Origin of the sequence: Geobacillus sp. FJAT-46040 (assembly GCF_002335725.1) — a bacterium.
GTDB lineage: Bacteria > Bacillota > Bacilli > Bacillales > Anoxybacillaceae > Geobacillus > Geobacillus thermoleovorans.
The window spans coordinates 1,495,663-1,553,333 of the sequence record NZ_NISS01000001.1; the positions used below are offsets into that span (position 1 = coordinate 1,495,663).

The window sequence follows — 57,671 nt, forward strand, 5'->3', positions numbered from 1 at the left end:
GATCGAAGGAACAGAAACGGAACAGACGGCCGAACAGCTCGGCCGCGGCCTTGCCCGCCTCCATCAATGCCGCGGACCGGCGTTCGGGCTTGACCGCGATACCTATATCGGCATGCTGCCGCAGCGCAACGGCTGGTACGGCCGCTGGACCGACTATTACCGCGACGCCCGCCTTAGACCACAAATAACGCGAGCGGCGGAGAGAGGCCTCCTGCCCGTCAAGCGGCGCAAACGTCTCGAATGGCTGCTCGAGCGGCTTGACCAATGGCTCCCGGATGACTGTTTTCCGTCGCTTTTGCATGGCGATTTATGGAGCGGCAACTGGATTCCAGGACCAGACGGAGTGCCGTATTTGATCGATCCGTCTGTTTTATATGGCCATCATGAGTTTGAGATCGCGTTTACCGAGCTGTTTGGCGGCTTCCCAGTCCGGTTTTATGATAGCTATCGCGAGCTTATGCCGCTCTCGGCTGATTATCATGGCCGAAAACCACTCTACCAGCTGTTTTACTTGCTCGTTCATCTAAATTTATTTGGCGAAACATACGGCAGCGCGGTTGACCGCGTGCTGGATCGTTACGCGGGGGAGTAGTTTTTCCTGCTTCCCCCGCCATCCTTATTCAGCACGGATCGCTTCGAGCAGCGCATCACCGTTTTCGCTCACGCGCACATAGGCAAACCGAACATTCTCTTGCCGTTTCATCCCCGTTTTTTCCGGAATGAAATACGATTCAATGCCATACACGACTTGCGGGCCGTGAAACGTACCGGTGATGATCACATCCCCCGGTTGCGGCGTGTATCCCGGCCTTTTTTCCCCATTGACCATATATACGCCATCCAAACGGTGCACCCCGTCCTCTCCTTTTCGCAGCCCGACTTGCACCCGTCCGCTTCCATCAAGCGACGGAATGGTGGAAATATCGTACCGAAGCTGAATATAATCCCCTTGCAGCATGGAACGCGGATCCACCGGCTCAAGCTCCAGCTTTACGACATCACCATATCGCAGCAATCGCTCTTTTTGCCACACGGTATAACCTAAAAATGAAAATTGAGCGATCACGACTATGAGCGTCCACAATGAAACGCGCCGCCCCCAGCGCACTCCCTTGGCCCATGTGAAGCCATTCCGTTTCTCGAGCCACAATGTCCATGCAAGCAACGCCACGCCTGCCGCCAGCAAGCTGATCGATTTATGAAGCAAATTCCAGGCGAACTCGTAATATTTCAGCACGAGATAAAGCGCCGTGTACACCCAAGCGGTCTTCCGCTCCAGTTGCCGACCGCGGAAAAGAAAGAAGGCAAGCGCCAAGACCATGACGATATTCAACGCCACGTACAGTCCATCAACCGCAAATACATCGGCGCTCGTCGCGATCCCAAGCGCTCCGAACGCCAAGACAAGCGGAGTGAGAAACGGCGTTCCGCGAAAGCGGCCATACGCATACAACCCGCCGTTGACCAAAGCCAAGGTGAGCAACACCGTCCGGCCGTCATCCATCGCCGAACTTAAGGCGATCCCGAAATAGACCGTCAGCGCCGCCGTCGTCAACCGGCGCACTCCGCTGTCTGATGACCGGATGATGCCAATCGCAAGCCCAATGGCATAGAGGAACAGAGCCAGCCGCGAGACCTCCCCCGCCATCGCCACCCCGAGCCCATAACCAACAGCCAGCAGAGTATAACGAACGACCGCATTCCAATGCCGGCCCAATGAGGCGGGAACGACAAATCCAAAGATGGAAATGAAAAAGAGCACATAAGGCGACCATGACTCTGTCCAAAGAAAATACAAGCCAAGCAGGCTTTGGATGGCCAACGCGGAAGCCGCAAGTGTGACAATCGCCTGAAACGCCGCCAAAAACCATTTCCCGGCTTTCGTCTTTGCTGAAAACAGCCCCGTGCGCCGCAATAGCACAACGCCCCCGTACAACACGGCAGCAGCCGCCATAAGCCCAATGAGAAGCAGCCACGTTTCAAAATGATCTGCGAGCAAGCGAATGTATTGAATGAACAAAAACAGTCCAGCAAACAAACTCGTCAACAACACGTACGGCCGCTGTTTGGCGATGACAAGAAAATAATAAAGCAACACGGCGAGCAACAAGGCATACACGTATGGCCACCATGCGTCGCGCCCATAGGAAAACCCAGTTATGTCCATCACAAGCAGCCAACCTTGCATGGCTAGGTAAGCGAAACAACGGATGAGCGGTGTCCGAGCAAACACAACGAGCGCACCGTTTACGATCACAAATAACGACAGCACGCCAAACGAAGACCATTCCGTCCACTCAATCCGATAAGCGGACGGAAAATAATAAAACCAGCACGCAAGCTGCAACAACACAAGCGCGATCACCGACAGAGCCCGTTCTTTTGTCAGCAGCGCCAACAAAGCGGTTGGCGCAAGCCAGACAAGAAACAGCCAATAACTGTCCGCATGCGAGTTGTACATTTGACCGACCAACGCCAACGCAATGCCAAATGACAACACTCCGCTGATCAACATCCAACGCCCTAAGAAACGACGGCGGCCCCAAAGCGCCGCGCTTGCGATGTAAAATGCCGCCATCATGCCGATGCTGATCCCGACTTTCACCTCTCGCTCCATCTCCGGCCAATTGGCGGCAAAAAAATACACCATCCCGGCAATCATGCACAAAAACGCCAACGCATACCCCGTTTTCACGACGCGGGCCGCCATATCGCTTCCTCCCCTTGTGGCTCGAATCTTTCTCTCTATAAAATATGCTGAAAAAGCTGTCTAGAAGACCAGTGAAAACACGCCTCATTCCATCGTATTTTCCTAGTTGCCGCTCACCCTTTAGACTGTTTTCTTTATTGCAGTACAGGACACTATGGTTGGAGATCATTTTTTAAGTGGAAAATGTCCATATCATGCTCTGCCACTTTTTTGATCAAATAGTTGATCGATGACTGTTGCGAAGAGAACTGCCGCGAAGCCATGTCAAGAGCGGCCTGATGCTTATGGAGCATGTTCTCGATATAGCGAAAGTGGCTCCGCATTTCTAGTGTGAGGTTGTCAACTTTTTCTTCGACCCGTTCAACTTTCCCTTCAAGCCGTTGCTGTCCTTCTTTCAATGTTTGCACATCGCCTTCGACCGCATCCATGTCGGCTTTCAGGGTTTGCACATCGCTTTTGACCGCGTTCATGTCGGCTTTCAGGGTTTGCACATCGCCTTTGACCGCGTTCATATCCACCTTTAATGTGCGCACATCCTCCTCAACCCGGTGAAGCCGTTGGTCCAAGCGGGCTTGTCCCTCCTGTAACAACTGCACTTCATCTACCAAACGCGCCTGGCCTTCCTTGAGCACTTGCACCTCGCCTTCGAGGCGCGCTTGCCCTTCCTTGAGCGCTTGCACCTCGCCTTCGAGGCGCGCTTGCCCTTCCTTGAGTGCTTGCACCTCACCTTCGAGGCGCGCTTGCCCTTCCTTGAGCACTTGCACCTCGCCTTCGAGGCGCGCTTGCCCTTCTTGAAGCGCTCGGACATTTCCTTCGATCCGATCGAGCCGCACGTGGATGGGATTGAGCTTTTGGTCAAGCAGTTCGGCCATCATTTGCACGAGTTCGGCTTGCCCCATCGTTTCACCTCCTTTTCCCCATTGTATCATTGTCTCGGTCAACGCGATAGTATAGAAAAAGAGATTTTCTCCCTAATTTCGACAACGGCAAAGCTCAACACAAAGCCGCAAAATTTGCTTTTCACCGCGCGAAATCAAAACAAAAATCGTTTTTTGTCCATGTTCTAAAATCCGCTTCAGCGAGTGAACCTACGGTAAAGAGCCAGGCAGGCTGATACATAGGCAACCCCGAGCAAAAACCCACCAAGCACATCAGACGGATAATGCACTTGCAGACTTAACCTGCTTAAGCCAGTCAACAGGGCAAGCGCTCCAAAAACGCCGTAAATCGCGGCCCGCTCGCCTCGCTTCGTGCGCGTTTGCGCCAAAAAGTACGCCAAAATCAACAAGTAAATCGTCCCGATCATCGCGTGGCCGCTTGGAAAACTAAATCCACCTTCAGCATGAGGAGGTCGAGGCCGTCCAATGATATGTCTTAGCCACTCATTGATGCCATATCCCCCGCCAACAGCGGCCACAACCAACACCATTCCGTAGACGTCGCGGCGAAAAAACCATAAACCAATGACAAGCATAATGCTGATGATGCCAATCGTCTTTCCATTGCCAAGAAACGTAAACGGATCAAGCCAATTCCAATAATCAAACAGACGCAGCCCCTCTTCATCCATTCTCTCTGTCCATCCAGCGGCCACGCCTGTCCAAACAAGCAAAAAAAGGCCAAGACTCATAGCCGCGGTGATCCATAATCGTCGATTCATGTTGAGCATCACTCTCCTTCCATCTCTTTCTTTTCCCTCCAAACGAAAAAAATCCTCCTTAAAAAGCGATGCTTTTTAAGGAGGAGGGGATCACCACGGCAACTTCGTCTCTCCCATCAGGAACCGATCGACTTCACGAGCCGCCCCGCGGCCTTCGTGGATGGCCCAGACAATTAAACTTTGGCCGCGGCGGGCGTCGCCAGCCGCAAACACGCCTTCGATATTGGTCGTATATTTGCCGTACGGGGCTTTCACTTTATTGTTCACTGTTTCCACGCCAAACTGCTTCAACACCGGCTGCTCTGGCCCTTCAAACCCGATGGCGATAAACACCAAATCACACGGCCATACTTGTTCCGTCCCCGGAATTTCTTTAAAGATCGCTTTGCCGTTTTCATCAATGATTTTTTCCATTTGAATCGTATGCAGCTCTTTCACGCGGCCGTGCTCGTCGCCTACGATTTTTTTCGTTTGAATGCAATATTGACGCGGGTCTGCCCCAAATTTCGCCTTCGCTTCCTCATACGCATAATCAAGCGTGAAAACGAGCGGATATTGCGGCCAAGGGTTATTGTCTGGGCGCTTGTCCGGCAAAGCCGGGTGTTTGCCGAACTGGACGACGCTTTTGCAGCCTTGGCGCAGCGCGGTCGCCACGCAGTCGGCGCCCGTATCGCCGCCGCCGATCACAATGACATGTTTGTCTTTGGCATCAATAAACTGGCCATCGGCAAAGTTGGAATCCAATAAACTTTTCGTCACGCCCGTCAAATAATCCATCGCAAAATGGACGCCCTCCAGCTCACGGCCTTCAATGGCCAAATCGCGCTGCTTTTGCGCACCGATGCACAAGACGACGGCGTCGTACTGAGCACGCAGTTCGTCAGCCGTAATATCTTTGCCGACTTCGGTGTTCGTAATAAACGTGATGCCTTCCTCTTCGAGCAGACGCACCCGCCGCTCGACCACTTCTTTTTCCAACTTCATATTCGGAATGCCGTACATCAATAAGCCGCCGATGCGGTCAGCCCGCTCATACACCGTCACCGAATGGCCAGCTTGGTTAAGTTGGTCGGCACAGGCGAGCCCAGCCGGGCCAGAGCCGACGATGGCCACTTTTTTCCCTGTTCTTGTTTTCGGAATGCGCGGTTTCACCCATCCCTCGGCAAACCCTTTATCAATAATAGCCCGTTCAATCCCTTTAATGGCAACCGCCGGGTCGGAAATCGCCACCGTGCATGACCCCTCGCACGGCGCCGGGCAGACGCGGCCGGTGAATTCCGGGAAGTTGTTCGTTTTCAACAAACGATCAAGCGCTTCTTTCCAGCGGCCTCGGTACACCAAATCGTTCCATTCCGGGATCAAGTTGTGCACCGGACACCCCGAAGTCAGGCCGTTTAGCTCCAATCCCATATGACAAAACGGCGTGCCACAGTCCATACAGCGGGCGCCTTGGCGGGCCAGCACGTCTTCGGAAAACGGCTGCGTGTATTCTTTCCAATCATCAAGACGGGAAAGCGGATCGCGCTTTTTCTCTTCCTCGCGTGCATATTCCATAAATCCTGTTGCTTTTCCCACGATGGTTCCCCTCCTTCTTTCCGTACGTATCCTCTCTTCTCTCATGCGGCCTTCCCGCCTGTTGGCCGATCAAAAAGCGGGCCCCGCGAAGCCGCGGAGCCGAAGCGGCGTCGTCACTTCGCGGCCAATCGCAAGCCACAGCGTTACTTCGCCACCGCTTGCAGCTGATGGACGCCGCCGACAGCCGCTTTTTTCTGTTTTGCCACCGTTTCAAACGCCGCCATGACAGCTTCTTCGTGCGAAAGCCCGGACTGTTCGAGCGTTTCGATCGTCTCAATCATCAGTTTGTAATTGCGCGGAATAACTTTGACGAAGCGGCGGACGTAATCGTCCCACTCGTCGAGCACCAATGCAGCCCGCGGGCTTCCTGTATAGCGGTAATGGTTTTCGATCATCCGGCGCACGTCGCGAATTTCTTCCTCGTCTTCGAGCCGCTCAAATGAGACGAGCTCAAGGTTGGCGGTTTGCTGCCAGCTGTCTTCATCGGCAAGAACGTAAGCGATCCCACCGGACATGCCGGCGGCGAAGTTTTTGCCAACCGAACCGAGGATGACGACGCGGCCGCCGGTCATATATTCACAGCCGTGGTCGCCGACGCCTTCGACAACAGCATGGACGCCGCTGTTGCGGACGCAGAACCGCTCCCCAGCGCGGCCGCGAATGTACGCTTCGCCGCTTGTAGCCCCGTAAAACGCCACGTTGCCAATGATGACGTTGTCAGCTGCGGCAAACGGCGCCTCATGCGGCGGACGGACGATCACTTTGCCGCCGGAAAGCCCTTTGCCGACGTAGTCGTTCGCGTCGCCGACGAGCTCGAGCGTCATCCCTTTCGGCACAAACGCCGCAAAACTTTGCCCGGCCGATCCGGTGAAATGGAGGCGGATCGTATCATCCGGCAACCCTTCCTCACCGTAGCGTTTCGAAATCTCGCTGCCGGTCATCGCCCCGACCGTGCGGTGGACGTTGCGGATGGCGAGGTGAAGTTCGACCGGCTCCTGCCGTTCAAGCGCTGGCTGCACCGCCGGCAAAATTTCTGTATGATCAAGCGTCTCTTCCAAACGATGGTTTTGCCCTTTGATGCAAGTGCGCGGTCCATCGACTTGGTACAGAAGACGCGACAGATCGAGATGTTTCGCTTTCCAATGCGCTTTCGCCCGCTCGCTTACCTTCAAGACATCGACGCGGCCGACCATTTCGTCGATCGTGCGGAAGCCGAGCTCCGCCATAATTTCCCGCACTTCTTGAGCGACAAAGTACATAAAGTTGACGACATGTTCTGGCTTCCCGGTGAATTTTTTACGCAGTTCCGGATTTTGCGTCGCCACGCCGACCGGGCATGTATCCAAATGGCAGACGCGCATCATGACACAGCCTAAAACGACGAGCGGTGCCGTCGCAAATCCGAATTCTTCGGCCCCAAACAGCGCAGCCATCACAACGTCACGGCCGGTCATCAACTTGCCGTCGGTTTCTAGAACGACGCGGTCGCGCAACCCATTGAGCATGAGCGTCTGATGCGTTTCCGCCAAACCAAGCTCCCACGGCAGGCCGGCATGTTTAATGCTCGTTTTCGGCGACGCACCCGTGCCGCCGTCATAGCCGCTGATGACGATGACATCGGCGTTCCCTTTCGCCACGCCAGCCGCGATTGTGCCGACGCCGGCCTTGGCGACGAGCTTGACGCTGATGCGCGCGTCTTTGTTGGCGTTTTTCAAATCGTAAATGAGCTGGGCCAAGTCTTCGATCGAGTAAATGTCATGGTGCGGCGGCGGGGAAATGAGCTCGACTCCCGGCGTTGAGCCGCGCACTTTGCCGACCCACGGATACACTTTATTGGCCGGAAGCTGGCCACCTTCACCTGGTTTTGCCCCTTGCGCCATTTTGATTTGCAATTCGTCAGCGTTAACCAAATAATGGCTTTTTACGCCAAAACGCCCGGACGCCACTTGTTTAATCGCGCTGCGGCGCCAGTCGCCGTTGTCGTCTTTCACATAGCGGGCCGGGTCTTCGCCGCCCTCGCCGCTGTTGCTTTTTCCGCCGATCCGGTTCATGGCGATCGCCAGCGCCTCATGCGCTTCTTGGCTGATCGAACCGAACGACATCGCGCCGGTTTTAAAGCGGCGGACGATCGATTCAACCGGCTCGACTTCGTCAATCGGCACCGGAGGGCGCTTCGAATCGAAGTCGAACAAGTTGCGCAAAAACGTCAACTGTTCTTCATTCGCCAGTTTGGAATATTGTTTATACAAATTGTAGTCGTTTTTCCGGCACGCCCATTGCAACAAATGGATCGTCTTCGGGTTGAACGCGTGATGTTCGCCGTTGCGCCGCCATTGCAGCTCGCTGCCTGCATCGAGCACATCGTCTTCATGCCGCGCTCCGAAAGCGGCTTCGTGGCGCATTTTCGCTTCTTTCGCAATTTCCGCAAGCCCGATGCCGCCGATTTGCGACGCCGTGCCGGTGAAGTATTCCTCAATGACATCGTCGCCGATGCCGATCGCTTCAAAAATTTGTGCGCCGCGGTAGCTTTGCACCGTCGAAATGCCCATTTTCGACATCACTTTGACGACGCCGTCAACAGCCGCCTTGATGTACGTTTTCGCTGCTTCCCGGTACGACAAGGCGATGACGCCGTTTTCTGACGCTTGGCGGATGGTCTCGAGCGCCAAGTACGGGTTGATGGCGTCCGCCCCGTAGCCGATGAGCGCCGCAAAATGGTGCACTTCACGCGCTTCGCCGCTTTCGACAAGCAGGCTGACGTTCGTGCGCGTCCCGTTGCGGACAAGATGCTGGTGAAGCCCACTTACCGCAAGCAACACTGGAATCGCCACATGTGTTTCATCAACGCCGCGGTCGGACAGAACGAGAAGCGTCGCGCCGCTTTCAACCGCCTCATCCGCTTTGGCGAACAGCTCGTCAAGCGCTCGTTTCAAGTCATCCGTAAACAGCGTCGGCAGCACCGCGCACGCAAATTCCGGGTACGGATTGGCTTTTAACGCTGCGAGCTCTTCGTTCGTCAATAGCGGAGTTTCCAAGCGGATGCGCCGCGCCGCTTTGGCGTCCGGATGCAAAATGTTCCCTTCTTTGCCAAGCAGCGTCATCGTCGAGGTGACGACATATTCGCGGATCGCATCAATCGGCGGATTTGTCACTTGGGCAAACAGCTGTTTGAAGTAGTTAAACAAACTTTGCGGCCGTTCCGACAGCACCGCCAGCGGAGCGTCCATGCCCATCGCACCCGTCGGGTCTTTCCCTTCCGTCGCCATCGGCAAAATCATTTTTTCGACATCTTCGAACGTGTAGCCGAACGCTTTTTGCAGTTTGACGAGTTGCTTCGGCGCTTCGACGTCCTCCGGAATTTCCAGATCGCCAAGCGTGATCATTTGCTCGTTGATCCATTGGCGATATGGCTTTTCATGAGCCATTTCTTCCTTGATTTCCTGGTCGGAGATGATGCGCCCTTGCTCGAGGTCAACCAAAAGCATTTTCCCCGGGCTCAGCCGTTCCTTATATAAAATGTTGTTCGGGTCGACATCGATGACGCCGACTTCGGACGAGAAAATAATGTAGTCGTCTTTCGTCACGTAATAGCGGGCCGGACGCAAGCCGTTCCGGTCCAAAATGGCGCCGATTTGCCTGCCGTCGGTGAACGAAATCGCCGTCGGGCCGTCCCACGGCTCCATCAAACAGCTATGATACTCGTAAAACGCCTTTTTCGCCCCGTCCATTTGTTCATCCCAAAACCACGGTTCCGGAATGAGCATCATCGCGACATGGGCTGGATTACGGCCAGCAAGAACGAAAAATTCGAACGCATTGTCCAAAATCGACGAGTCGCTGCCGTTCGTATCCAAAATCGGCACGACTTTTTCCAAATCCGCGCCGAACGCTTCCGACACAAATTGCTTCTCGCGCGCCGTCATCCAGTTGACATTGCCGCGCAGCGTGTTGATCTCGCCGTTATGGATCAAATAGCGGTTCGGATGGGCCCGCTCCCAGCTCGGGAACGTGTTCGTGCTGAAGCGCGAGTGCACGAGGGCAAACGCCGAACGGAACCGTTCATCTTGCAAATCCAAATAAAACGCATCGATTTGTTCCGGCGTAAGCAACCCTTTATAAACGATCGTCCGACTCGAGAAGCTCGCTACATAGCACTCGTTGTTTTCCACACATTTTTCGAATTGTTTGCGGATCACATACAGCTTCCGTTCAAACGCCAACTCATCAGCCACGTCATCACTTGCCGCGACAAACACTTGGCGGATGAACGGCTGGCTTTGCCGCGCCAGTTTGCCAAGCTTTTCACGATCAACTGGAACTGTCCGCCATCCGAGCAGCCGTTGCCCTTCTTGAGCGACGATCTCATTGAACATCGATTCATAGTACGCCCGTTTCGCTTCCTCTTCCGGCAAAAAGAACATCCCGACCCCGTAGCGCCCTTTTTCCGGCAAGTTCATCCCGCCGCACACCGCTTGAAAATACTCATGCGGAATTTGCGTCATAATGCCCGCGCCATCGCCCGTTTCCGGATCGCTCCCTTGTCCGCCGCGGTGTTCAAGCTGGCGAAGCATATGAAGTGCCTTTTTGATAATGTCGTGCGACGGTTTTCCTTTCAAATGCGCATAAAACCCGATCCCGCATGCATCATGCTCAAATTCCGGGCGATATAACCCTTGCGCTTCCGGTAATCCGTAGTGTTTCATGCTGCCTTCCCCTCCCGTTCCGAATTGTCTGTAATATTCATTGTAGTTTTCAAAATTAATATAAACAATATATAATTTAGATAAAATCCATCTCATTTTGCGATCAATCAAAAGGAGGGAGAAAAATGGAGCTGCGGCAACTGCAATATTTCGTGGAAGTCGCCCGGCGCGAACACGTCTCCGAAGCCGCCGATGCCCTCCATGTCGCGCAGTCGGCGATCAGCCGGCAAATTGCCAACCTCGAAGCGGAGCTTGGCGTGCAGCTGTTTGAACGGGAAGGGCGAAACGTGAAGCTCACCCCGATCGGCCGCCATTTTTTGCCGCACGCCGAAGCGGTGTTAAAGGCGGTCGAGGATGCAAAGCAACAAATCGAAGAGTATTTGGACCCGGAACGCGGAACGATTAAAATCGGGTTTCCAACAAGCCTGGCAAGCCACATGATGCCGATGGTCATCTCCGCCTTTAAAGCGGAGCACCCAAACGTCTCGTTCCATCTCCGCCAAGGGTCGTACTATTATTTAATCGAAGCGGTGAAAAAACGGGAGATCGACCTTGCCTTTCTCGGACCGATTCCGGTTCGTGAAATCGGCATTAAAGGAGAAATTTTGTTTTCCGAACCGTTTGCCGCCCTCCTGCCGAACAGCCATCCGCTCGCCCGCCGCGACCGGATCGTATTGAACGAACTGCGCCATGATCCATTTGTAACGTTTCCAAAAGGATACATTTTGCATCAAATCGTTATTGACGCTTGCCACCAAGCCGGATTTTCGCCCAACATTTCATCGGAAGGCGAAGATCTCGATGCCATTAAAGGGCTTGTCTCCGCTGGCATCGGCGTGACCCTCCTGCCGGAAAGCGCCTTGTCGGAAAGCCTTCTTCGCTACGCCGCCAAAGTGCCAATCGAGATGCCGCAAGTAAAGCGCAACGTCGGCATTATCATTTCCGACCACCACGAACTCGCTCCGTCGGTGAAAGTGTTTTACCGGTTTGTGAAAGACTTTTTCGCGGAGCTCGAGCGGTATCAATTGCGGGGGTGAACGCTCCCCCGCCTACGCTCACATCGAAAAATGGGTTCGAGATCACAAAAAAAGACGCAGGTGCTTCCCCCTGCGTCTTTCCTTTCTTCTTCTGCACACTTCCCCTTTCCGTCGCCTTCACTCATCAAGGATCATTCAAAAAGAAGATGTGGAGAGCACCAAGTTCGGACGCTGCTTCCGTTCGATTGCGTCCGAACGTCATCCTAACCGCACGACCGTCCGGCCGCGCAGCTCGCCGCGCAAAATGCGCTCAAGCGCTTGCGGCAATTCAGCGAGCGAAATCTCTTGAGCAATCCGCTCCAAATCCGGCTTTAAGTCGCCAGCGAGCCGCTCCCAAATGCGGAGGCGCACATCCATTGGACAATAGACGGAATCAACGCCAAGCAAGCTGACGCCGCGCAAAATGAATGGATGGACGGTTGTCGGCACCTCGACGCCGCCTGTCAACCCACTCACCGCCACCGCTCCGCCGTAGCGGATGCGGCTTAACACCGTCGCCAGCGTCCGGCCGCCGACCGGGTCGACCGCCGCGGCCCAGCGCTGCTTATCAAGCGGACGAATGCGTTCAGCCGTGACGTCTTCGCGCGTCAACACTTCCTTGGCGCCGAGGGCGCGCAAATAGTCGTGCTCCGCCGTTTTGCCTGTGCTCGCTTCCACCGTATAGCCGCGCTTTGATAGCATCGACACAGCCAGACTCCCGACGCCGCCCGTCGCCCCCGTGACAAGCACCGGTCCGCGTTCCGGCGTCAACCCATGCTCCTCAAGCCGGTGAATGGACAATGCCGCCGTAAACCCAGCCGTGCCGATCGCCATCGCTTCTTTCAACGTCAACCCTTTTGGCAGCGGCACGAGCCAATCGCCGTGCAGGCGAGCATATTCACTGTAGCCCCCGAAATGCGTCACACCGATTTCATATCCGGTCGCGATCACCTCGTCCCCTTCGCGGAAGCGCGGATGTTGCGACGAAACAACCACCCCGGCCAAATCAATTCCCGGCACGAACGGATACGTTTTCACAATTTTGCCGTCCGGAATGGACGCCAATCCATCTTTGTAGTTGACGCTTGAATAATGGACGCGGACAACGACGTCTCCTTCCGGCAAATCATCCATGGATATCGTCTGCACGCCGGCGGTAAATTCTGTTTCGGTTTTGTTGACGACAAACGCTTGAAATGCGGACATCATTCCTCTCCCTTTCTTCATGCATTCTTCTCTCATGTCATTCGACAACCAAACGCCAGATTCCTTTCTGAACCAAGAAAACCCTCGCTTCCGGTTGTCAGCGTAGGCGGGTGATGAATAAATGTCTCATGAAAGTCCTTCCTACACTTCCTTGACTTCTTTATGTTAAACTGTAAACAAACATATCTTTAAGATGAAAGAAGGTGAAACAGTGGGCAATACCCCTGACTTGAACAAAATTTACACGTACGCTGACTGGAAAACATGGGAAGGCCGCTGGGAACTGATAAATGGAAAAGCCTATAATATGACACCTGCTCCATCTTCGGAACATCAATTTGCCGTCGGAGAATTGTATTTTGCTTTGCGCCATTTTTTCCAAAACCAACATTGTTACGTCTTTACGGCGCCGTTTGATGTATTCCTTAGCAAAAATGAAACGTATGAAACCCCTGATGACATTGTCCAACCCGATATTGCCGTGATTTGCAATAAAAAACAGATTGTCCAAAAAGGATGTTACGGGGCGCCTGCGCTAGTTGTTGAAGTTTTGTCACCTTCAACCGCTTTAAAAGATTACAACGAAAAATTTTACACGTACCAACACTACGGCATTGCAGAATATTGGATCGTCGATACGGCTAACAAAATGATTCATGTATACCATTTGCACGAAGGAGCCTATCAACGGCATGCCACATACGGGCAACAAGACACGCTGCATTCCGCACAATTTAAGGACTTAGCTATTCCACTAACGTATGTATTTGGATGGAGTTAAAACGGTTCTGACCATTCAGTGTTCATGATCGATCTTTCGTCAAACGCACAGGAATCGATGATCGGGCAGCCGGCCCTAATGCAGATGTCTAAGAATCTCCCATCTCGAAACCGGGAGAACGTCCAACCCTAGCGACAGCGGCCTGCTTCTATGTTTTTCCGTGAAAATCCCCACCACTTGGTGAGTGCGGTATACGCTCCTGATCCGTGAGGGTATACTGAAAATGGCCAAAAAAGGCAATAGGAAAGCAGAGGTGCCCGATTTTAGGCATCTCGTATAACCTGTCTGCCTTTTGGCTAGACTAAATAAGTTGTGGTTGGCGGAACGGCTCTTTGCGGGAGATCATGCAAAAGATGATCACCAACATCCGCCGAGCTGTGGCGATGAGGGCTTTTTTCTTCCCGCACCGGGCCGCCAACGACCAAAACTTTCGGGACAAGGGATGCGTCTTGGATCGAGCTGCTGACCATGCCGCCTCGCATAACGCCGATCGGAGATGGGGATTGCCTTTTGTCGTGCGCGTGCTCTTTCGCTTTCCGGCGCTTTCATGGTTGCCGGGGGACAATCCAGTCCATGAAGCCGCCCGTTCCGGCGTTTCAAAGACGCTCATGTCGGTTCCCATCTCGGCTATGATGACGGCGGCGGTTTGTTTTTTCACTCCGGGCATGGTCATCAACAGGTTCACTTCCTCGCGATACGGCTCGAGCAGGCGGTCGATGTGTTGGTCGACTTCTTCGATGAGCCGCTCCAATTCCTCAACGTGTTTCCACAAGAGGCGAAGGAGACGGAGCTCGTGTTCGGTCAAGGTGCCGAGCAGCGAATCGTACACCGCTTGCTTTTTCTTTTTGAGCCTTCCGCGCAGGCATTGATCCAACTCGTCCTTGTCCACGTATCCCTTCTCAAGCAGCCGGGCGAGGATGTCTTTTCCGGAAACGCCGAAGAGATCGGAGAGGACCGAGCCGAGTTTGACATTGGAAGACTCGAGCACTTTTTGAATCCGGTTTTTCTCCGAAGTCAGCTGTCCGACCCACTTTTTGCGGAGGCGGGTAAAATCCCGCAATTCGCGAATATCCGCTGGGGGGACGAAACTTTTTTCAACGAGTCCATGGCGGAGCAGCTTGGCGATCCACTCGGCGTCAGAGACATCGGTTTTTCTTCCCGGGACATTTTTGATCCGCTGCGGATTGGCCAGTGTCAAGTCGACATAGCCCTCGAGGAAGGCAAAGACCGGTTTCCAATACACGCCGGTGGATTCCATGGCGACATGGGTGACCCCATGTTCTTCGAGCCACTCGAGCAGGTCGCCAAGTCCTTTCGAGAACGTGGAGAAGGTTTGAATGTCCTTTTGAATGTGTCCATCTTCTTCCCATAGCGCGCAGGCGACGATGGTTTCGGCATGAACATCCAATCCTGCGCAGCGAGGATAGATGACATCCATGATGAAAATCCTCCTTTTCGATGATCGAGTGCGCAAACAGCGAATCCACGGGAGAAATGCGGCAGTTTTCCGTTCGTCGTCACCTTTCCTCTATCACAGGAAAGGGCGGACAATGGGTGGTGCACCCAGTGGATTCAAACACTTTTCCGTACAGGGTCTAAGCCACCATTAAGCATAACGTCCTGTTGAACTGTTTGCGCCTATTCTTCATTATGGGAAGAAAAGGGGGATTTTCATGCCCGGGTGGAGAGCAAAAATTGCTCATGGAACTTTTCCGTGAAAATCCCCACCACTTGGTGAGTGCGGTATACGCTCCTGATCCGTGAGGGTATACTGAAAATGGCCAAAAAAGGCAATAGGAAAGCAGAGGTGCCCGATTTTAGGCATCTCGTATAACCTGTCTGCCTTTTGGCTAGACTAAATAAGTTGTGGTTGGCGGAACGGCTCTTTGCGGGAGATCATGCAAAAGATGATCACCAACATCCGCCGAGCTGTGGCGATGAGGGCTTTTTTCTTCCCGCACCGGGCCGCCAACGACCAAAACTTTCGGGACAAGGGATGCGTCTTGGATCGAGCTGCTGACCATGCCGCCTCGCATAACGCCGATCGGAGATGGGGATTGCCTTTTGTCGTGCGCGTGCTCTTTCGCTTTCCGGCGCTTTCATGGTTGCCGGGGGACAATCCAGTCCATGAAGCCGCCCGTTCCGGCGTTTCAAAGACGCTCATGTCGGTTCCCATCTCGGCTATGATGACGGCGGCGGTTTGTTTTTTCACTCCGGGCATGGTCATCAACAGGTTCACTTCCTCGCGATACGGCTCGAGCAGGCGGTCGATGTGTTGGTCGACTTCTTCGATGAGCCGCTCCAATTCCTCAACGTGTTTCCACAAGAGGCGAAGGAGACGGAGCTCGTGTTCGGTCAAGGTGCCGAGCAGCGAATCGTACACCGCTTGCTTTTTCTTTTTGAGCCTTCCGCGCAGGCATTGATCCAACTCGTCCTTGTCCACGTATCCCTTCTCAAGCAGCCGGGCGAGGATGTCTTTTCCGGAAACGCCGAAGAGATCGGAGAGGACCGAGCCGAGTTTGACATTGGAAGACTCGAGCACTTTTTGAATCCGGTTTTTCTCCGAAGTCAGCTGTCCGACCCACTTTTTGCGGAGGCGGGTAAAATCCCGCAATTCGCGAATATCCGCTGGGGGGACGAAACTTTTTTCAACGAGTCCATGGCGGAGCAGCTTGGCGATCCACTCGGCGTCAGAGACATCGGTTTTTCTTCCCGGGACATTTTTGATCCGCTGCGGATTGGCCAGTGTCAAGTCGACATAGCCCTCGAGGAAGGCAAAGACCGGTTTCCAATACACGCCGGTGGATTCCATGGCGACATGGGTGACCCCATGTTCTTCGAGCCACTCGAGCAGGTCGCCAAGTCCTTTCGAGAACGTGGAGAAGGTTTGAATGTCCTTTTGAATGTGTCCATCTTCTTCCCATAGCGCGCAGGCGACGATGGTTTCGGCATGAACATCCAATCCTGCGCAGCGAGGATAGATGACATCCATGATGAAAATCCTCCTTTTCGATGATCGAGTGCGCAAACAGCGAATCCACGGGAGAAATGCGGCAGTTTTCCGTTCGTCGTCACCTTTCCTCTATCACAGGAAAGGGCGGACAATGGGTGGTGCACCCAGTGGATTCAAACACTTTTCCGTACAGGGTCTAAGCCACCATTAAGCATAACGTCCTGTTGAACTGTTTGCGCCTATTCTTCATTATGGGAAGAAAAGGGGGATTTTCATGCCCGGGTGGAGAGCAAAAATTGCTCATGGAACTTTTCCGAATGTCTGCACGAAGGCAAACAAAACACCAGCCTGTCGACCCAAGCTGGCGTTTGTTCTTCTTATTGAATGGCCGCTAGCGCCCCGCTCAAGACGCGGACCACAAACGAAAGTTCATCATCCGTGATGCAAAGCGGCGGCGACAAGGTGAGCACGTTGTTGTACCCGGCGACCGTCGTTCCGTTTTTGCCGATGATGAGGCCGTTTTCTTTGCATCGATGGATCACTTGATTGACAAGCGACACATCGAGCGGCTCTTTCGTCGCTTTGTCAGCGACAAGCTCAATGCCGACAAGCAGCCCTTTGCCGCGCACATCGCCGACATACGGGTGGCCGGCTAGGTTCGTTTTGAGCTCATCAAACAGCCGTTCCCCTGCCTCGCGCGAGCGGTCAAACAGCCGCTCCGTCTCCATGATCTCGATGTTTTTCAGCGCCACCGCGCACGAAGCCGGGTGGCCGCCAAACGTATTGACATGGCGGAAGTAGTCGTATTCATCCGTTCCCTTGAACGCTTCATAAATCTCTTTTCGCACCGCCGTTGCCGCCAGCGGCAAATACGCGCTCGTAATGCCTTTCGCCATCGTGATAATGTCCGGCTTAACGCCGTAGTGTTGAAATCCGAACGCCGCTCCCGTCCGGCCGAAGCCGCAGATGACTTCATCGACAATCAGCAAAGCCCCGTGTTTTTCACACACGTCTTTGACCGCTTTCATATACCCGTCCGGAGGAATGAGCACACCGCCCCCGGTGATGATCGGCTCCATAATGACGGCCGCAATCGTTTCACTCAACTCCCACGTCATGACATCATCAATGGCCTTGACCGCCCGCAACCGGCGCGGGTCATCCGCCGCATCCGGGTCGCGGTACACATCTGGCGGCGGCACGTGGATGAAACCTGGGGCGAGCGGTTCGTATTTGTATTTCCGCTGCGCCTGCCCGGTCGCTGAGAGCGCCCCCATGGAATTCCCATGGTACGCCCGGTAGCGGGAAATGATTTTGTACCGATGATGCTCCCCGCGTTGCTGATGGTATTGGCGGGCGATTTTAAACGCCGTTTCGTTCGCTTCCGACCCGCTGTTGGAAAAGAAAATCACATACTCATCGCCTAACAGTTCGTTGAGCTTTTCCCCGAGCTGAATCGCCGACAAGTGGCTTTGCGTGAGCGGGAAATACGCCAGCGTCTTCAGCTGCTCATACGCCGCTTCGGCGAGTTCCTCGCGCCCGTAGCCGACGTTGACGCACCAGAGCCCAGCCATCGCATCCAAATACTGGTGTCCAGCGGCATCCGTCACCCAGCAGCCTTTCGCTTCGGCGGCAATCAGCGTTGCTTGTGGGTTATACGGCTTCATCGAATGCCAGATATATCGGTCATCTTTTTCGAGCCACAGTTGGTGGGTTTGTTCAGTTTGCATGATTCTCTGCCCCTTTCACCCAACACAGGTTAAAAATCAAACCGGGAAGTAATCATCTTTTTGCGCGTGTAAAAATTCACGCCATCTTTTCCATTCACATGAAGATCGCCGTAAAACGAATCTTTCCAGCCAGAGAACGGGAAAAACGCCATCGTCGCCGGCACGCCGACGTTAATGCCCAACATCCCCGCATCGGCCTCTTCACGGAATTTCCGGACGGCCTTCGCATCCTTTGTATAAATCGTCGCCCCGTTCCCATACCGAGACTTCCGAATATAGCTGAGCGCTTCATCTAAATCATTGGCCCTCAGCAAACTTAATACAGGTGCGAAGATCTCTTCTTTCGCGATCGTCATATCCGGGGTGACATAATCAAAAATCGTGGGACCTAAAAAATTGCCTTCGGGTCTATCATCCATTTCCTTTCGCCCATCGCGCAGCAATACCGCGCCCTCTTCAATCCCCTTCTGAATGTAGCCTAGCACCTTTTCACGGTGAGACTGCCGAATGACCGGGGTTAATAACACTTCCGGATCCATACCATTCCCAATAATCAACTCATCCGCTTTTTGTTTCAACCGACGGACGAACGTTTCGTTTTCCCCGACAATCACGACTGCACTGCAAGCCATGCAACGCTGGCCCGCGCTGCCAAACGCTGAGCTGATCACATGTTGTACGGCCGTCTCTACATCCGCATCTGGCATGACAATATGATGATTTTTCGCCCCCGACAACGCCTGCACTCGTTTGCCTTGCGCTGCTGTCCGTTCATACACATACTTGGCCACTGGCTGTGAACCGACAAATGAAATCGCACGAATATCCTCATGATCAATCAAGGCGTTGACCACCTCATGCGCTCCATGAACGACATTGAGCACTCCAGGAGGGGCACCTGCCTCCGTAAACAGTTCTGCTAACTTATTGGCCAAAATGGGCGTCCGTTCCGATGGCTTCAATACAAACGTATTGCCGCACACAATCGCCAACGGGAACATCCAAAGCGGCACCATCATGGGGAAGTTGAACGGAGTGATCCCTGCCACAACTCCCAACGGATAACGAAACATTTCCGAGTCAATCTCTTCCGCAATATTCGACAGCGATTCCCCCATCAGCAAAGTCGGAGCGCCGGCCGCAAACTCCACGCATTCAATCCCCCGTTGAATTTCTCCGTACGCTTCTTTATACGCTTTGCCATTTTCCTGTACGACAAGCTCCGCTAATTCCTCATGATGCTGGTTTAACAAATGGTGAAATGAAAACATAATCCGCGCTCGTTTGGGAACAGGGACATCTTTCCACGTCGCAAACGCTTTCTTGGCTGCTTGCACCGCTTGATCGACATCCTCTTTGGTTGAGATCGGAACACGCGCCAACACTTCCCCAGTCGCCGGGTTCGGGACTTCTAGCGTTTCTGTGCCACTCGATGCCACCCACTGTCCGCCGATATAGTTTTTGAGAACCGTTGTTTCCGGTTTGGTGATGGACATCAGATTCTCCTCCTTATTCCTATCTTTGTTCATGATCTAAATATTTTGTATTGTTACACAAAATTATCCTCCAGTTTTTGATTGCCTTCACTAGACAAAGCGTAAAAGCGATTAGCCTATTTATTCCACAATGTGACCAAATTTTGAAAATGTGCGCGCCTTGGACTGAGATTTTCATGTCGGTGGAGAGCAAAAAATTGCTCATGGATGTTTTTACGAAAGAAATCCCCCTAGAAGCCTACGGCATCTTCTGCTTTTCGCTTCTCAGGGGGGAGACTTCTTACTTACAATCTTCGCAACCGATCATGCTGCACATATTTGTTTTCCATACTTTGCGATTGTAAATATTCATATGCCTTGATCATAAACTCAATAGCGAGCCGTTTTTCCGGATTCATAAAATCCTCTCCTAAAAGCGACTCTAGTTTTTGGATTCGATGATACAGCGTTTGCCTAACGACAAATAGTCTTTGTGCGGTTTCTTTTTTTGAACCGTTACACGCCAAATATACCTTTAACGTTTCCAACAAGTTTCCATTATATTTTTCATCGTATTGAAGAACAGGCTCTAAGTATTCCATGACAACTTCATACAAATCATTGTATTTATGAATAAGGGAAATAATTCGATAGATATGCAAATCCTCATAAAAACAGCTATTGGCTCTGCCGCCAAGATGATGTTGAATTTTGATCGTCTCTAAAGCCGTCCGATAACTTTTGTCCATATGAGAAACATTTTCGATAAATTTTCCGACCCCGACAACAAATTGAGGTAATTTCTTCTTTTGAATATAATCCGATTCAAGCAAAGAATTCAGTCCTATTTTCATTCGACTTTTCCATGTTTTCATTTCCCTGTTATTGATCATAATAAATACGATGCTGCTGTGAAAATCGACAGGAAATGTCGAAAAACCTTGTTGTTCAAAAATCGTCCGGCATAGCATTTTAAAATAAATCATGTCTAAATTCGAGCATTGCTTCATTGAAGATTTAAAACGGACAACAAGCACTGTCCCTCCTTTTGGATTTGGCTCTGCCCCATACTCAGCCAAATAACTAAACACATTTTCAATGGGATGCTCTCCCTCTAGCCAGCTTTTCAACCACTCATTTTCTTCTACTCTCTTTTTTTCATCGACATACAAATCACGAAGCAGATGCTGTGCCAGCGCAGTTGCCGTACGATCCAAAATCAGCAGATCAAATTCGCTGATTTCCTTTCCGGTTGACACAATGGATAGCTCGGCATATTCATTCCCGAGAAATTGGATCGGTTGGGTGGCCACTCTTTTCTTGGAAGCTGCGTTGTCGTCAACTATCAACTGTTCTTCCTTAAATGTTTTGCTATATTTAGGAAATATCTCCACCTCTCTGCCGTTTATTTTAAAAACCACTTGATGTCCCGAATAGTGGTGCAATAGTTTTAAAATTTCACTATAATGGTCCATTGAAAGTAATTTTTTGTTTAATTGCTGTGAATATGATTCTAGTCCGGAGATGATTTCATAGTGTTGGTTAATTAAATAAGTGTGGATGTCTTGGGTGATCTCAACGAAAGGCACTTCTTTGAGAAAGAGAATGATCGGAAAGTGATGCGCATTCGCTAAATCGATTACTTCTTGCGGAACAGAAGGAGTATGCATACCGATTTCAATACATAATCCCGAAGCGTCACAGTTGATAAGCTGTTCTACAAACGATCGAAACAGTTCCTTATTTTCCTTCCATCCTACCCCAGTAGATAAAATCAGCTCTTTTCCGTTTAACAGATGATGGATTTTCGCAACCTCGACAACATGAACCCATTTTACAGTGCGGTTGAGCCCATTATGCCCTGCAACCACTTCAACATGTTCAAAATGTTTCCGCTTTAGAATATCAGAAACCGTTAATGTAGGAGTCTTCATACACTTTGTTTCACTCCCCTTACACCAATCATGGCAATGCCATTTTAATATTAGGCAGCGTAAACGGTCGCTCCTGCTTCTATCACAAATTTTTATGTAACGGCTTGGCTATATATGGCCTTCTACGTTTCATTATACAGAAAGCAACATCATCGATCTCGTTTTATGTTATGAGATGTGACATTCATTTAGGCGATTCGCGCTCTGTTTCATGAAAATCAAAGCGCCGGCCCTGCCTCTATAATGATTGAGGATATATAGAGGAGCTCGTTCCGGCGCTTATCGCGATGTGCATCGCTCTTCTCTCTATTCGTGGTGTTTTCTGAGCTGGCGGATTAATAATGACGAAAAATATTTGCGTGCATCAGCGTTTGTAATATGCAGTGTTTGGATATCTCTTGTTTCTGACAAAGAGTCTTCTTTCTCAAATTCAACAAACGATCCGCTTAAATTTTCTTTTACGCTTTTCATATAGTATCCTTGTTCAATTAAGTAATCGATCTTTTCTCGCTCACGTAGAAACTGATGGTAAGTCATCACACACCCCCCGCTTCTCGTCGTGACCCGCATCCTTACCGCCAGGCACAGCTTGTTGGTGTTCAATGATTTATTTACGTTAGAACATTTTCACCACATCTTGGTCGGCCATTAGCGCCCCATATTTCGCGCGTTTAACATATTGGCCGTACCCCGGTTTCCCGACAAATTGTTTATCACGTACCACAAATTCTCCTCTACATAAAACCGACACAGGTTCCCCTGTTACTTTCATCCCTTCAAACGGATTATAATCCACAGCCATATGGTGTGTTTCGGCTGAAATCACCCGTTCAACCGTTGGATCAAAAATGACTAAATCCGCATCCGCACCGACGGCAATGGTTCCTTTCTTCGGGAATAGACCAAACAATTTGGCGATTCTTGTTGATACAATATCAACAAACTGGTTGAGGGTAATTCTCCCTTTTTTCACTCCTTCACTGAAAAGAATACTCACCCGATCCTCAATAATAGGACCACCATTTGGGATTTTGGTAAAATCTCCCCTTCCTAATTCTTTTTGGCCTTTAAAATCAAATGAGCATTGGTCAGATCCGAGCGTTTGCAGCTGGCCGTTTTTCAAGGCATTCCATAGCACTTCTTGATGCCATTTCTCACGAAGCGGCGGTGACCATACATATTTAGCACCTTCAAAATTCGGCTTTTCTAAATAGGACTGATCGAGCACCAGATACTGGGGACAAGTTTCGCCCCATACATTCAACCCCTTATTGCGCGCTTCAGCAATTTTCTCTACCGCTTGAGCACACGATACATGAACGACGTACAATTGCGAACCAGCGAGTTCTGTCAATTGACAGGCGCGCCCCGTCGCTTCTCCTTCTAGCTCTGGAGGTCTCGTTAATGCATGATAAATCGGATCAGTATGCCCGTCCTCCAAGGCTTTTTTCGTTAAATAGTCAATCACGTCTCCATTCTCGGCATGCACCATGACAAGCGCTCCGAGTTCTTTTGCCGCGACTAGCGTCCGATACAAGGTTCCATCATCAGCTTGAAACACATCTTTATACGCCATAAATACTTTAAAGGAGGTAATTCCTTCTTCTTCGATCACTTTTGGAAGCTCTTCAAGCACATCGTCCGTTATTTCACTGATCATCAAATGGAACCCGTAATCGATCACCGCTTTCCCCGTCGCTTTGTTATGCCAAGTTTCAATCGCTTTTTTCAGGGGCTCACCTTTATTCGTTAAGCAAAAATCAATAATGGTCGTCGTCCCGCCAAATGCGGCGGCAATCGTCCCCGACTCAAAGTCGTCTTTTGTCACAGTGCCGCCAAACGGCATATCTAAATGGGTGTGCGGATCAATGCCTCCTGGAAACACATAACAACCTGTGGCATCAATCACTTCCGCTCCGCTCTCATCTAAATTTCTCCCGATTACTGCAATTTTCCCATCTTGAATGAGGAGATCGGCTTCATATATATCTGTAGCGGTGACAATTGTTCCATTTTTTATCAATTTTGTCATCATGATACCCTCCTTCATTTATAATGATTTGATATCCACACTGCAACCGCTTAGCCGGCCAAGGGCCACTTGCCGTTCATTCCATGTCATCGGGGGATGTTCGCTTGGCACTTCGACCATCTCAATCGCTCCGTCAACCGGACAGACGATGGAACATAAATTGCATCCTACACAATCTTCTTCGCGCACTTTTAAATATTCTTTTCCGTTTTCGTCTACGAGACGCTCAATGCATTGATGGGAAGCATCTTCACAAGAAATGTAGCACTTATTGCACTGAATACAGCGCTCACGATGAATTCGCGCCACAACCTTATAATTGAGGTCCAAATCTCCCCAATCAGAATACTTTGACACTGATTTCCCTACAATATCCATTACGGAAGCAATTCCTTTTTCATCAAGATAGTGATTCAACCCTTCAATCATATCCTCGATAATCCGAAACCCATGGTGCATAACCGCCGTGCACACTTGAACTCCTGTCGCTCCCATTAACATAAACTCAACGGCATCTCTCCAATTGGAGATCCCGCCAATTCCCGAAATCGGAATGCGGATACGCGGGTGTCGCGCGCATTCGGCCACCATATTTAAAGCAATGGGTTTTACTGCTGGACCGCAGTATCCCCCGTGCGCCCCCTTTCCTGCTACATGTGGAATCGTATTCCACGTATCTAAGTCCACCCCCATGAGACTATTGATTGTGTTGATCAAACTGATGGCATCTGCCCCGCCTTGGGCAGCCGCTTCAGCGGTCGCCGTAATATCGGTAATATTAGGAGTTAATTTAACAATGACAGGGGTGCGTGCCACCTCTTTGACCCAATATGTTTGTCGTTCGACCAATTCTGGCACTTGACCTGATGCCGATCCCATCCCCCGTTCCGCCATTCCATGCGGACAGCCAAAATTGAGTTCCAACCCATCCACGCCCACATCTTCTACTCGCTTCACAATCTCATGCCATTTTTCGCGCTTGGGCTCGACCATCAAAGAAGCAACGACAGCCCGGTCAGGAAAACGTTTTTTCGTCTCATAAATTTCCTTTAAATTTTCCTCAAGAGGACGATCCGTGATTAATTCAATATTGTTAAAGCCCATGACTCGCTGTCCGTTAAAACTGATTGCCGCAAATCGGGACGATACATTCAAAATAGGTTCCCCTAATGTTTTCCATACCGCTCCTCCCCAACCCGCCTCAAATGCCCTTTGCACTTGATACCCCGAATTGGTGGGAGGGGCGGAAGCGAGCCAAAATGGATTGGGGGACTTGATTCCCGCTAAGTTAATGCTTAAATCAGCCATTGCCGTTCCCTCCTCTCATTTAGGCCGTTTCGCTTACTGCCTTTGTCAAATATCGATGAATCCCGTAAGCTGCTTCCTTCCCTTGCTGCGCTGCCACCACCACCATCGCTTCGCCTTTTCCTCTTTCAAAAATCACATCCCCACAAGCAAACACCTTCGGATTCGACGTTTGATAAGTTTCAGGATTCACCTTGACTACGCCATGATCATGCTCTAATCCAAAAGCTTCAATCAATTCGATATGGCGCTCTTGCCCAATGGCTTTAATGACAACATCAACCGGCATAATAAATTCCGATCCCTCAACCGGAAGAGGGCGGCGGCGGCCATCAGCGTCTGGTTCTCCCAATTCCATCCGAACGCATTCAACATGAGTAACCTTGCCCTTACTGTCGCCAATAATCCTATTGGGTGCTGTTAGCCAGCGAAATTCGACACCATCCTGTTTGGCAAACTCATACTCAAATTCATAAGCTGTCATTTCTTCTTTCGTCCGGCGATATAAAATTTTTACATTTCCCGCTCCTAGACGCACCGAACAGGTAGCTGCATCAATCGCGGTATTTCCCGCACCTATCACAACTACCCTTTTCCCCACCAGCCGATCAGTCAACGGTTTTGTTTTCGTCTCTTTAATCAACTCAATGGCATCATATACTCCGTCCAAATCTTCTCCCGGGATTCCTAACTTTGGCACTTTCCCCATGCCAACAGCTAAAACAACAGCATCATAATTTTCTAGGAGCTCGTTTACTTCAATATCCTTACCAACCCTTGTATTCGTGCGGATTTGCACGCCTAAGCTTTTGATTTGATTGACTTCCCACAACGAGATATTTTGAGGGAGGCGGAAAGAAACAATGCCATACGTGTTTAGCCCGCCTGCTTGGTTCTCCGCTTCAAAAATGGTCACTTCATACCCAAGACAAGCTAGTTCTCTGGCCGATGATAATCCAGCAGGGCCGCCGCCGACAACCGCCACTGTTTTTCCATTTTTTCGTCCCGCTTGGAATAATACTTCTTTATTTCGGATCGCCCAATCGGTCGCATATCGCTGCAATTTTCCAATCATAATGGGTTTTGTAGAATGATTTAAAACACAAGCCCCTTCACATAATTCCTCTGTCGGACACACTCTTGCACAACTGGCGCCAACCGGGTTTGACAACATAATGGTTTTCGCTGACCCTTTTACATTCCCAGAAGCAATTTTTTTGATAAAAGCGGGGATATCAATCCCTGTCGGACAAGCTCGAATACAAGGAGCGTCATAACAGTACAAACATCGATTCGCTTCTTCCATTGCTTCTCGATCTGTCAAGCCAGGCTCTACTTCTTCAAAGTTCTTTTCCAAACGTGATTGCTCCATCTCCATCCCCCTCCACGCGTCATTTTTAAAGAAAGGGAATAGAGTCATTCCCTCCTCCCCTTTCTCGCTGCTTTCTATGGAAGTAAAGCCGTCATTTCACTATAGGTTTCCGGACGACGATCACGGTAAAATTGCCAAATATCGCGCACTTCCCGAATCATCTTCTTATTCATAACGCCAATCACCACTTCATCTTGATCACGGCTGCCCATGGCCACAAAGTTCCCTCTAGGATCAACCAAGTAAGACTGCCCGTAAAACTCTCCCATGTTCCACGGTGCTTCATATCCAACCCGATTGATGGCAGCCACGTAATAGCCATTGGCAACGGCATGAGCCGGTTGTTCCAGTTTCCATAAATATTCGGAGAGACCTGCTACCGTAGCGGATGGATTGAACACAATTTCAGCGCCTTTTAGTCCTAAAATTCGCGCTCCCTCTGGGAAATGACGGTCATAACAAATATAAACGCCGATCTTGGCAAATGCGGTCTCAAATACCGGATAGCCTAAATTTCCAGGCTTAAAATAAAATTTTTCCCAAAATCCACAGCCCTCGTTTCCTACCCCGACATGCGGAATATGCTGTTTGCGATACTTTCCTAAGTAGGTTCCATCGGCATCAATGACAGCTGCCGTATTATAGTAAGTAGCAATTCCTTCCCTTTCATAAATCGGTAGAACGATCACTACCCCCAGCTGTTTTGCTATTTCCTGAAACATTTTGGTCGTCGGACCATTTGGAATTTCTTCCGCCGCCTCATACCATTTTGTATTTTGCTCGGCGCAGAAATACGGGCCATAGAAAATCTCTTGCAAACAGATGATTTGTGCTCCCCGATCTTTTGCCTCCTTGACAAGCTTGACGTGCTTTTCAATCGCCTTTTCCTTATGAACCTCGACCGGCTCGTCCCCATGCACATTATGAGAAGCTTGGATCAAACCAATGGTCACTTGATCAGCCATGCTCCAATCACTCCTTCTTCATTTTATCTGGTTTCACAATTGGGCTGAACTTTAAGAATATTCTACATAGTAAATCACCAGCTTTTCATTATACACTTTGTTAAATAATAGAAAACATTGATTGTTCACTATGTAAATTTCAGCGAAATAAATATACAGCTAGACGAAGTTGCTCCCTAGGATTGAGAACATCAAAATGTGAGGAATAGTTACACATTTTACATAATGAATAGATTTCTCTTTTTCTTATTTGACAAATCGTATAATGAAAAATTTACATAGTATAGATAGAATTTTCTTAAATTTCTCTTTTATACACTGGATTTTTAAAAAAAGGGGGATATGAATGAAAACACAAATTGAACACAATGGGATTGTGGTCTTGACGGAGGAAGCCGCACAAGAAGTCAGTGGAAGTCCTTTATGGAATGATGACTTGCGTCCGACAACAAGGCAAGAACATTCATGGAAAGGAATCAATTTTGCTACATTGTGGATTGGAATGTGTTTATGCATTCCTTCATACACCATGGCCAGCGGCATGATTGCTTTAGGAATGAACTGGTGGCAAGCTGTTGGTACCATTTTTCTGGGGAACGTGATCGTCCTTATTCCGATTTTATTAAACTCTCATGCAGGAACAAAATTCGGGATTCCTTATCCTGTGTTTGCCCGGCTTTGGTTTGGAGATAAAGGCGCCCATATTCCCACTTTAGCCCGGGCCCTTGTAGCAGCCGGATGGTTTGGAATCAATACGTGGATCGGAACAGAAGCCATTGACACATTACTCATGGCATCATTCTCTTCGTGGGGGAATTTACCGGGACATACAGCCATTGTATTTGCATTATTTTGGATCTTAAATATCAGCGTTGCTTATAGAGGCCCAGAAGGCATCAAAAAGCTAAGCGCAGTGGCTGCACCTGTTGTCGGGATTTCTTCCATCATTTTGCTCATTTGGGCATTTACGAACGCCGGAGGATGGGGACCGATTTTAGAGACTCCTTCTAAGTTCGAAACAACCGGTGAATTTTTGAAAGTCTTTTTCCCTTGTTTAACTGGCGTCATCGGCTTTTGGGCCACATTGGCATTAAACATCCCTGATTTTTGCCGATACGCACAGAGTCAGAAATCACAAATGGTCGCCCAAAGTTTATCCTTGCCTATTACAATGACTGTTTTTTCATTTATCGGAATTGCCGTAACCTCAGCAACCATTGTGATTTTTGGTCAAGCCATTTGGGATCCCGTGCAGCTGTTAGCTAAATTTCCCCCATTTGTCATTCTATTAGGGACTATTATTATTGTCATCTCTTCTGTAACTATTAATGTGGGTGCCAACGTGGTTGCCCCTGCCCGAGCGATCGAAAATTTATATCCGAAGCGAATTACATTTGGAATTGGCGCGATTATCACAGGACTATTCGCTATTTTATTGCAGCCATGGTATATTATGTCCAACTTTGGGAATTATATATTCGGCTGGCTTGGCACATACGCCGCTTTGCTTGGACCCATTGACGGCATTGCTATTGCGGACTATTGGCTCGTTCGCCGAAGACAGTTGCACTTAAAAGAACTGTACAAACCGAATGGCCGTTACAATTATGCAAATGGGTTTAACAAAAACGGGGTGTACGCACTGATTGTGGGAGTGGCTATTCCTGTACTTGGTTTATTCATACCACCGCTTCGTTTTCTTTGGGACAACGCGTGGACATTTGGATTGTTCATTGCAATTGGTGTCTACACCTACTTAATGAAAAACGACCAAAGCGTATTAAAGGAAGGCGAGTATGAACAAATCACCCTTTTCGATTCAAAACATAACAGTCCGACAGAAATCGCAAAATAATGAATCATTTACACCTAAACAGCCTATCGATGACAGAAGGCAAGCAGTGTCACTGGTTAAACGTTGACATCGCCCTCCCACGAGGGCGCTTTCTTTTTGCAGGAAGCTGCTATTTTCCCTTATCAATCCTGCACCCAACCTTATCTACGCTTGGCATGCAAACATGACAACTTTTCGAACTTTCCACGGCATCTATTATATCGACAGCGACTACGTTATATACTGACATTGAGAATGATTTCACAAGTTAGGAGGACTTAAATAATGATTGTCCACGAACTGACGGACATCGAACATCTATTCACTGAACAATTGCAGGAAGGCTACTACGTGATTCGCGAAACGTATCAAAACGTGCTCGTTGAACCGGAAGGCCACGACGCCGTCCGGCAAGTGGACGCCGGAACAGAAGAAGTCGTCACCATCGTGTTTGACCCCGGCGACGAGTATTCGCTCATTCGCCTTGACACGTACACCTTCGCCGGCGGCATTCCGTCCTTGGCGGAGCTCAAAGAAACGATTGCCGCGGAGTACGACGTCTTTGTCGACCACCGCTGGGCCGCGCCGTCATTGTAAAAAGCGCCTGAAACAACGGACATCAGGGACTCGGAACATAGACGCAACGCCTGCTTTACCAAAGCGCTTTTCATCAGCCGAATCGAAAAGCAGCCCGTCCGCCTAGCGAGCGGGCTGCTTCGATTTCTTCTCGAGCCGAAATACACGAAAGCCGATATCAAGCTCTGTCTTCCCCGTTTCACGGACGATTTTCTCTCCCGCGCGGCGAATGCGCTCGCGGCCGATGTCACAAATCGTCCGAAACCCCGCCCGATACGCCGCTGACGTTTCCGCAAGCGGCTCGGGAAGCTGCACCATGAGAAACGACCGCCGACCGCCGTCTTCAGCGTTTTGCTGCATGACGGCATGAGCCGTTGTCGCCGAGCCGGAAAAAAAGTCGAGGATGAGGTCGTCATCTCTCGTAGTCAGCGCCACCATGCGCTGAATGAGCTTCACCGGCTTCGGGTAATCCATCACCGCCAGCCCGCCGAACAGCTCCTTTAACTCTTTTTTCGCCTCCTGCGAGTGGGACACTTCATCATGCGTCCAAATCGTAAGCGGTGTCACTGTCGGCTTCACTTCGCTTAAAAACCGCTTCAGGCGCGGAACCCCGTTTCCGTCTTTGCCAAACCAAATGCGGTTATCCGCCGCCAGCTCGGCGAAGCGCTCCTTCGTCACCCGCCAGCAATACCCATTCGGCGGAGAAACGACCCGACCGCTTGGCGTCACAATCTCATAAATCTTTTCCGGAATCGGCGGACCGACCGACAAATCGCCTGACGTCCATGGACCGCGTGGGTCATTGTCTGGGTTGGCATACCGCCCATCCGCTTCCGGATGGCGCGGCAAGCCGTACCAAGCCAGGCGATCGATGTTTTTCGCATAACATAAAATGAAATCATGGTTGCGCGAGGCGAACTTGTTCATATTCACGGGCGAAAACGCCCGCTGCCAAATGAACGTGGCGACAAAATTCCGCTCGCCAAAAATTTCATCGCACATTTTTCTCAAATTCGCCTGCTCCGTATCATCAATGGAGATAAAGATGGCCCCCGTCTCGGCTAACAGCTCCCTCGCCACCCAAAGGCGCGGGTACATCATGTTGAGCCAGCCGGCATGGGCACGCGCTTCTTCCTGGATTCCGCTAGGAACAACGGCTTTCCCCTTGCGCCAATTGTCTTTGTACGTGAGCACTTTTCCGGTATTGTACGGCGGATCGATGTAAATCATTTGAATGGTTCCCGCATGCGACGTCCTCAGCAGCTTTAACGCCTCTAAATTGTCTCCTTCAATATACCAATTGTTCGTCGTCTCCCACTGTTTGCTCGCTGCCTGATCCGGCCGCAATACTCCGGACGCAGGCAGCTCAGCGAGCCGCCTCGCCTCCGCCTTCCCCGGCCACGTGAACTCATATGCTTCTTGCCGTTCGTGACCGCCAAACACTTTCTTCAGCAACTCCCAATCGATGCCCCCATCTACAACCACTTCCGGAAAGAGCTTTTTGATCGCCTCAAGCCTTGCATCCGCTGCCGGTTTCCTTCTCCCGCCGACGTTTGCCATGGCACGCCCCCTCTCTTGTCGCGTATTCCTAGCACAGTGCTTCTTATCGACAAATCTTATTTCCATTATTTCGCCATGACGCGCCGGTTTCCTTCCTTAATTTTCTTATCAACTATTCACCGTTCGTACATCAATCCCCATTCCGTCCCCCATGCCCCCCTCTTCCGAACCGTGCGCGGCTGCGCTCAGCATGGAAACAAAACGAGCCAACAAACGGAGAAGGCGGCATGGCGGATGGTGACTGCTTATGCGTTTTTTGAGCAAGAAAATGGGGGATTCTCGGATGCATCAAAGAATTTCTCAAGTTGAACAGCGCCTTGATTCATCCTTTTTTCCTGTCAAACTCAGCAGCTTCATAGAGTGTCCATGTTTTCCATCTTTGGACAACTGACTCGGTACATTCGCAGCGCGACACCGTCGACCGTAAACGTTTGCGTTTCCCCGTGCCGTGAAGCGTAGTGCTCGAGCCCGAGCATAAAATTCACCCCTTCACGGTATTCCTCGTTGCCGATCACCTGAAGCGGCGGCGACATCAGTTGGCGCGAGAGGAAGAGGATCGCCTTTTTCCGCGCCCGCGTGAGCGACACGTTGAGGCGGTTCAAACTGTAGATGAACTCCCCTTCCATCACAGCCAGTTCCGGATCGGCGACGCCGTAGCTGATGATCGCCGCATCCGCTTCTTGCCCTTGCATTTTATCAACCGTATCGACGAAAAACGGTGGGCGCAATCGTTGGTGTTCAAGGGCACGGCGGATGGCGCGGATCTGCGCCCGATGTGGCGAGATGATAAACAGCCCGCGGCGCCAAAACGCTTGGTCGCCTTCTGATGAGTCATCGTACCGTTTTTCCTCGCTGTCGAGAAGCCGTTCCCGCAACACCTTCGCGATGCTCGCCACCCAGCGCGCTTCCGCCTCGTTTTCTTGGGCACCGTACACGCCGTCATACGTGCAGACGACAAGCGGATAGTCAGGGTCGATCGCCGCTTCCACCCATTCATCGGCAGTTGGGGCATCGGCGAGCGCCAACGTTTGTTCGGCAATCTGGCGGGTGAACGCGGTATACTGGGAGCTGTAAATCCGCTCGGCCGGGTAGCGGCAAAGCGCCTCGTTCATGCGGAAATTGTCCGTCAGTTGGCGGGTATACCGCTTCTCCACATCCGCGTCAAACAGCAGGCGGAAAATCGAGTCGAACAGGTGCGGTTCCCCTTCCGCGGCCGCATACGTCCCTTGAATGATTGGCGGCAACTGGAAATGGTCGCCGACGATAAGCAGCCTGCCTGCTTTTTTGACATGGCGCAGCGCCAACAGTGAATCGGCCACGCGGATTTGCGACGCCTCATCCAGAATGACGACGTCAAACTCTTCTAGACAGCCTTTTTCATACGCCCTTTGAATGCCGTACAGCGTGGCGCCAAGCACCCGATGCCCGCCGTTGCCCAGCCATCGGGGAAGGTCACGGTCCGCCACCTCGGCGATTCCTTTGGCGTTTTCCGTCTGAATCTCACCAAGTTTCGCGATATGGACGCTGCGCCGCGGCGCAAGCTCCTGAATTTTGCGCAGAACGTTTTCGATCGCCGCATGGGTGAAACCCGAAACAAGAATGGCAAGCCTTCGCCCCTGCTTTTCGTAAATCGGCATAAGCAGCCGAAGAGCGACGGCAATAAAATGCGTTTTCCCGGTGCCAGGCGGCCCCCAGACGAGCGTCAACGTATGACGGAGAAAGTGGAGAAACGCCTGACGCTGGCTTTTCGTCAGCCTGCTTTGGCGGAGAAGCGCCTTGACTTCCTCTGCATCCCAGTTGGGACGAAACGTTTTCCGATAGCGAATCGGATCGCGAATCAAGTCCAAGATGCGATGATTGTCCTTATCCAACTGTTGCAACGCCTGCAAGACGCGCCGGGTGGTAAAATCCGCATGCCGAAGCGACAGCCAATACTCCTCTCCTTCCACAAGCGGGAACCGATCGAGCCATTTGGGCAACTCGAGCTCGAGTTCAGCTGTCTTGCCATTATCTTCGATGGCGCAAATGCGGACAAAATAGACATTGGCCCATTGGGGCGGCTTCCATTCACTGGCGTACTTATGATCAGGAAACGTCTGTTGCGCCTTTTCTCCTTCCTCATTGCACTCTGTCAAAAGCCAGCTCGCCTTCTGGTCGATCGCTTCAAGCGCCTGGCGGTTGTTCAATCGGAACCGATCGCCGCCAAGGTACGTGACATGAAGCGTCACTCCGTTCTCAAGCCGCTCCGAAAGCGGAAGCAGGCGCTTTTGGCGAATATCCAAGTAGTTTAATAGCGCCTCATAGCGCGCCATAAACGCCAGCTTGGACACAAGCGGATCACGGTAATCAGCCGAATGAGGAAACGCAAATTTTTCCGGCCAGACCATAAGCGGCGAAGGATGGACGCTCTCGGCCCACGCACGGATGCCTTGAATGATGCTGTGAGCGGCCCAAAGTCGGCGGCTCAGCTCCTTCTCGACCGCTTTTCGTTTTTCCTCGTCCCCCGTTTGCCAGGCGTCGTGCAGCACATCCAGTTTCATGGCGTTTGTCAAACGAAATGAAAAACGCTCACTCGCCGAGTACAGAAACGGCGAATCATGGTAGGCCGCAATATATCGCGACAAGTCTTCAAGACGGTACGCGACATGCGCCTGCAAGGCGAACAGCTGGCTCACAGCCGTTGTCAGCACAACGACAGGAAGCGGAACCATTTCGCTTGGGTGGTCGCTGGCACTTGCTAGTGAGCTGCTATGAAAATACGACAGCAGCCGAACAGCTTTTTCGTTATAGTCTGGATCGAACAAAAGCGCTTGAAGTAGCTGCTGCACATTGTCCCATTCATAGTTGTCGATGACATACACCTGCACCGATTTTTGCGACCGCCACTCTCGCTCCCGGTTGTAATCGTGCACCGTATGAAGCAGGCGGTCCAGCGCATCGGCCAGCTTTCGGCCAACCTCGTCGCATTCCTCAAACGAACCGGCGATAACATGATGCATTTCTGATCCCGTTCCAAACACATCTGTTCCACCAACACGGTACAGCGATGCCGCCGCGATCTTGCCCGTCAACGGATCGCGTTGCGCGGTGAGAATCAGACGGATGTCTTCCCATATCGGTATATGTGTCACCGCCTGGTCATACGGAACGACCTTTTCCTCCGCAATCGCCTCAAGCTGCGCTTCAAGCCGCCGAAGTTGGCGCGCCAGCCCGGCGTTTTGTTTCAGCACATGCCTGTTTTCTTGTAACTATTCACCCCAGTGCTAGTGTATAAAAAAGCCCAGCACAAATAGGGCATTTCGGTCATAGAAAATGCCCTAGGTAGCGGAAAGAACTCGATCGATCGTTTCGCCTGCCAACAGAAGACATAACGAATCCCACACGTTTTTTTCGTGTTTCGTCAGTGTGGAAACGATGCTTCTTGCGATGCAAAACGACTGCGCGAATGTTTCTTCGCGAAACGTACCCGAAATGTTCTCTTTGACTTTGACCATGCGAAGATCGCGTTCGGCTTGGTTGTTATCAAAGGGAACATGTACTTCACGTAAGAAACGCAGCGCTTCTTCCTTTCGTTTTTGAAGGCGTCGAACAAAAGCGAGTGCTTTTTTCGGAAGAGGCGTCATCGTTTCTAATCGGTGTTGTGCTCTTTCTAGGATGCGATCATACACTCGTTCCCACCGTCTCGCTTCTTCTTCGGAAAGTGCACCGTGATGGGCTTCGACGGCTTGCTTGGCGGCTAACAGAAACGTGGTCATGCGCATCGCCCACGTATGCCCCTGTTCGATGAATCCTTTTAACTCACGCAAATGGTGGGCATGACAAAGGGCATGGGTGGCATGTGTGTATTTCGGATACGTACCGAACGCATCGTGCATCATCGTCCCTTCATATCGGGGAAGAATCCCGATATCATCGGTCGCTTTTTTTCCACGAGAAGCGTGAGGAGCCAAGTATGTATATCTCGATGTACACGCGACATGCACCCATGCGAGTTTCCCATTGATGCGCAAACTCGTTTCATCGACATGCAGGATGTTGGATTCAAGTAAGGCGTCTTCGATGATGTCCATATTTGATTCCAACGATTCGCGTCCTCGTTTCACCATATTGGCAAGAGTTCCCGTACTAATCGAGTGTTGATATAACGCTTCGATTGTATCACTTAAACGCTTGTACGGGATCAATTGGATATGATGTAAATAAACAACGAGCGCCGTGAGCCGTGGACCGTATTGCACATGATTCGTGACATGGGATGGGAATTCGGCTTGTTGCACGCATCGACAATGTGGACACGATTTCACTTCACGTTCATGTTGTGTCACCTCGATCGCCACAGGAGGGACATCAAACACTTGACGGATATCGACTTTGAACGGTTTGACTTCACGCAAAGAAGCTCCACATCCTTGACACGTATGCACACGGTGGACGACACGATGATGTGGATGTTCCACTTGACGGAGCGTCTTCCCCTCATGTCCCTCTTGCCCACCAGGCTTTTTGCCAGACGGCTCGCGGGAGGAACGCTTTTTCTCAAAACGGTCAGAAGATGGGGGCAAATGGCTATTGGAGCTGTTTTTTTTCGTGCGTGCTTCCAGCTCTTGAACACGGTACTTCAGTTGTTCATTTTCTTTGCGTAGCTGTTTGTTTTCTTTCAACAGTTGCTCAATGACTTGTTGTTGGTGAGTAATGAGCTGTTTTTGTTGTTGGACTTTGCCGATTAAGCTCTCAACTGTAAATACAGCTTGTTGTACCGTCAACATGCGATTCACCTCCTTGTCTATCAATATTCACATCATAGACAAGGAAAGAAGAAAATATTCAGCTCACTTTATGATGTGGCTGAATAGTTACGTTTTCTTGACGTTCAAGAAATTGGCGAAACTCACCGATCGTCTCAGGCAGCTGCCGCTCGCGGATAAAGCGGGACGTGTAGTTCGATAAGTACGGAACGAGGGAAATATGCGACTGTTTCCGCGCTTTGTCGAAACAGTAGTCATAAAACGGGCACCATTCACAGCGATAATCCAAATGCCAAAACAGCTCATCAAGTTGCTTCCCAGCCAGCGCCGTCAATTCGCCAGCCAAAAACTGTTCGAGATACGGGAGCAACTGGCTGATATCCGCTGCTTGCGGCTGCTCGGTTTTGTACGTCCATACCCCCGCTTCGCGCCAATCCACATTGCCCCTAATGCCGTGCTCCTCTAAAACGGAAGACAAAATCAAGGCGTACAACGCCGTTTGCACGCGGTGGGAAATCTTTAACACATCTGATGATTTGATGTCGATGATGCGGAACACAAAGCCGTTTTGCCCCGGAATGCACTCAATCAAATCCGGACGGCACGCCGCAAATCGGATCACTTTCAGATCCAACCCGTACCGTTCGTAAAAGCGCGGCGGCGCGATCAATGTCGGCTGATACAAATATCGCTTGCTCGGCCGCTTCAACTCGCGGATCGTCTCCTCTCCATCCAAATAGCAGTGGGAAATCGGCGCGCCAGGCTCTCGCTTCCCCATCTTCACCTGGCCGGCCAAATGAGTCGTGATCACTTCCTCTTCCCACTCAACTCCTCGGCGCAGCACGCCCTGATGCACCGCGGGCCGCTCAAACAGCTCTTCCGGCACATCGAGCTCGCCGCGCCGCTCTTTCGCCAACGACTGAAAATAAAAATTCCGCTCGCACTCATGATAAAAATAGCTTGCGATTTTGGCAGGAGAAACGTAAAGCATACATCGATCCCTTTCTAAAACGTACTGGCCGATGCCCGCACTGAGATTTGTCAGTTTGTTTATCCATTGTATCATATGTTTGTACGCTTTCCTATATACACCATTCCTGCTTGTCTAACAAGAACATATGTGCTATAATGAAGGAAATTAAGATGAAAGAGGGGCCAACATGAGCGAAGAGATCCTCTTGCAACTGTTCGACCGGCTCGGTCATATCGAAAACACGTTGCATCTCCTCGTCGAAAGCCACAAACGGCTGGAAGCGGAACAACAAGAAATGCGAAAAGAACAGCAGGAGATCCGAAGAGAACAGCAAGAAATGCGGAAAGAGCAGCAGGAGATCCGAAGAGAACAACAAGAAATGCGGAAAGAGCAGCAGGAGATCCGAAGAGAACAACAAGAAATGCGAAAAGAACAGCAGGAGATCCGAAGAGAACAGCAAGAAATGCGAAAAGAACAGCAGGAGATCCGAAGAGAACAGCAAGAAATGCGAAAAGAACAGCAGGAGATCCGAAGAGAACAGCAAGAAATGCGAAAAGAACAGCAGGAGATCCGAAGAGAACAGCAAGAAATGCGAAAAGAACAGCAGGAGATCCGAAGAGAACAGCAAGAAATGCGGAAAGAACAAGAAGAATTCCGACGGATCCAGCAAGCTCTCCTTGAAGGCCAAAAGCGGTTGGAAGAAGAACAAGCCCATATCAAAGCCGGCCAAAAAGAGCTGTATGATCTGATGTCTGCTCTTCTTCACCGCCAGGATGAAACCGACGCTGCACTCGACGCCCTCGCGATGGACGTGCATAAACTTCACGGCGAAGTCTCTTCCATCCACCAAAGACTCGACGCCTTAGAGAAAAAAGTCGATTCCCATGCCCAATCATTCACCGAACAGCTGAACAACATCAAGCTTGACATCACCTTCCTCTCGAACAAAGTCATCGAACACGAACGGGAAATCTACAAAATTAAGAATGTCATTTTATGACGATAAAGCAGGCGGGCCGCCTAAGCCCGCCTGTCCGTTATCTAAGCTCTTGTTCAACTTATTTAACCATTTCCCCCGTCCGCCAGTTCAAACAGCCCGATTTTTCCTCCTTTTTTCGCATGTGTAAACGATCCCTCCACATAGCCGAACAATTCGCTTTCCAGCAAAGCGTCAGGAATGGCCGCACAGTTTACAGGAACGAATGGGCGGTCAGCCCGCGGGCTTTCCTGATGAATCGCCTGGGCGAACAGCTCCTTGCCGGTTCCGCTTTCCCCCATAATGAACACTGGCAAGTCCGACTCTGCTGCCCGTTTCGCGATACGGATCATTTCTTTGAGTCGGCCGTTATGCTTGTTGTTATTTTGTATGTGCCTGTGCCGCTCTTTACGACGACAAAAACGCAAAAATCTCCTTCACGGAAAAATGCACCTCGGGAAACATGGTCGATGCAGCCGCTCCGTTGGCTGCATCGTACACGTCTTCTAGCTGAAACGTCCCCGATTGCCAAACATATTTTTCCATCACCTGGTGCTGATAATCGACAAGCCAGTACTCGCGGACTCCTGCTTTCTCATAATAATGACGCTTAAGCAGCCGGTCGTTGCGGGCGGTGCTTGGCGACAACACTTCCACCACTAGGTCGGGGGCGCCGTAACACCGACCTTGGCGCAGTTTCGTTCGATCACCAATAATAGATAGGTCGGGCAGCACCGTTACATTTTTCGTTCCTTTTTGTTCATCTTCAATCAAAAGAACGACTTGGAGGTTGCTGCCGAACACAAGACAAGGACTTCCTTTTAACGCCATGCGAAACTCGGCAATCAAATTGGCGACCACCCCTTCATGCTCATAAGGAGCTGGGGACATCAACACAATCGTTCCTTCGTACAGCTCCATCCGCTCGTCTCCAGCTAAAGAAAAGAACTCGCCGAGCGTATACCGGCGTTGCTCGCCTGATTGGCTCATGCCGCTCTCCCTCCCGCACATGCTATTTCCTCTATATGTAAGCAAACCGTTTGCTCGCCGACAATCGCCTTTGCCAATTCCCTCACGCTAAAAAAGCACCCTGCCCAAACGGCAGCGCACTTTCCTCAACTTCTTATCCTTTTACAAACACCGTTTTAATCGCCGTGAAAAACTCGATGGCCGCCCGTCCTTGTTCCCGCGAGTGGGAGCTCGATTGCTTCATGCCGCCAAATGGCGCCTGAAGCTCGACGCCAGCGCTTTCTTCGTTAATCCGCACGAGCCCGGCTTCAATATCTTGGATAAACGTTAACATTTTTTTCAATATTTCGGGTGAAAATCGAGGCGCTGAGGTCAAACGGCGTGTCATTGGCTAAAGCTATCGCTTCTTCAAACGTGTTCACTTTGATTAACGCCAACACCGGCCCGAAAATTTCCTCGCGAGCGATCGTCATGTTCGGGGATACATTTTCAAACACCGTCGGCTCCACATAAAATCCGTTGGCCAACTCCCCATCGTCCAAGCGGCGGCCGCCACAAAGCAATGTCGCTCCCTCTTCGATCCCTTTTTCGATATAAGAAAGAACCGTCTCTAATTGCTTTTGGCTGGCACATGGCCCCATCCACACGTCTTCTTCCAGTCCGTTGCCGATTTTCAGCTGTTTGATCTTCGCTAACACTTGTTTTTTAAATTCAGATTCATTCAATGGCATTTACCATCTTGACAGAGAAGCGACAAAAAACCGGCCTCCCCAACACAAGAGAGACCGGTTCGAATGAAACCGCATCAGTTTAATCGTGAAAATTCGTCCCATCCGTCACTTCTTTGACGATGCCGGCGCGGATGACGAAGTCGCCGAAGTGTTCACCGTCAAGCCGCTCTTTCGCATAGCGGGATAGGAGCATGCGCAGTTCGCGCAAAATTTCCTCCTCGCCGATGTTTTCGCGGTACAGTTTGCCTAAGCGCGTGCCGTTGAACGCAGCGCCGAGGTACATGTTGTATTTGCCGACCGCTTTGCCGACGAAGGCGATTTCCGCGAGCACGTGGCGGGCGCAGCCGTTCGGACAGCCCGTCATGCGGATCGTGATTTCTTCGTCGCGCAAACCGTTTTCATCGATAATTTCCTCGATTTTATCAAGCAGCTTCGGCAAGTAGCGCTCCGCTTCCGCCATCGCCAAGCCGCACGTCGGCAAGGCGACACAGGCGAGCGCGTTGCGGCGCAAGGCGGTGTACCGGCGGCCGTCGGTCAAGCCGTATTTGGCGATGAGCGCCTCGATTTCCGGCTTTTTCTCGCTCGTGACATTGGCGATGATCAAGTTTTGGTTTGGCGTCAACCGGAAATCGCCGGTATGGACTTTCGCGATTTCGCGCAGGCCGGTCATCAGCTTGTAATCGTCGTAGTCTTTGACGCGGCCGCCTTCGACAAAGAGCGTGAAATGCCATGTCCCATTGACGCCTTCGACCCAGCCGTAGCGGTCGCCGCTATGCTCGAAATGGTACGGGCGCGCTTCGCCGAGCCTCCAGCCGAGGCGGCGCTCAATTTCTTCTTTCACCGCTTCCAGCCCAAGCCGATCGATCGTGTATTTGAAGCGGGCGTGTTTGCGCGATGAGCGGTTGCCGTAGTCGCGCTGAACGGTCATAATTTTCTCCGCCACTTCCACGACTTGATCCGGCTTGCAGAAGCCGATCACTTTCGCCAGTTGCGGATACGTCGTTTTGTCCCCATGGGTCATCCCCATGCCGCCACCGATGGCGACATTAAACCCGGCAAGCTTGCCGTCTTCGACAATGGCGATGAACCCGATGTCTTGCGAGAACACATCGACGTCGTTCGACGGCGGAACGGCGATGCCGATTTTAAACTTCCGCGGCAAATACGTCGGTCCGTAAATCGGCTCTTCTTCGCCGTCAACCGCCGGCGTCCCCGCCACTTTCTCGTCGTCCAGCCAAATTTCGTAATACGCCCTCGTCCGCGGCAGCAAATGGTCGCTGATCAGCTTTGCCCACTCATATACTTCCGCATGCACTTCCGACTGGTACGGATTCGGGTTGCACATGACGTTTCGGTTGACGTCGCCACACGCCGCAAGCGTCGTCATCAGCGCGTTGTTAATGGCTTGCATCGTTTTTTTCATGTTCCATTTTAAGACGCCGTGCAATTGGAACGCTTGGCGCGTCGTCAGCTTCAACGTGCCGTTCGCATACTTGCGGGCGAGCTCATCCATGACAAGCCACTGCTCCGGCGTCGCCACCCCGCCCGGCGTGCGGACGCGGATCATAAATTGATAGGCCGGTTCAAGCTTTTGTTTTTGCCGTTCGGTGCGCACGTCGCGGTCGTCTTGCAAGTAGCTGCCGTGAAACTTCATCAACCGGTTGTCATCCTCTGGAATTCCTGCGCTGAGCGGGTCTTCCATCGTTTCGGCAAGCGTGCCGCGCAAGTAACGGCTTTCCTGTTTAATGCGCTCGACATCGCTTGGCGGTCCGTCCGGCGCTTTTAACTCGACTTTCGCCATTTCCGATTCCACTCCTTCTTTAGAGATTAATAGACGTCGCGTTGGTACCGTTTTTGCTTTTGCATTTCCGTCAAATACGCTTCCGCCTGTTCGCGGCTCATGCCGCCCTCTTTTTCGATAATCTCGATCAACGTCTGATGAACGTCGCGCGCCATGTGTTGCTTGTCGCCGCAAACGTAGACGACAGCACCTTCCTCAAGCCAACCGAACAGCTCTTTGCTTCGTTCAATCATCCGGTGCTGCACATACACTTTCTTCTCCGTATCGCGAGAGAAGGCGACATCCATTTTGGTCAGCACACCGCTTTTCAGCCATGCGAGCCATTCCGTTTGATACAGGAAGTCGGTCATAAAGTGTTGGTCCCCGAAAAAGAGCCACGATTTTCCGTTGGCTCCTGTCGCCTCACGCTCTTGCATAAAAGCGCGGAACGGCGCAACCCCAGTGCCTGGACCGATCATAATGATTGGCGTCGATGGGTCTTTTGGCAGCTTAAAATTCGGGTTCGGCTGCACAAAGACCGGCAACGTATCGCCGATTTGGACGCGTTCGGCGCAGAACGTCGAGCACACCCCTTTGCGCAGGCGGCCGTGCGACTCATAACGGACCGCGCCGATCGTCAAGTGCACTTCATCTGGATAGGCCGCTAAGCTGCTCGCGATCGAGTACAGGCGCGGCGGCATTTTGCGCAAAATCGAGATGACTTGTTGCGGCGCCGCATCCCATGGGCCGAAGTCGCGGAACGCATCCAATAAGTCGCGGCCTTTGGCGTATTCTTTCAGCTTCGCCTCATTGCCTGGGGCAACGAGCACTTGAAGCTCGCTGTTTTTCGACAGCGTCGCCAGCTTTTGCAACAGCGCTTTGGTCAACACAGTGATTTCAAAATGGGACGTGAGCGCTTCTTTGAGCGACCGCACTTCCCCGTCTTTGTCGATCGTCACCGTTTCTTCCGGGTTCCATTTCATTTCTTGAATGATGAGATCGACAAGCTCCGGATCGTTTTTCGGGAAGATGCCAAGCGCATCGCCCGGCTCATACTTCAACCCCGATCCTTCAAGAGACAATTCGAGATGGCGCGTTTCTTTGTTCGATCCGCGGCCGTTTAAGTTGATGTTTTCCAGCACCTCAGCCGGGAACGGATTTTTCCGCGAATAGACGACCGCCGGTTCGGCTTTCGGCACGGCCGCAGCGGCCGACAACACTGGCGCGGCCTCGGCATTGATCCCCTTGCTCAGCTCGGCAAGCACGCCGTCAAGCCATTTCGCCGCCGCTTCCTCGTAGTCGACGTCACAGTCGACGCGCGGATAAAACCGCTCTCCCCCGAGCTCCTCGAGCCGCTTGTCAAAATCTTTCCCCGTCTGGCAAAAATGTTCATACGACGTATCGCCGAGCGCCAAGACGGAAAAGCGTAAATGATTCAGCTTCGGCGCCCGTTTGCTGTGGAGAAACTCGTAAAACGACACCGCGTTGTCCGGCGGATCGCCTTCCCCATGCGTGCTCACAACAATGAGCAACGTCTCCACTTTCTTTAATTCGTTCGGCTTAAAATCAAGCATGGACAACACTTTCGCTTCAAAACCACGCTCTTTGAGCGCCTTGCCGGTTTTTTCAGCCAACTTTTGCGCATTGCCGGTTTGCGAGCCGTACAGAACGGTCACTTCTTTCGAAACCGGTTTCCCGCCCCCGACAAGCAGTGCGGGCGCTTCGGCGTCAAGCACAGCAGCGGCCGACTCGGCGGCGGCCAAATACCCGCTCAGCCAAAGCTTTTGCGACGGCGTCAACGTCGGCAACAAACGATTCAAAAGCTCAATCTGCTCCTGGGTAAACGGACTGTTGGTTACTTGCAGCTGCAACGGTGTCCACCTCACAATATAAAATAAAATGGAACGATTGGCGCCGTTTCGGTCTCAACGACAGGACAAACGCCAAATTCCATTATTCCTATAAGCCAAGTATACTTTAATGAGGGTATCATATTTACACTTTACCGCAAAACAAAACATTAGTAAAATAAATATAAATTATTAAAACTATTAGTATTTCTAATAGTACGGTCATCATGGGGACGGAGGAGAGGCGGACATGTACTATGAAGAGTTAAAAACGTTCATCACCTTAGCTGAAGTAAAAAACTTCACCAAAACTGCGGAAATTCTCCATTTGTCGCAGCCAAGCGTCAGCTTGCACATCAAAAATTTAGAAAAAGAGTTTCAAACGAAACTGTTCATCCGCTCCCCGAAGCGGCTGCGCATGACGCCGACCGGCGAGCTCCTATACGACCGCGCCAAACAAATGGTGGCGCTTTATGAACAAACGAAACAAGACATTTTGGAACACCATCATTCCGTCAAAGGAAAATTGAAAATCGGGGCGAGCTTTACAATTGGAGAGTATATTTTGCCGCCGCTTTTGCCCGATTTCCAAAAACGTTACCCAGAGTTGGAGCTTGAGGTCATGATCGGCAACACAAAAGAAATTGTCGAACTCGTCAAATCATATCAAGTCGACATCGGCTTGATTGAAGGGCAAACGAACGAAAAAGAACTGTCCGTTCATCCGTTCATGCAGGACGAGCTTGTCATCGTCGCCTCCAACCGCCACGAACTGGCGCAAAAAGAGGAGGTCACGATCGCCGAGCTGCAAAACGAAGCATGGGTGGCGCGCGAAGTCGGGTCGGGAACAAGGGAATATTTCAACCATTTCATCCGCTCGAACGGGCTGAAAGTCAAATCGCTCATGATCATCAGCAGCAACCAAGGCATTAAAGAAACGTTGATCAACGGCAACGCCCTGTCCTTGCTGTCGCGCAGCGTCGTCGCCCGCGACATCGAGCACGGCCATCTGTCCATCGTTCGCCTGAACCATCCACCGTTTTACCGAATGTTTTCCTATATTTGTGCACCGATTATGGAAAACAAACAAAACGTGCGCATTTTCCTTGAAGCCTTGCAAACCAATTGGACTGGCGTCAGCCAATAACAGAAGGGCGTGGTCATGGATGACCCGCCCTCACACTTCCATCTCCCCATGGCGAATATGCGGCATTTCAATTTGAATCGTCGCATGGCGAATGTGAAAGCGCGTTTCGACCAAATCAATCGCCCGCTGCAAAACCGCCTGTCCATCGCATCCTTCCTCAATGAGCAAATGGCAGCTTAACGAATCAAGCCCCGAGGTGATCGTCCAAATATGCAAATCGTGCACATCGATCACCCCATCAATGCCCGAGAGCGCCGCCTTCACTTCCGCATGGTCAATCGCCGCCGGCGTTCCTTCCATTAAAATATGCACTGTCTGCTTGACTACGGCAAATGCTCCTTTTAGAATCAAAACCGCCACCGCGATGGAAATGAGCGGATCGGCCGCGTACCAATCGAACAGCCAGATGACAAGCCCTGCCGCGATCGCCCCGACCGAGCCTAACGCATCGCCGAGCACGTGCAAATACGCACTGCGGACATTGACGTTCTCTTTGACATCCCCTTTGCGCATTAACACCCAAGCGCTTGCCAAATTAGCCAGCAACCCTATGACAGCAATGGCCATCATCGGCCCGCTCGCGACAGCAGGTGGATTCACAAACCTCCCGACCGCTTCCCAAATAATCCAAGCGGCAATCCCGACCAACGTAACCCCATTGACCAAGGCTGCTAAAATCTCAAAACGATAAAACCCGTACGTCCTCTTCGGCGATGCAGGCCTCGCCGCAAACCACACCGCCAACAGACTTAACAAAAGCGAAGCCGCATCACTCAGCATATGCCCCGAATCCGAAAGAAGAGCAAGGCTGTTCGTCACAAGCCCGCCGACAAACTCGAGCACCATGATCCCGATCGTTACACCGAGAGCAATCGCCAGCCCTTTTTGATTTCCTTCTCTGCCGTGATGATGCCCGTGATGGTGATCACAATGGCCGTGCGCGTGATGATGCATCCATCTTCTCTCCTTATTTATTGGTGTTGTGCGTGATCAATCGCCTGCTTTAGCAACGAAATGACATGTTCGTCATCACATGAGTAAACCAACATCTTCCCCTCACGGCGATATTTCACAAGCCGCAACGTCCGAAGCAGCGCCAACTGATGGGAAACCGCCGATTGCGACATGCCGAGCACTTCCGCAATATGGCCTACATGGCATTCTTCCTGCGACAACAAATACAACATCTTCATCCGAGTCGGATCCGCTAGGGCTTTAAAGATCCGTGACACTTCCTCAATCACACTTTCATCTATATACATGCAACATGAAGAGTTAACTTCTCAGTCATCCTGCACACCCTAAACGCTGCAGCACTTCCTCCGGACGTTCGTGGATGTAGTTGACAAACCGAGTAATGGCTTGAATGATATCGTTGCGATCCTTGTGAAATACATTGGCAATCACCGTATCTTTCAGCCATTTCCATAAGCGTTCGATCGGGTTCAGCTGTGGCGAATAGGGAGGAAGGTAAATAAAGTGAAAACACTGCCCTTCTTCCCGCAAAAACTCCTTGACCATTTTGGCATGGTGAATGCGGGCGTTATCCAACACCAAAACCATGAGACGGTCTAAATAGCGCTCTTTGAGCATTCTCAAGAAATCCAAGAACGTCGCGGCATTGGCAGCGGTCGTTTGATGAAGCACCGTTTCACCATCATGGACGTTGACCGCGCCAAACAGCGATACGTGGGCATGATGGCCAAACGTCGGCACTTGTTTTTGGCGGCCGACTTCCGACCATGTGGACCGCAAGACATGGTAAGAGCGGATATGGGTTTCATCGATGTACAGAAGAACAGCATCTTCTGTCTCCTTGGTGATCAAGTTTTTTTTTATCAGATCCATTTGTTTTTCAAATTGTTTTTGCTCATCCAGATTTCCTTTCGCCAGTGTGTACGTCGGTCGTGTCCACGACAGCCCTTTGCGGTGCAGGAGTTTTCGCAGCGCTTCGCGGGAAATGGAAACACCGAATTGCTTTGCGACATAGGATTGCAGGAGTTTGGTGTTCCACGCCGAAGCAACGTCCCAGCCCAGTTCCGCGGGAGTAGTGGTCAACACAAGCTGTTTGATCTTTTCCTGCTGTTCTTCGGTGAGAAACGGCTCCCGCCCGGGGGCGAAATCCCGATGAAGCAAGAGCTCCAGACCGCCTTCGTTGAACAGCGACACATAATGGGAAACGGTTTGTCGGCACACGTTGACCATGGAGGCCACCTCTTTGCCCAAATAGCCTTCCATGACCAGGCGAACCGCCATCACCCGTTGGCGAAGAAGGGTGTTTTTGATTTTCCGTTCCTGTTTGCGAAGTGTCCGAGGTGTCCATCCGTGATCGTTGGTGATTTTGAGACGTTTCATGCAGAATTCCGCTCCTTTTCCATGCTTTTCCTTAGGAGCAGTATAACCGGAGTGGGAACCACTTATACGAAGGTTAACTTTTCAATGAGCATATATATAAAAACGAATGATCCTCTGCGTTCATGGCTGTTCCCTCACATTTTAATATATGAGCATTTGTTCATATATGCGAATCATAAACCGCTTTTTTTTCTTCTGTCAATCCTATTTCAAGCTGCAAAACCCCATCAGCATCAACAGCCGATGCACTGACACCCCCACAACGGCAGCCGACAAAGCAAAAAAAAAAGCAGGGGCCGATAGACCCGCTGCTTTCCCATTACGATTTCAGCCGCACCGCCGTCCCCGTCGCAATGCACATCATCATGCCGTCGCGCAGCGTTTCAAAATCGAGATCCACCCCGATGACGGCGTTGGCGCCAAGGCTTCTCGCCTTATTGACCATCTCCTTGATCGCCATCTCCCGCCCTTCGGCCAGCTTGCTTTCATACGTTCCGCTCCGCCCGCCGATGATGTCGGTGATGCTGGCGAGAAAATCACGGACGACATTGGCGCCCAAAATGACCTCTCCCGCTACGATGCCCAAATACTCTTCAATTTCTTTTCCCTCAATGGTATTGGTGGTCGTGACAATCACAGCTATGTCCCCCTCGTGGCTCATCATAATAGGTGGAAGCACCCAATTCCATTATACTACATTGCATCTATGACGTCGCCGATGAATCTGTCCGCAGTGCAGGCGATGCCGAATGAGTACCGTACAGCAACAACTGCGCGATGCCGACAAAATACTCCGATTCGCGAATGATGTGATCGAGCACCACCTTGGCGGTCGGGTTTTGGCTGACGGCTTTGCTGCGGGTTTTGATTTGCCGGCATAATTCGATGAACTGAAGGCTCTGCTCTAGGCAGTACGACACAAAATGGAGCACTTGTTGATGCAGTTGTTCAGGAACATAATGGCCGGCCCGAACCACCGATTCAATATAACGGACCGCGTGCTGATGCGCAGCCGAAAGCGCCTCCTCCCATTTTTTCAACGCTTCCACATACGGCTCTTCCAATCCAGACGCAAGCTCGCGAATGACGATCGTATGTTCCGCTTCTTGATGCTTCCAAAATTCAATTTCATCCAAAATACGCAGCGGCATATGTGGACCGTAGTAAAATTGCACGCTCTTCCCTCCCTGTTTCCCCTCTTCTTTCAGTGTATGGGCAAAACAACGCGGATATGCACCATGATCGAAATGATCACAGCCTTCGTCCTTGTTTCACCTTGAAGATCGGCATAGCGACATGCATAGAAAACCGTTATCCAAAGGAGGAGTCCATCGATGCATGACAACGAACGCCGATTATCCGATTATATCGATCAATTGAACGCCGAGAAAAAACCAAAATCACTATGAAGACTTGCGCATTATCCAAAACAACGGGAAGGAGGCCATCGTAGAAGTGGACGCCCACAACACTCCAATCAAGCGAGTATATTTGAAACGGCTGATCCGGCAAGACGCGACGGGAATATGGACGGTGGTGGGATATGATCCTGCTCCATAATGTTCACAGAGATGAATACTGATCTCCACTATCTGCGTCATGAAAAAGGAGAACGGCCATCCCCTTGTTCTCCTTTCTCTTCGTTATTCCCATAGAGTAGTGAAATCCTCGTCAATGGCACGGTCATTGTAGCTGATGCCGGATGGACGGCTATTAACGTCTAAAATCGGAAAAGCCGCCCCAACAGGCTTCGTTCCCCTTCGGGACCGGCTTTTTCCTTTTCCTTTTTGTTAGCCGCGAACCATTTGGTACACATGCATCACCAAGGCGCTGACCGCCGCCACTCCTACAAACGAAACCAAATACAAAATCGGCGCCCCCGTTTGGCCAAACACAACCTCATTTTGCAGCATGGCCGCTTTCTCCCAAGCATTCCCCACATCAGGCTTATAAAGCTTCGTTTTCCAATACCCTATGCCGATGGTTGATGCCAAATACACCACATGAACGATGATCGAAATGGCGAAAGCGTGAATAACGGTTTTCATGAACATCCCCTTCTCACCTTTCGGAAATATGGACGGTCCTCCATTGGAGGCGTCGGCGCAAATGTCCATCCATTGCATCCGCATTCCGATACGATCTTCTATCATTTTATCATACAAGTTGCGCAAAACCATCCCCTGCATATTTCCGAATCGTTCCTTTTGATCAAACGTTCAATCCCCCAAGAGAGGGGATATTCACAGACGCTTGATTGAAGTAAGCTTAACTGTAGCATCGCTTTTCTCCATCCCATCAAGCACATGATGGGTGTGAAACGCCAATAACAAATGAATGAACATTCATTCTGTTGTGGTATAATGGTAACAACATCCTCACACCAATAAGGAGGCCCGTTCGCCATGCTGCTCGATAAAGTGATCAAAAAGCGGTTTGAAACGGAGACCGTGCAAAATGTGCGCATCGCCAAAGGAACGGCGATGTTTCAAGGCGTCCGTCTTACCGTCCGCTGCTTTGTCATCGATGGGGTGCTGATTGACACCGGCGCAAAATCGATGGAAAACGAATTTACTTCGTTTTTCCAACAACAAGACATCGACCAAGTCGTCATCACCCATTATCACGAAGACCATACCGGCTGCGCGGCATTTTTGCAGCGGAAGATGGGCCTGCCCATCTATATGAACGAACTGATGATCCATTATTGCCAGCAAAAGGCGGACTATCCGCTATACCGAAAAGTGTTTTGGGGCAAGCGCGATCCATTCACCGCCAAGCCCATCGGCGCGACGTTTTCCTCGCGAAGCGCAACGTGGGACGTCATCCCGACGCCAGGCCATTCCATCGACCATGTGGCGTTTTTGAACCGCGAAACGGGGCAATTGTTCAGCGGCGACTTGTACTGTCAGGAGAAAACGAAAGTCATCTTGCGCGAGGAAAACATCCCGGCGATCATCGCCTCCTTGCAACGCACGTTGACATACGATTTCGGCGACGTCTTCTGCGCCCATGCCGGCTATCTCCCAAACGGGCGCGAGGCCTTGCAGCGAAAACTCGATTACTTGCTTGAACTTCAAGGCAACATCATCGATTTATACGAAAAAGGCATGCCGCCGAAACAAATTCAAGAAACGCTTTTCCCGAAAAAATATCCGATCGTCTTTTTTTCGGCGAAGGAGTGGGACTCCCTTCACATTGTCCGGTCGGTCATTCAAGAATATCAAGCGAAACAGGCGAGCTGAAGCGGACGCTTCCCGGAAATGGCCATAGACCATTAGGGCAAGCCCGTATTCCGTTTTCTTCCATTTCAAATAAAAAATTACTATCTTCGCCAGCAACGGGACAAATTAAGAAAAAACGAAAGGATGGGTCCCGTCGATGAACGAAACACCGCGCGTCAAGCTGCACGGGTTCAACAACTTGACGAAATCGCTCAGCTTCAATATGTACGATATTTGCTATACGAAAACGGCGAAGGAGCGGGAGGCGTATATCGAATACATTGACGACGTGTACAATGCCGAACGGCTGACGAATATTTTAAAACGTGTCGCCGACATGATCGGCGCCCATGTGTTAAACATCGCCAAACAAGATTACGTTCCGCAGGGCGCGAGCGTGACGATGCTCGTTTCCGAGGGGCCGGTCGTCGAGGTGCCCGAAGATGACGGCCCTTTGCCGGAGGCGGTGGTGCTTTCCCTTGACAAAAGCCATATCACCGTCCATACATACCCAGAATACCACCCGAATGACGGAATCAGCACGTTCCGCGCCGATATTGATGTCGTCACATGCGGGGAAATTTCGCCGCTCAAAGCGCTCGACTATTTGATTCATTCATTTGACGCCGACATTATGATCATCGACTACCGCGTGCGCGGATTTACGCGCGACATTCACGGATACAAGCTGTTTATCGACCATGACATTACGTCGATTCAAGATTATATCCCGGAGCACATTCGCGAAAAGTACGATATGATCGACGTAAACATTTACCAAGAGAATATTTTTCACACAAAATGCAAGTTGAAACAGTTTGACTTGGACAACTACTTATTTGGCTATGCAAAAGAGGATTTGAGCGAACAAGAAGCGAATGAAACAACCGCCAAGCTGAGAAGGGAAATGGATGAGATCTTTTACGGAAGAGATATGCCGAACACCGTTTGACGCGGGCGCCTTTTTGACGCCTGCCGGCTTTCGGGCCGGCCCACACCGGTTCCCGATTGGCGCCGTCTATGGTATGCTAGTAGAAAAAAGGAAAAGGTGTTCATGAATGAAGTACATCATCGTCGGAGCCGGCATTTTAGGGGCCTCGACCGCTTACCATTTGGCCAAGGAAGGCGCAAACGTGATCATCATCGACCGCGGCGACAAAGGGCAGGCGACCGATGCGGCGGCGGGGATTGTCTGCCCTTGGCTGTCGCAACGCCGCAACCAAAAATGGTACCGATTGGCCAAAAACGGAGCGAAGTTTTACCCCTCCCTCATCGAAGAACTGCAAGCGCTCGGGGAAACGGACACCGGTTATGCGCGCGTCGGCGCCCTATGGCTGCACACGGACGAACAGAAACTGAAACAAATGGAGGAGCGCGCTCGCAAACGGCGCGAAGACGCGCCGGAAATGGGAGAGATCGTGCGGCTTCATCCCCAAGAGGCGAAGGAGCTGTTTCCGCCGCTTGGCGATGAGCATCATGCCCTATATGTGAGCGGCGCCGCCCGAGTGAACGGCCGGGCGGTGCGGGACGCCCTCACAAACGCGGCCCAAAAGCTTGGCGCCGCCTACATCCGCGGAAACGCCCGACTCCTGTTTGAAGGCTCCCGCGTCATCGGCGCGAAAGTCAATGGAGCGAAATACACGGCCGAAGCGGTCATCGTCACAGCCGGCGCATGGGCTGGCGAACTGCTTGAGCCGCTGGGCGTTCGGTTTGCCGTCACTCCACAAAAAGGACAAATCGTTCATCTCGAATGGTTGGCAGGCGAGACCGACCGATGGCCGGTCGTCATGCCCCCGAACAATCAGTATATGCTCGCCTTCCCTAGAGGGCGAATCATCATCGGAACGACCCATGAAGATGAAGCGGGGATGGATGTCCGCGCCACCGCCGGCGGCATCCACGAAATACTGGACAAAGCGCTCGCCGTCGCGCCAGGGCTGTCGGCGTGCACCTACGTGGAAACACGGGTCGGGTTTCGCCCGCGCACGCCTGGATTTCTCCCTGTCTTCGGGTCGCTTCCCGGTTTTACCGGACTTTACGCAGCCAACGGCCTTGGCTCTTCCGGGCTCACCGTCGGGCCATATTTAGGCGCAGAGCTTGCCAAGCTTGTGCTCGGCCGCCCGACCGAACTTGATTCGTTCGACTACAACGTCGCCGAGGCCATCATCCCGCTTTCCTGACGCTGCCGCACGGTGCAACACTAGCACTCCCACCCGATGCCCAACTGCCGCGTTCAGCGGCCAGCGCCGGCTGCGGGCTTGCCCCATGCAGGCCCGCAGCCCGTTTAGCTGTTTTGTCCTTCGTATTTTTTCAACTGTTCCGTCAGCTGTTGAAACAACGCCATATCTTTTCGGTCAAGCGCCTGGTCAATTTGCATTTTCAACACCGACAGTTCATGACGTTTCAGCGCCTCATCCAACACTTGCTCGGCCGCCTTCGCCATTTTCTCATGCCGCTCGTGCCGTCTGACATTTTCAAACGCTTGGTGATCAATAAGCCGAAGGTACGAAAAATTCCTTGCCTTTCCTGGAAAATGAAGCGTCAAATAAAGCGGCTCGTTCGGATGCAGCGCCAAATCGCCCATAATCGCGGCCAAACTCGTGCTTTTTTGACCGCGCCGATAAAAGACGAGCCCTTCCTCTTCCGCCATCGCAGTCGAAATGATCAGCCACCGCGCCTGCTTTTGCTCGGTTTCCGTAAAATGGACGTTCTCAAGCAAATGGGGGTGTTGAAGCAAATACTTAAGCACAAATCGGGCATCCGGATGCTTCAAACGATGCTGCTGCAAAAACGATGTTAAAAAATTGCGCTTTTCCAAAGCCGACACCCACCTCATCATTGCGTCACCCCCTTCACCCTAGCCTATTCGCCTGCCACCGCGGAGTTGTCTGACCATCTCCTCATTGTTCAAAAACCAAGGGACGAACCGCGACACAGGTTTATTCAACGTGAAGCAAATGATAGCGTAAAAACGTCTATTCCCATTCCATCCATTTACTTACTTTACAGTATAACCGATTTTGCCCCATCACGCAGCCGCGAGCGGTGTTCAAGGCTTCCGCCGCACATCTTTGATCCCATCAACAGAACAACAATCAAAATAGGAAAACAGCTGCCCTTCGTCTTCAGGCAGCTGTTTCTCACAGACGGCCAAGCTATCCCCAGCAGGCCGCAATTGGCATGGACCTACGCCAACTGCATCGCAAAGTGGCCGTTCAATCCGAGCGCTTCGGCTGTGGATGCTTGCACTTGCCGCAACAGCGCTTCGTTTTTCATCAACGACTCGCCGTAAGACGGAATCATCTCTTTCACTTTCGCCCGCCATTCGTTCATCCGTTCTGGGAAGCACTTCTCCATCACTTCAAGCATGACATGAACCGCCGTCGATGCCCCTGGCGACGCGCCGAGCAACGCCGCGATCGAACCATCAGCCGCATGGACGACTTCCGTGCCAAACTGCAGCGTTCCTTTGCCGCCAGCTTCCGTGTCTTTGATCACTTGCACGCGCTGACCCGCCACGACGATGTCCCATTCGTCGCTTTTCGCCGTCGGGACGAATTCCCGCAGCTCTTGCATGCGCTGTTCTTTCGACAACAGCACTTGCTGGATCAAATAGTTGGTCAAGGACATATTTTTCACGCCCGCCGCCAAGATCGTCAAGACGTTATGCGGCTTGATCGAGGTGAACAAGTCGAGCATCGAGCCGTTTTTCAAAAACTTCGGCGAAAACCCGGCAAACGGCCCAAACAGCAGCATCTTTTGATTGTCGATAAACCGCGTGTCCAAATGCGGCACCGACATCGGCGGCGCGCCGACTTTCGCTTTGCCGTACACTTTCGCATGGTGCTGCTCGACGACCTCGGGATTGTTGCACACCATAAACAGCCCGCTCACCGGGAAGCCGCCGATTCCCTTCCCTTCCGGAATGCCGGACTTTTGCAACAGATGGAGGCTGCCTCCCCCGGCCCCGATGAAGACGAACTTGGCCGCATGGCGCTCAACGGCGCCCGTGTCCAAATTCCGCACTTTCAGCTCCCATAAACCGTCGCTTGTCCGTTTGATATCCTCGACATGATGGCGGTAGCGGATCTCCACGTTCTTCCGTTTCAAATGTTCAAACAGTTGGCGCGTCAACGCCCCGAAGTTCACGTCCGTCCCCGATTCGATGCGGGTCGCCGCGATGGGCTCGTCCACCACCCGCCCTTCCATCATGAGCGGCACCCATTCGGCCAACTTTTTCGGATCATCTGTGAACTCCATCCCTTTAAACAGCGGATTGGCCGCCATCGTTTCGTGGCGCTTCTTCAAAAACGCCACATTGTCTTCCCCTTGCACAAAGCTCATATGCGGCAGCGGACGGACGAAATCTTTCGGGTCACGAAGAATACCGCTGTTGACTAAATAAGCCCAAAACTGCAAAGAGACGTAAAACTGCTCATTGATTTTAATCGCTTTGCCGATGTCAATCGACCCATCGGCCTTCTCAACCGTATAGTTCAACTCACACAGCGCCGCATGCCCCGTCCCGGCGTTGTTCCACTCGTTGGAGCTTTCCGCTCCTGCCTCTTCCAGTCTTTCAAAGACGACAATGTCCCACTCTGGCGCCAATTCCTTCAAGAGCGTCCCCAACGTCGCGCTCATAATGCCCGCGCCGATTAAGATGACATCCGTTTTTCCTTGTTTGTTGCCCATGTTTACCATCCCTATCCATGAATAGTTGTAAAAGAGCATCGAGCGATCGCTCGAAATGATTCCACCGATACCCCTTTTGTTTTTGAGGGCGATTACAAAATTTATTATAACACAATTGATTAATAGTATGTCACTATTATCGATTTTAACAAAAATATATTAATATAATTCAATGCACCGTTGCATATTCATGACATCAACACGACCATCCGCAATCGCCCTTCACAATAATTTTACAAAATCGTTGAATATTTCGCCACCATCTCGAGAAAAAACGCAGAGATTTTTCAAGAAGACTGATGAAAAACAAACGAAATCATTTCATAGCAGCAAAAAAGACGGCTCCATGCCGCCAAAGCGTCATATAAGCCATCTACACCCGAAACATTCCAAGGTAACATCCATCGTATTAGGCAATCGTTTTTTCACAGGCGTGTTGATTATCCAATAAAATCCAAAGGGTATAGAAAAAAGAGCACCTTTCCTGTAGAATGTGAGTAACGACACAAACAAACCCAGGAGGTGCTCTCTATGAACAAGCATACCACACTCCCGAATTTGATGCAAAAACTTGTTTCGGATGAAGAGATTCAACGGATTGCCGAAGCGGTTGGGGATCGTGATTCGTCTCGAACCTTTCCGTTGCGCGAGTGGATTCACTTCTTCCTGCTGGCCGCCATGCATCAATGGAAAAGCTTTCGCCACGGAGCCGATGTGGGGCCTCTGTATGGATTGCCGCGATTCCATTATTCCACAGTATCCAAGAAAGCGAAAGAAGTTCCCTATGACATCATGAAACGCTTGTTGGCGTTGATCATTTCCAAGTGCAACCGCCAAACCCGCCGTTCGCTTCGGTTTCCCAAACCGCTTCGGGTGGTGGATTCGACGACCGTCACGGTCGGGAAAAACCGCCTCCCATGGGCTCCGTATCACGGCGAACGCGCCGGAGTGAAGCTGCACGTCGCGTATTCGCCGGAATCCTCGCTGCCGGCAGACGTGGTGGAAACGACCGGACTGCGTCACGATGGCCCAGTGGGAGAACAGTTGACGAACGCTCAACAAGTGCTGGTGGAAGACCGGGCGTATGTCAAAATCGAACGCCTCGATCGATTTGTGGAGCAGCATCAGCTCTTTGTCATTCGAATGAAGGACAACATCGAACTTCATCAGAAAAAAAGCTTGAAACGCCTTTCCAGCACATCCTCATCGGTTCAAGCCGACTTCACGTGCCAGTTGGGGACGAAACAATGCCGATCGACCAAGCGTCACCGGGTAGTGATCTTTCGAGATGCAAATGGCCGCGACATTCGGGTCGTGACGAATCTCTTCCATGCGTCTGCGGAAACCATTGCCGACATGTACCAACAACGTTGGACCGTTGAAGTCTTTTTCCGCTGGGTAAAGCAATATCTGAATGTCCCGACCTTGTTTGGCACGACGGAAAATGCGGTATACAATCAGCTGTTTGGGGCGTTCATCGCGTATGTGTTGCTGCGATGGCTGTATGATCAAACCAAAAAACAGACGAACGTCTCTCTTTCCTTCATTTCGTTCGTTCGCCGTTTTTTCTCTGGGCAGCTTCCTCTCGATTGGAAATCCGGGATGGCCGCTGCTTTGTTTGAGTATGCCCAAATTTATGGAAGGTGTATGTATAATTTTGGATAATCAACACTCGTGTTATCAATTAATCAATGGAAGAGGTATACGAGAGCCAATTCAACCGAAAAAACACGTTCCAGATATGCCGGAAGCCATCCGAGGAGTAAGGCATTATGACCGCCTATTCGAATCCCAAGGAGATGTGGCATCATGGAACAAATGATTAAGGAATATGCCAAAAGACTAAAATTAAGCTGGATTCCAGCCAATTACCATACCATCCATGCGGAAACAAATGAGGAATTTTTACTGAAGCTGTTTGAACGAGAAGTGCAGCATCGAGATGAGAGAAGGATAAATTTACTACTAAAACAGGCGACATTGCCGAAAATTCCAAATAAACCTTATGATTGGCGGGAGATTCAACTAGCCCCAGGCATCACAAAAGATTATATTTTAGAAGGTGAGTTTACGAAAAATCAGGAAAACCTTATCTTCTATGGCGGAGTGGGAACCGGTAAAACATTCCTTTCCACTCTCATCGCCCTCAATTTGATGAAAAAACAAGGAAAAAGAGTGAAGTTCTATACGGCCGCCTCCATTGTCAATGCTTTATTGGAGGCCAATGAAAAAGGTGACCTTGGTAAATTTCTCAATCAAATCGAAAAGTTGGATCTCTTGATTCTTGATGAATTGGGCTATATTCCATTGCATAAACAGGGGGCAGAGTTATTATTTCAAGTTATTTCCATGTGTTATGAAACCAAAAGCATCATTGTGACAACCAATTTACCTTTTAGCCAATGGAATAATGTCTTTGGCGATCCCATTTTAACAGAGGCCGTCATTGATCGGCTGATTCATCATTCTCATTTAATCATCTTCAATGGTGAAAGTCACCGATACAAAGACTCAATCTCTCAACGTTAACCATGGAATTTGGCAAGTGTATGTATGCATTTTTAATTGCCATTTCATACATTTTCTACTTGCCAAAAACACTATTATTCCCTTTTTTACACAAAATTATTAAACTCGATTAAACAAGACTTAACATTTCTCCAATACAATTGTTCTTGAAAAAAATTTTTGAGGAGGGTTTAAAATTGTTCAGAAAAAAAATCTTACCCTTGGCAGTTGTTTCTACCATTGCTTTAGGAAGTTTATTAGGAATGGGAAGCGTCACAGAAACAGATGCAAAAGAAAAGAAAGATCATGACCATGGAAAAGTAAAAAATATCAT

At 50.9% G+C, this 57,671-nt stretch carries 42 protein-coding genes and 4 pseudogenes (2 of these 46 only partly in view); 13 read left to right on the forward strand and 33 right to left on the reverse strand.

Translation table 11 applies throughout. The features are described 5' to 3' along the window. Positions 1 to 592: the 3' portion of a fructosamine kinase family protein gene (locus CD000_RS08030; protein ID WP_096225400.1), read on the forward strand. The gene continues 281 nt to the left of window position 1, outside the view; the window shows 592 of its 873 coding nt (coding positions 282-873); the start codon falls outside the window, past its left edge; it ends in the stop codon at positions 590 to 592. Positions 593 to 616: 24 nt separating this feature from the next. On the opposite strand, the gene CD000_RS08035 is transcribed toward CD000_RS08030, so the two are convergent. The 5 genes from CD000_RS08035 to gltB all read right to left on the reverse strand — a co-directional run bounded on the left by CD000_RS08035 (position 617) and on the right by gltB (position 10,648). Continuing rightward, positions 617 to 2,710 carry a GDYXXLXY domain-containing protein gene (locus tag CD000_RS08035; protein WP_096225401.1) on the reverse strand — a complete coding sequence of 698 codons (2,094 nt, stop codon included), beginning with the start codon at positions 2,708 to 2,710 and terminating at the stop codon, positions 617 to 619. A gap of 152 nt (positions 2,711 to 2,862) precedes the next feature. Further along, positions 2,863 to 3,609, reverse strand: a complete 747-nt coding sequence (locus CD000_RS08040; RefSeq protein WP_096225402.1) for a hypothetical protein — start codon at positions 3,607 to 3,609, stop codon at positions 2,863 to 2,865. A gap of 176 nt (positions 3,610 to 3,785) precedes the next feature. Beyond that, positions 3,786 to 4,379: a phosphatase PAP2 family protein gene (locus CD000_RS08045; RefSeq protein WP_096225403.1), complete on the reverse strand. Its 594-nt coding sequence runs from the start codon at positions 4,377 to 4,379 to the stop codon at positions 3,786 to 3,788. Between the two features lie 81 nt (positions 4,380 to 4,460). Beyond that, a complete protein-coding gene (locus CD000_RS08050) occupies positions 4,461 to 5,945 on the reverse strand; it encodes a glutamate synthase subunit beta (protein ID WP_096225404.1) in 1,485 nt (494 codons plus the stop codon). Positions 5,946 to 6,088: 143 nt separating this feature from the next. Then, positions 6,089 to 10,648: a glutamate synthase large subunit gene (gene gltB / locus CD000_RS08055; protein WP_096225405.1), complete on the reverse strand. Its 4,560-nt coding sequence runs from the start codon at positions 10,646 to 10,648 to the stop codon at positions 6,089 to 6,091. A gap of 125 nt (positions 10,649 to 10,773) precedes the next feature. On the opposite strand from gltB, the gene gltC reads away from it, so the two are divergent. Continuing rightward, positions 10,774 to 11,685, forward strand: coding sequence for a glutamate biosynthesis transcriptional regulator GltC (gene gltC, locus CD000_RS08060; RefSeq protein WP_015374618.1), 912 nt, complete (start codon positions 10,774 to 10,776; stop codon positions 11,683 to 11,685). Positions 11,686 to 11,883: 198 nt separating this feature from the next. On the opposite strand, the gene CD000_RS08065 is transcribed toward gltC, so the two are convergent. Beyond that, the gene (locus tag CD000_RS08065; protein ID WP_096225406.1) at positions 11,884 to 12,870 is read right to left on the reverse strand and encodes an NADPH:quinone oxidoreductase family protein; all 987 of its coding nucleotides are present in this window, start codon (positions 12,868 to 12,870) and stop codon (positions 11,884 to 11,886) included. Between the two features lie 193 nt (positions 12,871 to 13,063). Between CD000_RS08065 and CD000_RS08070 the strand changes: the two genes are divergently transcribed. After that, entirely contained in the window at positions 13,064 to 13,651 is a 588-nt protein-coding gene (locus CD000_RS08070) for a Uma2 family endonuclease (RefSeq protein WP_198962493.1), read from the forward strand. Positions 13,652 to 13,952: 301 nt separating this feature from the next. On the opposite strand, the gene CD000_RS08075 is transcribed toward CD000_RS08070, so the two are convergent. From CD000_RS08075 to CD000_RS08120, 10 genes are all read right to left on the reverse strand, one after another. After that, positions 13,953 to 15,089, reverse strand: coding sequence for an IS110-like element ISGka2 family transposase (locus CD000_RS08075; RefSeq protein WP_096224841.1), 1,137 nt, complete (start codon positions 15,087 to 15,089; stop codon positions 13,953 to 13,955). Between the two features lie 417 nt (positions 15,090 to 15,506). After that, entirely contained in the window at positions 15,507 to 16,643 is a 1,137-nt protein-coding gene (locus CD000_RS08080; RefSeq protein ID WP_096224841.1) for an IS110-like element ISGka2 family transposase, read from the reverse strand. Between the two features lie 338 nt (positions 16,644 to 16,981). Then, a complete protein-coding gene (locus CD000_RS08085; protein ID WP_096225407.1) occupies positions 16,982 to 18,334 on the reverse strand; it encodes an aspartate aminotransferase family protein in 1,353 nt (450 codons plus the stop codon). Positions 18,335 to 18,363: 29 nt separating this feature from the next. Further along, positions 18,364 to 19,830: a CoA-acylating methylmalonate-semialdehyde dehydrogenase gene (locus tag CD000_RS08090; RefSeq protein WP_011230922.1), complete on the reverse strand. Its 1,467-nt coding sequence runs from the start codon at positions 19,828 to 19,830 to the stop codon at positions 18,364 to 18,366. A 284-nt stretch (positions 19,831 to 20,114) separates the two neighbouring features. Continuing rightward, positions 20,115 to 21,743 (reverse strand): PucR family transcriptional regulator, encoded by a 1,629-nt coding sequence (locus CD000_RS08095; protein ID WP_013523524.1) that lies wholly within the window; start codon positions 21,741 to 21,743, stop codon positions 20,115 to 20,117. Positions 21,744 to 22,049: 306 nt separating this feature from the next. Then, the gene (locus CD000_RS08100) at positions 22,050 to 22,280 is read right to left on the reverse strand and encodes a hypothetical protein (protein WP_011230920.1); all 231 of its coding nucleotides are present in this window, start codon (positions 22,278 to 22,280) and stop codon (positions 22,050 to 22,052) included. Between the two features lie 79 nt (positions 22,281 to 22,359). Continuing rightward, positions 22,360 to 23,775 carry a dihydropyrimidinase gene (hydA, locus tag CD000_RS08105; protein ID WP_096225408.1) on the reverse strand — a complete coding sequence of 472 codons (1,416 nt, stop codon included), beginning with the start codon at positions 23,773 to 23,775 and terminating at the stop codon, positions 22,360 to 22,362. 18 nt (positions 23,776 to 23,793) lie between these two features. Then, a complete protein-coding gene (preA, locus tag CD000_RS08110; RefSeq protein WP_011230918.1) occupies positions 23,794 to 25,083 on the reverse strand; it encodes an NAD-dependent dihydropyrimidine dehydrogenase subunit PreA in 1,290 nt (429 codons plus the stop codon). 19 nt (positions 25,084 to 25,102) lie between these two features. After that, positions 25,103 to 26,500 (reverse strand): NAD(P)-dependent oxidoreductase, encoded by a 1,398-nt coding sequence (locus tag CD000_RS08115; protein WP_369806552.1) that lies wholly within the window; start codon positions 26,498 to 26,500, stop codon positions 25,103 to 25,105. A gap of 26 nt (positions 26,501 to 26,526) precedes the next feature. Further along, positions 26,527 to 27,417 (reverse strand): nitrilase-related carbon-nitrogen hydrolase, encoded by an 891-nt coding sequence (locus CD000_RS08120; protein ID WP_096225409.1) that lies wholly within the window; start codon positions 27,415 to 27,417, stop codon positions 26,527 to 26,529. Positions 27,418 to 27,763: 346 nt separating this feature from the next. On the opposite strand from CD000_RS08120, the gene CD000_RS08125 reads away from it, so the two are divergent. Next, positions 27,764 to 29,272: an NCS1 family nucleobase:cation symporter-1 gene (locus CD000_RS08125; protein ID WP_096225410.1), complete on the forward strand. Its 1,509-nt coding sequence runs from the start codon at positions 27,764 to 27,766 to the stop codon at positions 29,270 to 29,272. A 264-nt stretch (positions 29,273 to 29,536) separates the two neighbouring features. Continuing rightward, entirely contained in the window at positions 29,537 to 29,848 is a 312-nt protein-coding gene (locus tag CD000_RS08130) for a hypothetical protein (RefSeq protein WP_096225411.1), read from the forward strand. A gap of 102 nt (positions 29,849 to 29,950) precedes the next feature. On the opposite strand, the gene CD000_RS08135 is transcribed toward CD000_RS08130, so the two are convergent. The 4 genes and pseudogenes from CD000_RS08135 to CD000_RS08150 all read right to left on the reverse strand — a co-directional run. After that, a complete protein-coding gene (locus tag CD000_RS08135; RefSeq protein WP_096225412.1) occupies positions 29,951 to 31,387 on the reverse strand; it encodes a site-specific DNA-methyltransferase in 1,437 nt (478 codons plus the stop codon). A gap of 353 nt (positions 31,388 to 31,740) precedes the next feature. Then, positions 31,741 to 34,632: pseudogene (locus tag CD000_RS08140) on the reverse strand (DEAD/DEAH box helicase); the annotation flags it as partial. A 72-nt stretch (positions 34,633 to 34,704) separates the two neighbouring features. Then, positions 34,705 to 36,153, reverse strand: coding sequence for an IS66-like element ISGst1 family transposase (locus CD000_RS08145; RefSeq protein ID WP_096225413.1), 1,449 nt, complete (start codon positions 36,151 to 36,153; stop codon positions 34,705 to 34,707). 94 nt (positions 36,154 to 36,247) lie between these two features. Continuing rightward, positions 36,248 to 37,123 (reverse strand): annotated as a pseudogene (locus tag CD000_RS08150) (PD-(D/E)XK nuclease family protein); the annotation flags it as partial. A gap of 169 nt (positions 37,124 to 37,292) precedes the next feature. On the opposite strand from CD000_RS08150, the gene CD000_RS08155 reads away from it, so the two are divergent. Next, entirely contained in the window at positions 37,293 to 38,105 is an 813-nt protein-coding gene (locus tag CD000_RS08155; protein ID WP_096225414.1) for a coiled-coil domain-containing protein, read from the forward strand. A gap of 71 nt (positions 38,106 to 38,176) precedes the next feature. On the opposite strand, the pseudogene CD000_RS08160 reads toward CD000_RS08155, so the two are convergent. The 5 genes and pseudogenes from CD000_RS08160 to CD000_RS08180 form a co-directional block, all read right to left on the reverse strand. Next, a pseudogene (locus tag CD000_RS08160) lies at positions 38,177 to 38,455 on the reverse strand (sigma 54-interacting transcriptional regulator); the annotation flags it as partial. Positions 38,456 to 38,489: 34 nt separating this feature from the next. Beyond that, positions 38,490 to 39,071, reverse strand: coding sequence for a Uma2 family endonuclease (locus CD000_RS08165; RefSeq protein ID WP_096225415.1), 582 nt, complete (start codon positions 39,069 to 39,071; stop codon positions 38,490 to 38,492). A gap of 133 nt (positions 39,072 to 39,204) precedes the next feature. Further along, positions 39,205 to 39,760: pseudogene (locus tag CD000_RS08170) on the reverse strand (aldehyde dehydrogenase family protein); the annotation flags it as partial. Positions 39,761 to 39,860: 100 nt separating this feature from the next. Further along, positions 39,861 to 41,582: an assimilatory sulfite reductase (NADPH) hemoprotein subunit gene (gene cysI, locus CD000_RS08175; protein ID WP_096225416.1), complete on the reverse strand. Its 1,722-nt coding sequence runs from the start codon at positions 41,580 to 41,582 to the stop codon at positions 39,861 to 39,863. Positions 41,583 to 41,608: 26 nt separating this feature from the next. Next, entirely contained in the window at positions 41,609 to 43,432 is a 1,824-nt protein-coding gene (locus tag CD000_RS08180; RefSeq protein WP_096225417.1) for an assimilatory sulfite reductase (NADPH) flavoprotein subunit, read from the reverse strand. A gap of 229 nt (positions 43,433 to 43,661) precedes the next feature. Here CD000_RS08180 and CD000_RS08185 point away from each other — a divergent pair, with 229 nt between their 5' ends. Next, positions 43,662 to 44,558 carry a LysR family transcriptional regulator gene (locus CD000_RS08185; protein WP_096225418.1) on the forward strand — a complete coding sequence of 299 codons (897 nt, stop codon included), beginning with the start codon at positions 43,662 to 43,664 and terminating at the stop codon, positions 44,556 to 44,558. 30 nt (positions 44,559 to 44,588) lie between these two features. On the opposite strand, the gene CD000_RS08190 is transcribed toward CD000_RS08185, so the two are convergent. From CD000_RS08190 to CD000_RS08220, 6 genes are all read right to left on the reverse strand, one after another. Further along, positions 44,589 to 45,512, reverse strand: a complete 924-nt coding sequence (locus CD000_RS08190) for a cation diffusion facilitator family transporter (RefSeq protein ID WP_096225419.1) — start codon at positions 45,510 to 45,512, stop codon at positions 44,589 to 44,591. A 17-nt stretch (positions 45,513 to 45,529) separates the two neighbouring features. After that, positions 45,530 to 45,820, reverse strand: coding sequence for an ArsR/SmtB family transcription factor (locus CD000_RS08195; protein WP_096225420.1), 291 nt, complete (start codon positions 45,818 to 45,820; stop codon positions 45,530 to 45,532). Positions 45,821 to 45,845: 25 nt separating this feature from the next. Then, a complete protein-coding gene (locus CD000_RS08200) occupies positions 45,846 to 46,913 on the reverse strand; it encodes an IS630 family transposase (RefSeq protein WP_096225421.1) in 1,068 nt (355 codons plus the stop codon). Between the two features lie 319 nt (positions 46,914 to 47,232). Next, the gene (locus CD000_RS08205; RefSeq protein WP_011230901.1) at positions 47,233 to 47,550 is read right to left on the reverse strand and encodes a YbjQ family protein; all 318 of its coding nucleotides are present in this window, start codon (positions 47,548 to 47,550) and stop codon (positions 47,233 to 47,235) included. A 67-nt stretch (positions 47,551 to 47,617) separates the two neighbouring features. After that, on the reverse strand, positions 47,618 to 48,088 hold the full coding sequence (locus tag CD000_RS08210) for a DUF2935 domain-containing protein (RefSeq protein WP_096225422.1): 471 nt from the start codon (positions 48,086 to 48,088) through the stop codon (positions 47,618 to 47,620). Between the two features lie 615 nt (positions 48,089 to 48,703). After that, complete coding sequence (locus CD000_RS08220) at positions 48,704 to 48,961, reverse strand: hypothetical protein (RefSeq protein WP_096226262.1); 258 nt, start codon at positions 48,959 to 48,961, stop codon at positions 48,704 to 48,706. Between the two features lie 357 nt (positions 48,962 to 49,318). Here CD000_RS08220 and CD000_RS08225 point away from each other — a divergent pair, with 357 nt between their 5' ends. The 3 genes from CD000_RS08225 (at position 49,319) to CD000_RS08235 (ending at position 52,317) form a co-directional block, all read left to right on the forward strand. Beyond that, positions 49,319 to 50,158, forward strand: coding sequence for an MBL fold metallo-hydrolase (locus CD000_RS08225; protein ID WP_096225423.1), 840 nt, complete (start codon positions 49,319 to 49,321; stop codon positions 50,156 to 50,158). Positions 50,159 to 50,294: 136 nt separating this feature from the next. Further along, on the forward strand, positions 50,295 to 51,089 hold the full coding sequence (gene speD, locus CD000_RS08230) for an adenosylmethionine decarboxylase (RefSeq protein WP_096225424.1): 795 nt from the start codon (positions 50,295 to 50,297) through the stop codon (positions 51,087 to 51,089). A 106-nt stretch (positions 51,090 to 51,195) separates the two neighbouring features. Then, entirely contained in the window at positions 51,196 to 52,317 is a 1,122-nt protein-coding gene (locus CD000_RS08235; RefSeq protein ID WP_096225425.1) for an NAD(P)/FAD-dependent oxidoreductase, read from the forward strand. A 104-nt stretch (positions 52,318 to 52,421) separates the two neighbouring features. Here the strand turns inward: CD000_RS08235 and CD000_RS08240 are convergent, their stop codons facing one another. Together CD000_RS08240 and CD000_RS08245 are read right to left on the reverse strand one after the other, a co-directional pair. Further along, a complete protein-coding gene (locus CD000_RS08240; protein WP_096226263.1) occupies positions 52,422 to 52,973 on the reverse strand; it encodes a YpiB family protein in 552 nt (183 codons plus the stop codon). Positions 52,974 to 53,323: 350 nt separating this feature from the next. Then, entirely contained in the window at positions 53,324 to 54,838 is a 1,515-nt protein-coding gene (locus tag CD000_RS08245; protein WP_198962530.1) for a malate:quinone oxidoreductase, read from the reverse strand. 522 nt (positions 54,839 to 55,360) lie between these two features. Here CD000_RS08245 and CD000_RS08250 point away from each other — a divergent pair. From CD000_RS08250 to CD000_RS08260, 3 genes are all read left to right on the forward strand, one after another. Beyond that, the gene (locus CD000_RS08250) at positions 55,361 to 56,494 is read left to right on the forward strand and encodes an IS4 family transposase (RefSeq protein WP_096225427.1); all 1,134 of its coding nucleotides are present in this window, start codon (positions 55,361 to 55,363) and stop codon (positions 56,492 to 56,494) included. A gap of 144 nt (positions 56,495 to 56,638) precedes the next feature. After that, the gene (istB, locus tag CD000_RS08255) at positions 56,639 to 57,358 is read left to right on the forward strand and encodes an IS21-like element helper ATPase IstB (protein ID WP_013399917.1); all 720 of its coding nucleotides are present in this window, start codon (positions 56,639 to 56,641) and stop codon (positions 57,356 to 57,358) included. A 176-nt stretch (positions 57,359 to 57,534) separates the two neighbouring features. After that, positions 57,535 to 57,671, forward strand: partial view of an alkaline phosphatase gene (locus CD000_RS08260; RefSeq protein ID WP_096225428.1) — the 5' end (the start) only. The gene runs 1,270 nt beyond the window's last position; 137 of the gene's 1,407 nt are visible here — the first part of the coding sequence; its start codon is at positions 57,535 to 57,537; its stop codon lies beyond the right edge, outside the window.

What these genes read in the sequence shown, in the direction of transcription:
- CD000_RS08035 (WP_096225401.1), bottom strand. Translation starts at nt 2,710, where the DNA reads ATGGCGGCCCGCGTCGTGAAAACGGGGTATGCGTTGGCGTTTTTGTGC.
- CD000_RS08040 (WP_096225402.1), bottom strand. Translation starts at nt 3,609, where the DNA reads ATGGGGCAAGCCGAACTCGTGCAAATGATGGCCGAACTGCTTGACCAA.
- CD000_RS08045 (WP_096225403.1), bottom strand. Translation starts at nt 4,379, where the DNA reads ATGCTCAACATGAATCGACGATTATGGATCACCGCGGCTATGAGTCTT.
- gltB (WP_096225405.1), bottom strand. Translation starts at nt 10,648, where the DNA reads ATGAAACACTACGGATTACCGGAAGCGCAAGGGTTATATCGCCCGGAA.
- gltC (WP_015374618.1), top strand. Translation starts at nt 10,774, where the DNA reads ATGGAGCTGCGGCAACTGCAATATTTCGTGGAAGTCGCCCGGCGCGAA.
- CD000_RS08065 (WP_096225406.1), bottom strand. Translation starts at nt 12,870, where the DNA reads ATGTCCGCATTTCAAGCGTTTGTCGTCAACAAAACCGAAACAGAATTT.
- CD000_RS08070 (WP_198962493.1), top strand. Translation starts at nt 13,064, where the DNA reads ATGAAAGAAGGTGAAACAGTGGGCAATACCCCTGACTTGAACAAAATT.
- CD000_RS08075 (WP_096224841.1), bottom strand. Translation starts at nt 15,089, where the DNA reads ATGGATGTCATCTATCCTCGCTGCGCAGGATTGGATGTTCATGCCGAA.
- CD000_RS08080 (WP_096224841.1), bottom strand. Translation starts at nt 16,643, where the DNA reads ATGGATGTCATCTATCCTCGCTGCGCAGGATTGGATGTTCATGCCGAA.
- CD000_RS08085 (WP_096225407.1), bottom strand. Translation starts at nt 18,334, where the DNA reads ATGCAAACTGAACAAACCCACCAACTGTGGCTCGAAAAAGATGACCGA.
- CD000_RS08090 (WP_011230922.1), bottom strand. Translation starts at nt 19,830, where the DNA reads ATGTCCATCACCAAACCGGAAACAACGGTTCTCAAAAACTATATCGGC.
- CD000_RS08095 (WP_013523524.1), bottom strand. Translation starts at nt 21,743, where the DNA reads ATGAAGACTCCTACATTAACGGTTTCTGATATTCTAAAGCGGAAACAT.
- CD000_RS08100 (WP_011230920.1), bottom strand. Translation starts at nt 22,280, where the DNA reads ATGACTTACCATCAGTTTCTACGTGAGCGAGAAAAGATCGATTACTTA.
- hydA (WP_096225408.1), bottom strand. Translation starts at nt 23,775, where the DNA reads ATGACAAAATTGATAAAAAATGGAACAATTGTCACCGCTACAGATATA.
- preA (WP_011230918.1), bottom strand. Translation starts at nt 25,083, where the DNA reads ATGGCTGATTTAAGCATTAACTTAGCGGGAATCAAGTCCCCCAATCCA.
- CD000_RS08115 (WP_369806552.1), bottom strand. Translation starts at nt 26,500, where the DNA reads ATGACTCTATTCCCTTTCTTTAAAAATGACGCGTGGAGGGGGATGGAG.
- CD000_RS08120 (WP_096225409.1), bottom strand. Translation starts at nt 27,417, where the DNA reads ATGGCTGATCAAGTGACCATTGGTTTGATCCAAGCTTCTCATAATGTG.
- CD000_RS08125 (WP_096225410.1), top strand. Translation starts at nt 27,764, where the DNA reads ATGAAAACACAAATTGAACACAATGGGATTGTGGTCTTGACGGAGGAA.
- CD000_RS08130 (WP_096225411.1), top strand. Translation starts at nt 29,537, where the DNA reads ATGATTGTCCACGAACTGACGGACATCGAACATCTATTCACTGAACAA.
- CD000_RS08135 (WP_096225412.1), bottom strand. Translation starts at nt 31,387, where the DNA reads ATGGCAAACGTCGGCGGGAGAAGGAAACCGGCAGCGGATGCAAGGCTT.
- CD000_RS08145 (WP_096225413.1), bottom strand. Translation starts at nt 36,153, where the DNA reads ATGTTGACGGTACAACAAGCTGTATTTACAGTTGAGAGCTTAATCGGC.
- CD000_RS08155 (WP_096225414.1), top strand. Translation starts at nt 37,293, where the DNA reads ATGAGCGAAGAGATCCTCTTGCAACTGTTCGACCGGCTCGGTCATATC.
- CD000_RS08165 (WP_096225415.1), bottom strand. Translation starts at nt 39,071, where the DNA reads ATGAGCCAATCAGGCGAGCAACGCCGGTATACGCTCGGCGAGTTCTTT.
- cysI (WP_096225416.1), bottom strand. Translation starts at nt 41,582, where the DNA reads ATGGCGAAAGTCGAGTTAAAAGCGCCGGACGGACCGCCAAGCGATGTC.
- CD000_RS08185 (WP_096225418.1), top strand. Translation starts at nt 43,662, where the DNA reads ATGTACTATGAAGAGTTAAAAACGTTCATCACCTTAGCTGAAGTAAAA.
- CD000_RS08190 (WP_096225419.1), bottom strand. Translation starts at nt 45,512, where the DNA reads ATGCATCATCACGCGCACGGCCATTGTGATCACCATCACGGGCATCAT.
- CD000_RS08195 (WP_096225420.1), bottom strand. Translation starts at nt 45,820, where the DNA reads ATGTATATAGATGAAAGTGTGATTGAGGAAGTGTCACGGATCTTTAAA.
- CD000_RS08200 (WP_096225421.1), bottom strand. Translation starts at nt 46,913, where the DNA reads ATGAAACGTCTCAAAATCACCAACGATCACGGATGGACACCTCGGACA.
- CD000_RS08220 (WP_096226262.1), bottom strand. Translation starts at nt 48,961, where the DNA reads ATGAAAACCGTTATTCACGCTTTCGCCATTTCGATCATCGTTCATGTG.
- CD000_RS08225 (WP_096225423.1), top strand. Translation starts at nt 49,319, where the DNA reads ATGCTGCTCGATAAAGTGATCAAAAAGCGGTTTGAAACGGAGACCGTG.
- speD (WP_096225424.1), top strand. Translation starts at nt 50,295, where the DNA reads ATGAACGAAACACCGCGCGTCAAGCTGCACGGGTTCAACAACTTGACG.
- CD000_RS08235 (WP_096225425.1), top strand. Translation starts at nt 51,196, where the DNA reads ATGAAGTACATCATCGTCGGAGCCGGCATTTTAGGGGCCTCGACCGCT.
- CD000_RS08240 (WP_096226263.1), bottom strand. Translation starts at nt 52,973, where the DNA reads ATGAGGTGGGTGTCGGCTTTGGAAAAGCGCAATTTTTTAACATCGTTT.
- CD000_RS08245 (WP_198962530.1), bottom strand. Translation starts at nt 54,838, where the DNA reads ATGGTAAACATGGGCAACAAACAAGGAAAAACGGATGTCATCTTAATC.
- CD000_RS08250 (WP_096225427.1), top strand. Translation starts at nt 55,361, where the DNA reads ATGAACAAGCATACCACACTCCCGAATTTGATGCAAAAACTTGTTTCG.
- istB (WP_013399917.1), top strand. Translation starts at nt 56,639, where the DNA reads ATGGAACAAATGATTAAGGAATATGCCAAAAGACTAAAATTAAGCTGG.